At 74.6% G+C, this 49,653-nt stretch carries 42 protein-coding genes and 1 pseudogene; 19 read left to right on the forward strand and 24 right to left on the reverse strand.

Features of this window, described 5'->3' with window-relative positions:
- Positions 1–163: 163 nt before the first annotated feature.
- The 3 genes from ACI2LW_RS31315 to ACI2LW_RS31325 all read right to left on the reverse strand — a co-directional run bounded on the left by ACI2LW_RS31315 (position 164) and on the right by ACI2LW_RS31325 (position 2,765).
- Positions 164–520 carry a DUF1330 domain-containing protein gene (locus tag ACI2LW_RS31315; RefSeq protein ID WP_404734636.1) on the reverse strand — a complete coding sequence of 119 codons (357 nt, stop codon included), beginning with the start codon at positions 518–520 and terminating at the stop codon, positions 164–166.
- A 194-nt stretch (positions 521–714) separates the two neighbouring features.
- Complete coding sequence (locus ACI2LW_RS31320) at positions 715–1,569, reverse strand: DMT family transporter (protein ID WP_404734637.1); 855 nt, start codon at positions 1,567–1,569, stop codon at positions 715–717.
- Positions 1,570–1,589: 20 nt separating this feature from the next.
- The gene (locus ACI2LW_RS31325; protein ID WP_404734638.1) at positions 1,590–2,765 is read right to left on the reverse strand and encodes an enolase C-terminal domain-like protein; all 1,176 of its coding nucleotides are present in this window, start codon (positions 2,763–2,765) and stop codon (positions 1,590–1,592) included.
- A gap of 232 nt (positions 2,766–2,997) precedes the next feature.
- On the opposite strand from ACI2LW_RS31325, the gene ACI2LW_RS31330 reads away from it, so the two are divergent.
- The 5 genes from ACI2LW_RS31330 to ACI2LW_RS31350 all read left to right on the forward strand — a co-directional run bounded on the left by ACI2LW_RS31330 (position 2,998) and on the right by ACI2LW_RS31350 (position 7,459).
- The gene (locus ACI2LW_RS31330) at positions 2,998–3,468 is read left to right on the forward strand and encodes an SPW repeat protein (protein WP_404734639.1); all 471 of its coding nucleotides are present in this window, start codon (positions 2,998–3,000) and stop codon (positions 3,466–3,468) included.
- 303 nt (positions 3,469–3,771) lie between these two features.
- Complete coding sequence (locus ACI2LW_RS31335; RefSeq protein ID WP_404734640.1) at positions 3,772–4,593, forward strand: ribonuclease BN; 822 nt, start codon at positions 3,772–3,774, stop codon at positions 4,591–4,593.
- Positions 4,594–4,905: 312 nt separating this feature from the next.
- Positions 4,906–5,832, forward strand: coding sequence for a DMT family transporter (locus ACI2LW_RS31340; RefSeq protein ID WP_404734641.1), 927 nt, complete (start codon positions 4,906–4,908; stop codon positions 5,830–5,832).
- A gap of 266 nt (positions 5,833–6,098) precedes the next feature.
- A complete protein-coding gene (locus ACI2LW_RS31345; RefSeq protein WP_404734642.1) occupies positions 6,099–6,491 on the forward strand; it encodes a RidA family protein in 393 nt (130 codons plus the stop codon).
- A 107-nt stretch (positions 6,492–6,598) separates the two neighbouring features.
- Positions 6,599–7,459, forward strand: coding sequence for an oxygenase MpaB family protein (locus ACI2LW_RS31350; RefSeq protein ID WP_404734643.1), 861 nt, complete (start codon positions 6,599–6,601; stop codon positions 7,457–7,459).
- 102 nt (positions 7,460–7,561) lie between these two features.
- Here ACI2LW_RS31350 and katG read toward each other — a convergent pair whose 3' ends face one another.
- The 4 genes from katG to ACI2LW_RS31370 all read right to left on the reverse strand — a co-directional run bounded on the left by katG (position 7,562) and on the right by ACI2LW_RS31370 (position 14,387).
- Positions 7,562–9,805, reverse strand: coding sequence for a catalase/peroxidase HPI (katG, locus tag ACI2LW_RS31355; protein ID WP_404734644.1), 2,244 nt, complete (start codon positions 9,803–9,805; stop codon positions 7,562–7,564).
- Positions 9,806–9,829: 24 nt separating this feature from the next.
- Positions 9,830–10,273, reverse strand: a complete 444-nt coding sequence (locus ACI2LW_RS31360; protein ID WP_404734645.1) for a Fur family transcriptional regulator — start codon at positions 10,271–10,273, stop codon at positions 9,830–9,832.
- Positions 10,274–10,509: 236 nt separating this feature from the next.
- A complete protein-coding gene (locus ACI2LW_RS31365) occupies positions 10,510–10,776 on the reverse strand; it encodes a hypothetical protein (protein ID WP_404734646.1) in 267 nt (88 codons plus the stop codon).
- 236 nt (positions 10,777–11,012) lie between these two features.
- The gene (locus ACI2LW_RS31370) at positions 11,013–14,387 is read right to left on the reverse strand and encodes a pyruvate carboxylase (protein ID WP_404734647.1); all 3,375 of its coding nucleotides are present in this window, start codon (positions 14,385–14,387) and stop codon (positions 11,013–11,015) included.
- Positions 14,388–14,677: 290 nt separating this feature from the next.
- Between ACI2LW_RS31370 and ACI2LW_RS31375 the strand changes: the two genes are divergently transcribed.
- Entirely contained in the window at positions 14,678–15,475 is a 798-nt protein-coding gene (locus ACI2LW_RS31375; protein ID WP_404734648.1) for a polysaccharide deacetylase family protein, read from the forward strand.
- Positions 15,476–15,506: 31 nt separating this feature from the next.
- Here ACI2LW_RS31375 and ACI2LW_RS31380 read toward each other — a convergent pair.
- The 5 genes and pseudogenes from ACI2LW_RS31380 to ACI2LW_RS31400 all read right to left on the reverse strand — a co-directional run.
- Positions 15,507–15,956, reverse strand: a pseudogene (locus ACI2LW_RS31380) (PP2C family protein-serine/threonine phosphatase); the annotation flags it as partial.
- Between the two features lie 415 nt (positions 15,957–16,371).
- Positions 16,372–16,800, reverse strand: a complete 429-nt coding sequence (locus ACI2LW_RS31385; RefSeq protein ID WP_404734649.1) for a hypothetical protein — start codon at positions 16,798–16,800, stop codon at positions 16,372–16,374.
- A gap of 65 nt (positions 16,801–16,865) precedes the next feature.
- A complete protein-coding gene (locus ACI2LW_RS31390; protein WP_404734650.1) occupies positions 16,866–17,408 on the reverse strand; it encodes a BBE domain-containing protein in 543 nt (180 codons plus the stop codon).
- Positions 17,366–18,277, reverse strand: a complete 912-nt coding sequence (locus tag ACI2LW_RS31395; RefSeq protein WP_404734651.1) for an FAD-binding oxidoreductase — start codon at positions 18,275–18,277, stop codon at positions 17,366–17,368. The genes ACI2LW_RS31390 and ACI2LW_RS31395 overlap by 43 nt, the downstream gene beginning before the upstream one ends.
- A 69-nt stretch (positions 18,278–18,346) precedes the next feature.
- Entirely contained in the window at positions 18,347–22,144 is a 3,798-nt protein-coding gene (locus ACI2LW_RS31400) for an AfsR/SARP family transcriptional regulator (RefSeq protein WP_404734652.1), read from the reverse strand.
- A gap of 343 nt (positions 22,145–22,487) precedes the next feature.
- On the opposite strand from ACI2LW_RS31400, the gene ACI2LW_RS31405 reads away from it, so the two are divergent.
- A complete protein-coding gene (locus ACI2LW_RS31405; RefSeq protein ID WP_404734653.1) occupies positions 22,488–22,943 on the forward strand; it encodes a GNAT family N-acetyltransferase in 456 nt (151 codons plus the stop codon).
- Here ACI2LW_RS31405 and ACI2LW_RS31410 read toward each other — a convergent pair.
- On the reverse strand, positions 22,888–23,889 hold the full coding sequence (locus tag ACI2LW_RS31410) for an endonuclease/exonuclease/phosphatase family protein (RefSeq protein ID WP_404734654.1): 1,002 nt from the start codon (positions 23,887–23,889) through the stop codon (positions 22,888–22,890). The genes ACI2LW_RS31405 and ACI2LW_RS31410 overlap by 56 nt on opposite strands.
- A 183-nt stretch (positions 23,890–24,072) precedes the next feature.
- Here ACI2LW_RS31410 and ACI2LW_RS31415 point away from each other — a divergent pair, with 183 nt between their 5' ends.
- The 3 genes from ACI2LW_RS31415 (at position 24,073) to ACI2LW_RS31425 (ending at position 26,519) form a co-directional block, all read left to right on the forward strand.
- The gene (locus tag ACI2LW_RS31415; RefSeq protein WP_404734655.1) at positions 24,073–24,654 is read left to right on the forward strand and encodes a TetR/AcrR family transcriptional regulator; all 582 of its coding nucleotides are present in this window, start codon (positions 24,073–24,075) and stop codon (positions 24,652–24,654) included.
- Between the two features lie 281 nt (positions 24,655–24,935).
- Positions 24,936–26,123: a GDSL-type esterase/lipase family protein gene (locus ACI2LW_RS31420; RefSeq protein WP_404734656.1), complete on the forward strand. Its 1,188-nt coding sequence runs from the start codon at positions 24,936–24,938 to the stop codon at positions 26,121–26,123.
- 201 nt (positions 26,124–26,324) lie between these two features.
- Positions 26,325–26,519, forward strand: coding sequence for an antitoxin (locus ACI2LW_RS31425; RefSeq protein WP_404734657.1), 195 nt, complete (start codon positions 26,325–26,327; stop codon positions 26,517–26,519).
- 532 nt (positions 26,520–27,051) lie between these two features.
- Here ACI2LW_RS31425 and ACI2LW_RS31430 read toward each other — a convergent pair.
- The 4 genes from ACI2LW_RS31430 to ACI2LW_RS31445 form a co-directional block, all read right to left on the reverse strand.
- Positions 27,052–28,602 (reverse strand): DHA2 family efflux MFS transporter permease subunit, encoded by a 1,551-nt coding sequence (locus tag ACI2LW_RS31430; protein WP_404734658.1) that lies wholly within the window; start codon positions 28,600–28,602, stop codon positions 27,052–27,054.
- 168 nt (positions 28,603–28,770) lie between these two features.
- Entirely contained in the window at positions 28,771–29,340 is a 570-nt protein-coding gene (locus tag ACI2LW_RS31435) for a TetR/AcrR family transcriptional regulator (RefSeq protein WP_404734659.1), read from the reverse strand.
- A gap of 91 nt (positions 29,341–29,431) precedes the next feature.
- Positions 29,432–29,845 (reverse strand): hypothetical protein, encoded by a 414-nt coding sequence (locus ACI2LW_RS31440; protein ID WP_404734660.1) that lies wholly within the window; start codon positions 29,843–29,845, stop codon positions 29,432–29,434.
- A 151-nt stretch (positions 29,846–29,996) separates the two neighbouring features.
- Entirely contained in the window at positions 29,997–30,674 is a 678-nt protein-coding gene (locus tag ACI2LW_RS31445; RefSeq protein WP_404734661.1) for a GPR1/FUN34/YaaH family transporter, read from the reverse strand.
- Between the two features lie 287 nt (positions 30,675–30,961).
- Between ACI2LW_RS31445 and ACI2LW_RS31450 the strand changes: the two genes are divergently transcribed.
- Positions 30,962–31,429, forward strand: a complete 468-nt coding sequence (locus ACI2LW_RS31450) for a hypothetical protein (RefSeq protein WP_404734662.1) — start codon at positions 30,962–30,964, stop codon at positions 31,427–31,429.
- Between the two features lie 74 nt (positions 31,430–31,503).
- Here the strand turns inward: ACI2LW_RS31450 and ACI2LW_RS31455 are convergent, their stop codons facing one another.
- From ACI2LW_RS31455 to ACI2LW_RS31470, 4 genes are all read right to left on the reverse strand, one after another.
- Positions 31,504–31,734 (reverse strand): response regulator transcription factor, encoded by a 231-nt coding sequence (locus ACI2LW_RS31455; protein WP_404734663.1) that lies wholly within the window; start codon positions 31,732–31,734, stop codon positions 31,504–31,506.
- Positions 31,735–32,034: 300 nt separating this feature from the next.
- Positions 32,035–32,403 (reverse strand): cytochrome C oxidase subunit I, encoded by a 369-nt coding sequence (locus ACI2LW_RS31460; RefSeq protein ID WP_404734664.1) that lies wholly within the window; start codon positions 32,401–32,403, stop codon positions 32,035–32,037.
- Complete coding sequence (gene ctaD / locus ACI2LW_RS31465; RefSeq protein WP_404734665.1) at positions 32,400–34,079, reverse strand: cytochrome c oxidase subunit I; 1,680 nt, start codon at positions 34,077–34,079, stop codon at positions 32,400–32,402. Before ctaD ends, ACI2LW_RS31460 begins: the two co-directional genes overlap by 4 nt.
- A gap of 135 nt (positions 34,080–34,214) precedes the next feature.
- The gene (locus tag ACI2LW_RS31470; protein ID WP_404734666.1) at positions 34,215–35,156 is read right to left on the reverse strand and encodes a LysR substrate-binding domain-containing protein; all 942 of its coding nucleotides are present in this window, start codon (positions 35,154–35,156) and stop codon (positions 34,215–34,217) included.
- A 94-nt stretch (positions 35,157–35,250) separates the two neighbouring features.
- Between ACI2LW_RS31470 and mdlC the strand changes: the two genes are divergently transcribed.
- The 4 genes from mdlC (at position 35,251) to ACI2LW_RS31490 (ending at position 41,285) form a co-directional block, all read left to right on the forward strand.
- Positions 35,251–36,846: a benzoylformate decarboxylase gene (gene mdlC / locus ACI2LW_RS31475; RefSeq protein ID WP_404734667.1), complete on the forward strand. Its 1,596-nt coding sequence runs from the start codon at positions 35,251–35,253 to the stop codon at positions 36,844–36,846.
- Positions 36,847–36,875: 29 nt separating this feature from the next.
- Positions 36,876–38,330, forward strand: coding sequence for a benzaldehyde dehydrogenase (locus ACI2LW_RS31480; protein WP_404734668.1), 1,455 nt, complete (start codon positions 36,876–36,878; stop codon positions 38,328–38,330).
- Between the two features lie 84 nt (positions 38,331–38,414).
- Positions 38,415–39,707, forward strand: a complete 1,293-nt coding sequence (locus tag ACI2LW_RS31485; RefSeq protein ID WP_404734669.1) for an MFS transporter — start codon at positions 38,415–38,417, stop codon at positions 39,705–39,707.
- Positions 39,708–39,836: 129 nt separating this feature from the next.
- Complete coding sequence (locus tag ACI2LW_RS31490) at positions 39,837–41,285, forward strand: condensation domain-containing protein (RefSeq protein WP_404734670.1); 1,449 nt, start codon at positions 39,837–39,839, stop codon at positions 41,283–41,285.
- A gap of 583 nt (positions 41,286–41,868) precedes the next feature.
- Here ACI2LW_RS31490 and ACI2LW_RS31495 read toward each other — a convergent pair.
- A complete protein-coding gene (locus ACI2LW_RS31495) occupies positions 41,869–44,634 on the reverse strand; it encodes a SpoIIE family protein phosphatase (RefSeq protein ID WP_404734671.1) in 2,766 nt (921 codons plus the stop codon).
- Positions 44,635–44,990: 356 nt separating this feature from the next.
- Between ACI2LW_RS31495 and ACI2LW_RS31500 the strand changes: the two genes are divergently transcribed.
- Positions 44,991–46,205 carry a S1 family peptidase gene (locus tag ACI2LW_RS31500; protein WP_404734672.1) on the forward strand — a complete coding sequence of 405 codons (1,215 nt, stop codon included), beginning with the start codon at positions 44,991–44,993 and terminating at the stop codon, positions 46,203–46,205.
- A gap of 685 nt (positions 46,206–46,890) precedes the next feature.
- Here the strand turns inward: ACI2LW_RS31500 and ACI2LW_RS31505 are convergent.
- Positions 46,891–47,112 carry a hypothetical protein gene (locus ACI2LW_RS31505; protein ID WP_404734673.1) on the reverse strand — a complete coding sequence of 74 codons (222 nt, stop codon included), beginning with the start codon at positions 47,110–47,112 and terminating at the stop codon, positions 46,891–46,893.
- A 157-nt stretch (positions 47,113–47,269) separates the two neighbouring features.
- Here ACI2LW_RS31505 and ACI2LW_RS31510 point away from each other — a divergent pair, with 157 nt between their 5' ends.
- Positions 47,270–47,998: a L,D-transpeptidase family protein gene (locus ACI2LW_RS31510; RefSeq protein ID WP_404734674.1), complete on the forward strand. Its 729-nt coding sequence runs from the start codon at positions 47,270–47,272 to the stop codon at positions 47,996–47,998.
- Here the strand turns inward: ACI2LW_RS31510 and ACI2LW_RS31515 are convergent.
- Entirely contained in the window at positions 47,988–48,398 is a 411-nt protein-coding gene (locus ACI2LW_RS31515) for an ATP-binding protein (RefSeq protein WP_404734677.1), read from the reverse strand. The genes ACI2LW_RS31510 and ACI2LW_RS31515 overlap by 11 nt on opposite strands.
- Before the next feature lie 396 nt (positions 48,399–48,794).
- Between ACI2LW_RS31515 and ACI2LW_RS31520 the strand changes: the two genes are divergently transcribed.
- Both ACI2LW_RS31520 and ACI2LW_RS31525 read left to right on the forward strand, forming a co-directional pair.
- Complete coding sequence (locus ACI2LW_RS31520; protein ID WP_404734675.1) at positions 48,795–49,199, forward strand: ATP-binding protein; 405 nt, start codon at positions 48,795–48,797, stop codon at positions 49,197–49,199.
- 154 nt (positions 49,200–49,353) lie between these two features.
- Positions 49,354–49,515: a hypothetical protein gene (locus ACI2LW_RS31525; RefSeq protein WP_404734676.1), complete on the forward strand. Its 162-nt coding sequence runs from the start codon at positions 49,354–49,356 to the stop codon at positions 49,513–49,515.
- The last annotated feature ends 138 nt before the right edge of the window (positions 49,516–49,653 follow it).

The raw sequence follows: 49,653 nt of genomic DNA on the forward strand, positions 1-49,653 counted from the left end.
GCCCCCCGCGGGGGCCACGCCCCCCCCCCCCGCCCCCCCCCCCCGCAACGGCCGCCGTCCGGGCCGGCTGGGCCCCGCGGGGCCCCCGGGTGCCCGGGGGGCCCGCGCGGCGCGTTGCACCGGCCGGCAACCGCCGGTCCGGGGGCGGGCGGTGGCCGGCCGGTCAGGCCCGGTCGGCGGGCGTGAGCGCCTCGCGCATCGCCCGGGCGGTGGTGGCGGGGTCGTAGTCCTCGGGGACTCCCGGCACGAGGACGATGTCGCCGTCGATGTGCCGGGCGCGCAGCGGCGTGATCTCCCGGTAGGCGGGCGAGTCCCACCAGGCCCGCGCCTCGGCGATCCCCGGGAAGGCGATCACCACGACGTGCCCGGGCCAGCTCCCCTCCTTCACCTCGTGCCGCGCCCCGTGCACGAGGAACCGGCCGCCGTACGGCTCCAGGGTGGCGGTGATCCGCTCCATGTACTCGGCGATCTCCGGATGCGGGGCGGCGTCCCGCAGATGGGCGATGGCGTAGGCGGGCATGGTGTCCTCCGGTCGGGGGCGAACGGGCGTGCGTCGGGCCTGCGTCGGGCGTCCGTACGCAGACGATCCTCACCCGCTGCGGCCCTCCGGGTCGATGACCTCGGAGGTAAGGGGCACGGCGGCACGGCGGGCAAGGCCGCCCGGGCGCCCGGAGGACATCGGGTGCCCGGCTCGTGTCCGGGGAGCGCTGCGGGCTAGAGGGGCTCGGCCTCGCTCCGGGCCAGGGCGAGCACTCCGGCGGTGATCAGCCCGATGCCCAGCGCGAGCGGCAGCAGCCACCAGCCGGCCCGCATGTGCTCCTCGTAGACCAGGATCCCGAGCAGGAAGCTGACCGTGGCGTCGCCGAGGGTCAGGGCGGGCTGGGAGGCGATCAGCGGCCCGCCCTGCATGGCGTGTTCCAGCAGGAGCATGGCGCACACTCCGCTCGCCCCGAAGGCGTACGTCTGCCAGGAGGTGAGGAATCCGGCGAGGCCGGCCTCGGCGAGGATGTGCACGGACGTCTTCATCAGACCGGCCGTGAGGGCGAAGCAGATCGCGGTCGCCGTGCCGAGGCAGGCGGCGCGGAACCTGCCCGCCGGCCGTCTCAGCCCGGTCATGGTCAGCACCACGACGGCACCGGCGCAGGCGGCCAGGACGGGCAGCCAGCGGTCGATGGACACATGGGTGCGATTGCCTCCCGGCGCCGCGGACAGCAGCGCCACCGCCAGGCCGACCACGACGACCAGCAGTTTCAGCAGCAGCGCCGCGGGCGGCCGCCGGCCCTGCATGAGCGCGGCGATGAGGAGGGCGAGGGGGAGTTCCAGCACGAACAGCGGCTGGACCAGCGACAGCGGGCCGGTGGCCAGCGCGAGCGCCTGCCACACCCCGGCCGCCACCACGGTCAGCACCCCCGCCACCCACACGGGCCGCCGCAGCAGGGCGAGGATCAGCCCCATGCTGAACCCCCGCGACTGCGGCACGGTCAGCGCCGCCCGGCGCTGCAGCACGGTGGCGAAGGCGTTGCTGAGGGCGGCCAGCAGGGCGAAGAACGTCGGCAGGACGACCTTCATGGCCTCCTCCGCGCTGCCCGTCACCGGCCCCGGCCCGTGGTGCGGTGCGCCCCCGGTCGCTGCCCGTGGACGCGGTGGGGTTCGGCGTCGGCCCACTTCACGTCCAGGCCGAGCCCGGGCCGGCCGGTGTCCGGGCGCAGCGCGCCTGCCTCGGGCGGCAGCGTCCCGTCGAACACCAGGCTTTCGAAGCGGACGTGGTCGTGGAAGTACTCCAGGTGCCGCAGCCGCCGTACGGCGCAGAAGGCGTGGGCGGAGACCGCGGGGGCGCAGTGCGCGGACAGGTCCAGGTGCCGGGCCGCGGCGAGCCCCGCCACCTCCAGCACGCCGGTGATGCCGCCGCAGCGGGTGACGTCGGCCTGGAGGCAGTCCACCGCGCCGCCGTCGACGAGGTTGACGAAGTCGCGCGTGGTGTACGCGTACTCGCCGGCGGCGATCTCCAGCCGGGCCGGGCCGCGCTCGCGCAGCAGGGCCAGGCCCTCGACGTCGGCGGAGCTCACCGGTTCCTCGAACCAGCGCACGTCCCACTGCTCGTGGAACCGGTGCGCCCAGTACAGCGCCTCCTTGCGGCCGAGCGCGCCGTTGGCGTCGGCGAACAGCTCGACGCCGTCGCCGATCGCCTCGCGGACCGCGGACAGCCGCACCGGGTCGGCGGCCGGGTCCCGTGAGGTCTTCAGCTTCACCCGCCCGATGCCCTGCCCGGCCCAGCCGGCGAGCTGGCCGGCGAGACGGTCCGCGGGGTAGTTGGTGAAGCCGCCGCTGCCGTACACCGGAACCCGGTCGTGGTACGACGGGAGCAGGCGGACCAGCGGCACGTGCAGCAGTCGCGCCTTGAGGTCCCACAGGGCGATGTCGGCGGCGGACACCGCCATGGCGCCCACGCCGGGCCGTCCCGCGTTGCGGACGTGCCGGCCCATCAGCTCCCACAGGGCGGGCGGCGACGAGGGGTCCGCGCCTTCGAGCAGCGGGGCGAGTGTGCCGGACAGGAAGGCCGCGGCCGACACGTCGCCGTAGGTGTAGCCGATGCCGGTGCGCCCGGCCGCGTGCACCCGGACCAGGACCATGGTGGTGGAGTCCCACTCCAGGGTGCCGTCCTGTTCCCTGCCGCCGGGGCCGTCGGTGGGTACCTCGAAGGCGTGCACGTCGACGGCGTCGATCCGGCACCCGTCGAGGGCCGGTCCGGTGCCGGGGTCCGTCATGGGGCCCTCCTCGCAACGCGTCTCTGCCCACCTGTGGGTCACCCGGGAGGGCCGCGGGTAAACGACCGGGCCCGTTTCACCACCCTCACAGACCCGTGTCCGTCCGCCCGGTCCGCCCGGGAGCCGCCACCGGAACTCCCGCATACAATCGGGATAAAGAGGACATAAGTCAGCCGGTCGTGGGAACCATTGCACAAGGCAAGAGCTCCCTTTCGGAGAGGAGACGACAGCAATGTCGTATCCACATCGCTCCAGCGACGTCGGCACCCATCCGGAGATGATGGGCTCGCATCCCGAGATGGCGGAGATGCGGGAGCGGCTCGAGCGCACCGCCTCGAGCGGTCCGGCGATCGCCCTGGAAGGCCTGATCCTCCTGGCGGGCCTCTACATCGCCATCTCACCCTGGGTCGTGCACTTCTCGATCCAGCCCGCCATCACCGTGAACAACCTGATCATCGGGCTGAGCGTCGCCCTGATCGGGCTCGGCCTGGCCCTGGCGCCGGACCGTATGTTCCGGCTGGCCTGGACGCTGGTGCCGCTCGGCATCTGGCTGTTCATCTCCCCGTGGGTGGTCACCGCCCTGCACACCGCGCGTCCCGGCATCATCTGGAACAACTGCTGGACCGGCGCGGCGACGGCCCTGATGGGTCTGGCCGCCATGGGACTGACCATCGGCGTCACACGCCACCGGGGCCGCCGGTGAACCACAGAACCCCGTGTGCCCGCGCCGTGGGGGCGGGCACACGCCGCTGACCGGCCGCGGGGGCCGCCGACCGGCGGCGCGGGCGCGGCGTGAGGGCCGCGGTGCGCCGCGCGGGCGCCGGGCGCGTCCTGCGGGTGAGTGCGCCGTGCGGGTGCGGCGCGTCGTGCGGGTGCCGCGCGTCGTGCGGACCCTCGGGAGGGCGTCGCACCATTGCGGTGTGAGCGAGTCGGCCGCCGGCGGACCGGTACCCGTGCCCGGCGACACCATCCACTCCCGCGCGCGGACGGGCGAAGGGCGGCGGCGGTGAGGGCCGCCGCGCGGCGGGCCGGGCAGTCGCTGCTCGGCGCGTGGCACTGGCTGGAGGCGTCCGCCCTCATCCGGCGCGGCCGGGAGCTGGAGCTGATGCACCGGGCGATGGGATTCGCCACCCTGTCCCTGGTCACCCTGGCGCCCCTGCTCATCGTGGTCGCCGCCGCCGACCCGCTCGGACAGGGCGGGTTCGCGGCCTGGCTGGTGGACGGCATGGGGCTGACCGGGCGGTCGGCGCGGGTGATCACGGACATCGTCAGCCCGCCGGTGAGGGTCATCGGCACCACCGGTGTCTGGAGCGGGGTTTTGCTGGCCGTGTTCGGCGTGTCCTTCGCGGGCAGCGTGCAGAACGGCTACGAGCGCGTCTGGAGCCTGCCGCCCGGTCCGTGGCACCGCATCTGGCGCCAGGCGACGTGGCTGGTGGTGCTCACCGCGTACCTCTACCAGGAGGTGCAGAACCGGCACCAGTTCATCGGCTGGCACCGGATCGCGGTCTCCGCCGCCGCCGGCGCGCTGTTCTTCTGGTGGGGCCAGCACTTCCTGCTCGGCGGCCAGGTGCACTGGCAGCACCTGCTGCCCGGCGCGCTCGCCACCATGGTGGGGCTGGGCGGCCTGCGGGTCTTCTCCCACCTCGTCTTCACCCCGCTCATCGTCGACAACGCCGTCAGCTACGGCACGGTCGGCATCGTGCTGGTGGTGGAGTCGTGGCTGACCGGAGTCGGCTTCGTGTTCTACGGCGGCGCGATGTTCGGCCGCTGGTTCTGCGAGCACCACTGGTGGCCCCGCAGGCGCCCGCGCCGCCCGGAGGGGCGCTGACCGCCTTACGGAGGGGCGCTGACGCCCGTACGGCGCGACGGGCGTGGCGCATGCGCACGGCGTACGGGCGTGGCCCACGGCGCACGGCGTATCGCGCACGGCGCCGGCGTGTTTGGCGGGGCTCCGGCCGGGGCACTCCGGGACGGCCAAGCCCGCCGGAACCCGGGCGGTCGCCGCGGCCCGCGTGGCCACCCCCGGCGTTCACCGTCATCGCCCGAGGTCGGCCATCGTGTCTCCAGCGTCCCGCGGCACCCGGTCCAGCGCCGTACCGGTGCTCCGGGCGCGGCTGTCCCCGGGGGCGGATGAACGGCCGTGAGCCCCCTCACCATCGTCCTCGCCCTGCTCGCGGCCCTGTCCAACGCCTCGGCCTCCGTGCTCCAGCGACGGGCCGCCACGGACGAGTCGGGCGCCGGGAGCGGAGCGCGCCAGGCGGTGCACTGGCTCGGCCGTGTGCTGCGGCGGCCGCACTGGCTGGCCGGGGCCGCCCTGCTCGGCCTGTCCACCGCGCTGCAGGCGGCGGCGCTCGCCGTGGGCAGTCTCTCCGTGGTCCAGCCGCTGCTGGCCACTGAGCTGCTGTTCACCCTGGCCGTGGGCAGCGTGGTCTTCCACAGCCGCCCGGACCGGCGCACCTGGCTGGCGTTCGCGGCCCTCGCCGTGGGACTCGCCCTGTTCCTGGGAGCGGCCGCGCCGTCCACCGGCCGGACCACCGCCGCGCCGGGGCTCTGGCTGGTGACCGGAGGAACGGTCCTCGGCGTGGTGGTCGTGGTCGTCGCGGTCTCCCGTACGGTGCACGGCGCGCCGCGTGCCGCCCTGCTCGGCCTGGCCTCCGCCGTGTCGTTCGCCGGTACCGCCGCCCTGCTCAAGGAGGTCGTGGGCCGGCTCGGGCAGGGTGCGGGCACGCTCTTCACACAATGGCCGCTGTACGCCACCGTCGTCACCGGGGCGGTGAGCTTCCTGCTGCTGCAGAGCGCGTTCCGGGCCGGCAGCCTCAGCGCCTCCCAGCCCGCCCTGACCCTCGGCGACGCCGTGACCAGTGTGGTGCTCGGCGCGGTGCTGTTCGAGGAGGAGATCGGCCTCGGGGTCCGGGTGCTGCCCGAGGTGGTGGGCGTGGCGCTCATCGGGGCGGGCAGCGTCGGGCTGGCGGGCGCCCTGGCGGTCGGCGGCGCCTGGGACACGTCCCCCGGCGAGCGCGGGGGCCCCGGTCCCGACACCCGTGAGCCGGCCTCGCAACGGCCGTGACGGCAGGCGCGGATCCGTGACCGTGCGGCCGTCCGGTCGTTGGTCGGGGTGGTGCCGGCACGCCCTGGTGTCCTCCGGCCGGTGCTCCCGTACGAGCCGGAGGACACTCCCCCGCAGACGGGCGGGGTGCGGGGTTGCGTGTTGCGGGGCAGGCGGGCCCCGGGGGCGCCCGTCTCCCTCGGCGCGCGCACGGTCCGCCGCTGCATCGCGCGGGGGCGGTTCGCCGTGGTGGACGTATCACCGGCCGCCCCTCTAGCGTTCGGCGCATGACGGAACGACGTGCCATCCTGAGCGGTTCGGCCTTCGAGGAGCAGATCGGATACGCCCGTGCCGTGGTCGACGGCGACTGGGTGCACGTGTCGGGGACGACCGGGTTCGACTACGCCACGATGACCATCTCCGACGACGTGGTGGAACAGGCGGAGCAGTGCCTGCGCAACGTCGGGACCGCGCTGGCGGAAGCCGGGTGCGGCTTCGCCGACGTGGTGCGGGTCCGGTACCTCCTTCCCGACCGGGCCGACTTCGAGCCCTGCTGGCCGGTGCTGCGCCGCGTCTTCGGGGAAGTGCGGCCGGCCGCCACGATGCTTGTGTGCGGGCTCGCCGACCCCCGGATGAGGATCGAGATCGAGGTGTACGCCCGGCGGCCCGGCACCCGCTGACCGCACCCGCGCGCGGCCGGGCGGTCGTTCCCCGACTCCCACGCGCCGGCGTGCGCCGCCCGCGTACCCTCGGGCCTGTCGGACACGGGCATCCCAGGGAGGCGCCGGTGCTGTCGGACGTGCGGGAACAACTGGGCAGGGCGCTCTTCCACCGGGTCGCGGGCCCGGAGGGGCCGGCGCGCCGCGCACGCATCCACGGCAGCCCCGGCCCGCGCTGGTTCGGGCCCGAGCGGCCGATCCGCACCGTGCACGGCGACGCCTCGATGTTCGTCGGAGGCCTGTCCGCGCTGCTGCTGCAGTCCCTGCACCCGCTGGCCATGGCCGCCGTGGCGGAGCACTCCGGCTACCGCGGTGACCCCTGGGGCCGGCTCCAGCGCACCAGCACGTTCCTCGCGGTGACGACGTACGGCACGGCCGCCGACGCGCAGCGCGCCGTGGACCGGGTGCGCGGCATCCACCAGCGGGTACGCGGGACGACGGCCGGCGGCGCGCCGTACCACGCGGCCGACCCGCACCTGCTGGGCTGGGTGCACGCCAGCGAGACGGACAGCTTCCTGCGCGCGCACGAGCGGTACGGCGCCCGTCCGCTGGACGCCGCGGGGTACGACGGCTACGTCGCCGACACCGCGCGCATCGCCGAGGCCTTGGGCGTGGCCGACCCGCCGCGCGACCGCCGCGAGCTGGCCGAGCGGCTGGCCGCCTACCGGCCGGAGCTGAGGGTCACGGCCGAGGCCCGGGCAGCCGCGCGCTTCCTGCTGCTGCGACCGCCCGTGCCGCTCGCGGCCCGGCCCTTCTACGGCGTGCTCGCGGCGAACGCCGTGTCCCTGCTGCCCTCCTGGGCGCGCGCGCTGCTGCGGCTGCCGCGCGTCCCGCTCGTCGAGGACATCACCGTGCGCCCGGCCGGGCTGGCCCTGACCCGGACCATCCGCTGGGCGATGAACCCGCCGCCCCCGCCGCCCCCGGACTGAGACGCGGGACCGGCCCCGCCCCGCCGGACGGGCCGGCGCGAAGCCGGCAGGCGCGGGCGGTCCGGCCGGGCGGTGGAGCCGCCCACCGGACCGCCCGGCCGGTCACCGGCCGTGCCGGGCCAGGTCGAAGCGGTCTAGGTCCATCACCTTGGCCCAGGCCGCCACGAAGTCGTGCACGAACTTCTCCTTGGCGTCGTCGGCGGCGTAGACCTCGGCGACGGCGCGCAGTTCGGAGTTCGAGCCGAACACGAGGTCGGCGCGGCTGCCGGCCCACTTGACCTCGCCCGTGGCCGCGTCCCGGCCCTCGAACGTGGTCCGGTCCTCGGACGTCGCCTGCCACGTCGTGCCCAGGTCGAGCAGGTTGACGAAGAAGTCGTTGGTCAGCGAACCGGGAGTGGTCGTGAAGACGCCGAGCTGCGACTGCTGGTGGTTGGCGCCCAGCACGCGCAGACCACCGACCAGCACGGTCATCTCCGGGGCGCTCAGCGTGAGCAGGTTGGCCCGGTCCAGCAGCAGGTACTCGGCCGGCAGGCGGTTGCCCTTGCCGAGGTAGTTGCGGAACCCGTCGGCGGTCGGCTCCAGCGCCGCGAAGGACTCCACGTCCGTCTGCTCCTGCGAGGCGTCCACGCGGCCCGGGGTGAAGGGCACCTCGATCTCGAAGCCGGCCTCCTTGGCGGCCCGCTCGACGCCGGCACCGCCCGCCAGGACGATGAGGTCGGCCAGCGAGACCTGCTTGCCGTCGGTGCGGCCGCTGTTGAACGACTCCTGGATGCCCTCCAGCGTGCGCAGCACCGGGGCGAGCCGGTCGGGGTCGTTGACCTCCCAGCCGCGCTGCGGCTCCAGGCGGATGCGGGCGCCGTTGGCGCCGCCGCGCTTGTCGCTGCCGCGGAAGGAGGAGGCCGACGCCCAGGCGGTGGAGACCAGCTCGGACACCGACAGGCCGGAGTCGAGGACGCGGCGCTTGAGGTCGGCGACGTCCTGCGCGTCGATGAGCTCGTAGGTCCGCTCGGGCAGCGGGTCCTGCCACAGCAGGGTCTCGGCGGGCACCTCGGGGCCGAGGTAGCGCGCGACCGGGCCCATGTCGCGGTGGGTCAGCTTGAACCAGGCCCGGGCGAAGGCGTCGGCGAACTCGTCGGGGTTCTCCAGGAAGCGCCGTGAGATCTGCTCGTAGACCGGGTCGAAGCGCAGCGCCAGGTCGGTGGTCAGCATCGCCGGGGCGTGGCGCTTGGCGGGGTCGTGGGCGTCGGGGACGGTGCCCGCACCGGCACCGTCCTTCGGACGCCACTGGTGCGCGCCCGCGGGGCTCTTGAACAGCTCCCACTCGTAGCCGAACAGGATCTCGAAGAAGCTGTTGTCCCAGGTCGTCGGGGTGTTGGTCCAGGTCACCTCGAGGCCGCTGGTGATCGTGTCGCCGCCCTTGCCGGTGCCGTAGGTGCTGCGCCACCCCAGGCCCTGCTCCTCCAGCGGCGCGGCCTCGGGGTCCGGGCCGACGTTGTCCGCCGGGCCGGCTCCGTGGGTCTTGCCGAAGGTGTGACCGCCCGCGATCAGGGCGACGGTCTCCTCGTCGTTCATCGCCATGCGGCGGAAGGTCTCGCGGATGTCGCGGGCCGCGGCGATCGGGTCCGGGTTGCCGTTGGGGCCCTCGGGGTTGACGTAGATGAGGCCCATCTGGACCGCGCCGAGCGGGTTCTCCAGCTCGCGGTCGCCGGTGTAGCGCTCGTCGCCGAGCCAGGTGGTCTCCGGGCCCCAGTAGACGTCCTCCTCCGGCTCCCAGACGTCCTCGCGGCCGCCGGCGTAGCCGAAGGTCTTGAAGCCCATGGACTCCAGGGCGACGTTCCCGGCGAGGATGAGCAGGTCGGCCCACGACAGGTTGCGGCCGTACTTCTTCTTGACCGGCCACAGCAGACGGCGCGCCTTGTCGAGGTTGGCGTTGTCGGGCCAGCTGTTCAGGGGTGCGAAGCGCTGCTGGCCGGAGCCCGCGCCGCCGCGGCCGTCGCTGATGCGGTAGGTGCCCGCGCTGTGCCACGCCATGCGGACGATCAGCGGGCCGTAGTGGCCGAAGTCGGCCGGCCACCAGTCCTGCGAGGTCGTCAGCACCTCGGCGATGTCCCGTTTGACGGCGGGCAGGTCCAGGCTGGAGAACGCCTCGGCGTAATCGAAGTCCTCGCCCAGGGGGTTGGCCACGGCGGGGTTCTTGGCGAGGATCTTCAGATTGAGCCGCTCCGGCCACCACTGGCGGTTTCCGCCGCCCTGCGTCGGGTGGAGCGCGCGCCCGTGCGGGACCGGGCAGCCACCGGCTTCCTGCGCCTTGGGGTCGGTGACGATGGCATCGTGGTTCTCAGACAAGGAAATCCTCCAGAACTGCGCGGATCACGGTGCGGTACTGCGGGCGGTGGAGCAGCCGGGGCACAGGCCCCAGTAGATGACCTCGGCCTCGTCGACGGTGAAGCCGTGGTCGTCGTCGGCGGTCAGGCAGGGTGCCCGGCCGACGGCGCAGTCGACGTCGACGACGACCGAGCACGAGCGGCACATGAGGTGGTGGTGGTTGTCCCCGACGCGCCCCTCGAAGCGGGCGGGGCCGCCGGCCGGCTCGATACGGCGGACGAGTCCGGCGGCGGTCAGGGCGTGGAGGGCCTCGTAGACGGCCTGTACGGAGATGTGGCCCACCCGTTCGCGCACCCCGGCGGCGATGGCCTCGGCACCGAGGTGATCACCGGCCCGGACGGTCTCCAGCAGCGCGACGCGGGCGGCCGTCACCCGGAGGCCGGCACCGCGCAGATCCTCGGCTGTGGTCGATCGCTGGGACGCGGTCATGGGCCGAACCTACCGCCGTAAAGACGACTGATTCAAGAAAACGAACGGTGAAAGTCAGCCGTGTTCCGAGGCCGCCACGAGGAGGGCGGCGACGGTACGGCACCCGTATGCGAGGTGGCGTGTGCCGTACCGGCTGCCGTGATCAAGGTACCTCTCCGCTGACGCCGCATCAGGAAATGACGCGCGGTGCGCGGCGTGTGTCGAGCCCGCGCGGCGGCGGGGGCGGCGCCGTGCCGTCACGGTATGTCGCCGCGCCAGTCGTAGCGGCGGGCGTCGCGCGGCCGGGGTTCGTACAGGGCCCGGCCGCCCGCGCCGTACCGGCCCATCTCGGTGGGCAGGGCGATCTGCCCGCCGGGCGTCGCGGCGGGCCGGCCGGTGATGTCCAGCAGCAGCCCGTCCAGGGGGCCGCCGACCAGCTGGGCGTAGGTGCGGCCGGGCCGCGGGGCGGCGTCCTCGTGATCGGCGCCGTACACCCGGCCGCGCAGGAACTCTCGCTCGTCCATGGCGCCAAGACTGACAGCCGCCACTGACAACGGGCCCGGCGAGCGGCCGGGCCCGCCCCCTGCCCTTGCGGCCCGGACCCGCCCCGGCCGCAACGGCCGGGACCGGACGGCACTCCCCGGCCGTGTGGCCGGAGCCGGACCGGGCGCGGGGGCCTGGACCCGACACCCCGCCCGGCACCGCGGCCCCCGGGACCGGACCCGGCGCGGGGCCCGGGACCGCACCCGGCGCCGGCGCGTCAGGCGATCTCGACGAGCAGGTCGCCGCCCTCCACCTGCTGGATGCGGTTGATGGCCAGCCTGGTCACCCGGCCGGCCCTCGGCGCGGTGATCGCGGCCTCCATCTTCATCGCCTCGATGGTGGCCACGGTCGCGCCCGCCGCCACCTCGTCGCCCTCGCTGACGGCGAGGGTGACCACGCCGGCGAACGGCGCCGCCACATGGCCGGGGTTGGTGCGGTCGGCCTTCTCGGTCACCGGGACGTCGGTGGCCGCCGCGGCGTCGCGGACCTGGATCGGGCGCAGCTGCCCGTTGAGCGTGGCCATCACGGTGCGCATGCCGCGCTCGTCCGCGTGGCCGACGGCCTGCAGCTCGATCAGGAGCCGCACACCGGGCTCCAGGTCGACGGCGTACTCCTTGGCGGGGCGCAGCCCGTAGAAGAAGTCCTTGCTGTCCAGGACGCTGGTGTCGCCGTAGGACTGGCGGTGGGTCTCGAAGTCGCGGGTGGGGCCGGGGAACAGCAGCCGGTTGAGCGTGGCGCGGCGGGACTTCTCCAGGCCCTCGCGGTCCTCGGCGCTCAGCCCGGGCGCCGGCTTGGGCTCCGGCCGGCCCTCGAGCGCCTTGGTGCGGAAGGGTTCGGGCCAGCCGCCGGGCGGGGTGCCCAGCTCTCCGCGCAGGAAGCCGACGACGGAGTCCGGGATGTCGAACCGTTCCGGGGTGGCCTCGAAGTCCTCCGGGTCGACCTCGGCGCCGACCAGGTGCAGCGCGAGGTCGCCGACCACCTTGGACGAGGGGGTGACCTTGACCAGCCGGCCGAGGATGCGGTCGGCGGCGGCGTACATCGCCTCGATCTCCTCGAAGCGGTCGCCCAGGCCCAGCGCGACCGCCTGGGTGCGCAGGTTGGACAGCTGGCCGCCGGGGATCTCGTGGTGGTAGACCCGGCCGGTCGGCGCGGCCAGGCCCGCCTCGAACGGGGCGTAGATCTTCCGCACGCTCTCCCAGTAGGGCTCCAGGTCGCCGACCGCCTGGAGGTCGAGGCCGGTGGGCCGGCCGGAGTGGTCGGTGGCGGCCACGATCGCGGACAGCGACGGCTGCGAGGTGGTGCCGGCCATCGAGGCGACCGCGCCGTCCACCGCGTCCGCGCCGGCCTGGACGGCCGCCAGGTAGGTGGCGAGCTGGCCGCCCGCGGTGTCGTGGGTGTGCAGGTGGACCGGCAGGTCGAACTCGCGGCGCAGCGCCGACACCAGGGTTGCGGCGGCCGGGGCCCGCAGCAGGCCCGCCATGTCCTTGACGGCCAGGATGTGCGCGCCGGCCTCGACGATCTGCTCGGCCAGCCGCAGGTAGTAGTCGAGGGTGTAGAGCCGCTCGGCGGGGTCGGACAGGTCGGCGGTGTAGCACAGGGCCACCTCGGCGACCGCCGTGCCGGTCCGGCGTACGGCGTCGATGGCGGGCCGCATCTGTCCGACGTCGTTGAGCGCGTCGAAGATGCGGAAGACGTCGATGCCGGTGGCCGCGGCCTCCTGGACGAAGGCGTCGGTGACCTCGGTGGGGTAGGGCGTGTAGCCGACGGTGTTGCGGCCACGCAGCAGCATCTGCAGGCAGATGTTGGGCACCGCCTCGCGCAGCGCGGCCAGCCGCTCCCAGGGGTCCTCGGCGAGGAAGCGCAGGGCCACGTCGTAGGTGGCGCCGCCCCAGCACTCCAGGGACAGCAGCTGCGGCAGGGTCCGCGCCACCGTGGGGGCCACGGCCAGCAGGTCCTTGGTGCGCACCCGGGTCGCCAGCAGGGACTGGTGGGCGTCGCGGAAGGTGGTGTCGGTGACGCCGATGGTGGGCGACTCGCGCAGCCACCGGGCGAAGCCCTCCGGGCCGAGTTGCACCAGCCGCTGCCGGGATCCGGCGGGCGGCTCGACGGCGGGCAGCGGGGGCAGCTTGGTGACCGGGTCGACCAGGTCGGGGCGCTCGCCGTGCGGCTTGTTCACCGTGACGTCGGCGAGGTAGGTGAGCAGCTTGGTGCCGCGGTCGGCGGAGGAGCGCGCGGTCAGCAGGTGGGGCCGCTGCTCGATGAAGGAGGTGGTGACGCGCCCGGCCTGGAAGTCGGGGTCGTCCAGCACGGCCTGGAGGAAGGGGATGTTGGTGGCGACGCCGCGGATGCGGAACTCGGCCACCGCGCGCCGGGCACGGCGGATCGCGGTCTTGAAGTCCCGGCCGCGGCAGGTGAGTTTGACGAGCATCGAGTCGAAGTGCGCGCTGATCTCCGTGCCCGCGTGCGTGGTTCCGCCGTCGAGGCGGATGCCCGACCCGCCGGGCGAGCGGTAGGCGCTGATCCGGCCGGTGTCCGGGCGGAAGCCGTTGGCCGGGTCCTCGGTGGTGATACGGCACTGCAGGGCCGCGCCGCGCAGGGTGACCGTCTCCTGGGACAGGCCGAGGCCGGGCAGCGTCTCGCCGGCGGCGATGAGCAACTGGGCCTGCACCAGGTCGACGTCGGTGACCTCCTCGGTCACGGTGTGCTCGACCTGGATGCGCGGGTTCATCTCGATGAAGACGTGGTTGCCGTCCTGGTCGAGGAGGAACTCCACGGTGCCCGCGTTGCGGTAGCCGATCTCGCGGGCGAACCGCACGGCGTCGGCGCAGATGCGGTCGCGCAGTTCCGGGTCGAGGTTGGGCGCGGGGGCCAGTTCGATGACCTTCTGGTGGCGGCGCTGCACCGAACAGTCGCGCTCGAACAGGTGGATGACGCCGCCCTGCCCGTCGGCGAGGATCTGCACCTCGATGTGGCGGGGGTCGACGACGGCCTTCTCCAGGAAGACGGTGGGGTCGCCGAAGGCGGAGGCCGCCTCGCGGGAGGCCGCCTCGATGGACTCGCGCAGCGCGGCCGGGTCCTCGACCCGGCGCATACCGCGCCCGCCGCCGCCCGCGACGGCCTTGACGAACACCGGGAAGCCGATGTCCTCGGCCGCCCGCACGAGTTCGTCGACGTCGGTGCAGGGCGCGGAGGAGCCGAGCACGGGCACCCCGGCGGCGCGGGCGGCGGCCACGGCGCGCGCCTTGTTGCCGGTCAGTTCCAGCGTCGCGGCGTCCGGCCCGACGAACGTGATGCCCGCCTCCTCGCAGGCGCGGGCGAGTTCGGGGTTCTCCGACAGGAAGCCGTAGCCCGGGTAGACGGCGTCGGCCCCGGCCCGGCGCGCCGCGCGGATGATCTCGTCGACGGACAGGTAGGCCCGCACGGGGTGCCCGACCTGACCGATCTCGTACGCCTCGTCGGCCTTGAGCCGGTGCAGCGAGTTGCGGTCCTCGTGGGGGAAGACGGCGACGGTGCGCGCGCCCAGTTCGTAGCCGGCGCGGAACGCTCGGATCGCGATCTCGCCGCGGTTGGCGACCAGTACCTTGCGGAACATCCTGGATCCCTTCGGCCTGCCGGTGACGAGGACCATGGTGTCGGCGCCGCCTGTATCACGCCATGTGAGCCAGGCCACTCCTCCGCGTCGCCCACGCCGTCCGGCCCGGTCCGGGATGCCGGGCGGGCGGCCCGCACGCACGCGGCACCGCGCGGATCCCGCCACGTCCTGTCCCCGGGTTCCCCCGGAATCGTCCGCGATCTGTAACGGACGGATCCTCCGGGGGCTTTTCTCCGTCCTGACCAGTGCACGGATCGACGCGGCAGCGGGAGCGGGAAATGGGGCGGGGCATGGTGCGGCACGGCGGCGGACGAGGGTGGCACGGCCGGGTACTCGCGGCGGCGATCGGGGTGACGGCCCTGGCGGCGGCCACGTCGGTGTGGACCGCGCAGGCCGACCCCGCCGGCCGGCACGGCGCGCGGGCGGGCGCCACCGCGCGTCCCGCCGCTCCGTCCGCGGGCGCGCCCGGCGGCCGGGCCGCGGCGGTGTCGGTGGACATCGTCCACGCCTCCGACCGCGGCGCCCGGGGCGTCAACATCACCATCGACGACGGTCCGGACCCGGTGTGGACGCCGCAGGTGCTGCGGGTGCTGAAGGACCACGGGGTGAAGGCCACCTTCTGCATGGTGGGCACGCAGGCGCAGGCGCACCCGGACCTGGTGAAGGCCGTGGTGGCCGCCGGGCACCGGCTGTGCGACCACTCGGTGTCGCACGACACCGGCATGGACCACAAGCCGGAGTCCTACCAGTCGCGGCAGATCCTGGACGCCGCGCGGATGATCACTCAGGCGTCGGGCGGTGTGAAACCGATGTACTACCGCGCCCCCGGCGGCGCCTTCACCCCGTACAGCCGCAGGCTCGCCGCCGCCCAGGGGATGCGGCCCCTGGGCTGGAACGTCGACTCCAAGGACTTCGAGCGGCCCGGCACCGGGGCGATCGTGGCCACGGTGGAGCGGGAGGTCTCCGGCGGCCCGACGATCCTCTTCCACGACGCGGGCGGGGACCGCTCCCAGACGGTGGCCGCCCTGCGCGAGGTGCTGCCGTGGCTGAAGCAGCAGGGCTACTCCTTCGGCTTCCCCGTGCACTGAGCCGTCCGCCGCGCCTGCCCGGGCCGGGACAGAGCCGGGCGACGATCAGGGCGAGGTCGTCGCGGCCCCCGCCGGCCACACCGGGGCGGGCCGGCAGCGTGCCGGCGATCTGCTCGCTGCCGAGCAGCGCGCAGTCGCCGACGGTCCGCGCCAGCCGCTCCAGGCCCACGTCGACGTCCTCCCCGCGGCGTTCGATGAGCCCGTCGGTGCAGAGCACCAGGGTGTCGCCGCGCCGGCAGTGGATGCCGGACTGGGGGCGCGGGACGTGCACGGGGCGGGCGGCCGGCGGCGGATCGGTGGCCGCGTCCAGCAGCTGGAGGCTGCCGTCCCGGTGGACGAGGACCGGAGGAGGGTGGTGACCCGCGCTGCTGTATGTGATCAGGCAGCTGCGGGTGTCCACGATGACCTTGACCGCGGTGGTGCCGAGCGCCCCCTCGACCGACCGCGCGTACAGGCCGAGCACCTCCAGGGCGGGGGCGGGGCACTTCTGGGGGACGCTGCCCGGCGGTCGATCCCCGACCGGGGGCGCCGGACGGTCGGCGCCCGCCTTCCACAGCGGGGCACCGACAGAGTGACGCCGGCGCCGGACGACCGACGGCCGGCATCAGCGGCGGGAGGTCGACGGCGGCTCGGATCGACGGCCGACATCCGCGGCGGGAGGTCGACGGCCGGCGGAACGACGTGTGCGCCAGGCAGTCGGTGCTCGCCCCTGACAGTCGGGCGCCCGCAGCCGGGCGCCCCGCAGCCTGAGCCGGCAGGCCGGCAGGCCGGCGCCGGCGGTCGTACGGCCGGTCACCGGTCGTACGGCCACCGGCGATCCGTGGATGCGCCGCCCCCTGGCGTGCGGTATCCGCGGGCGCCGCCGCGTCCGGAAGAGCGCCGCCACGTCCTTCCGGTCAGAGGCGGCCGCCGGTGAGCCGGGTCAGGGGGCCCTGGGCGCGGCGGCCCGCCCTGCGGCCCACCGTGTACGAGGCGGCGCTGAGCGCGGCCAGGCCGCCGCCGAGACCCGCGGCCACCAGCTTGCGCTGGGCGACCACCGTCCAGGCGGTCTTCGCGGTGGCCGCGACCTGCCCGGAGGCCGAGACGAGGGCCTGCCGGCCCGCCTCGACGCCCTTGACCGCGCTCCGCGCGACCCCGTTCGCCGCCTCGGCGGCGCGTGCGGCGCCGGACGCCGTCCGCGACGCCACGTCGTCCGCCGTGCCCGCCGCGCTCGCGGCGGCGCGGGAGGCCGGGGCGGTCGCCTTGTCCGCGGTGCGCCGGGCCTTCGACGCGGCCGTCCGCGTGGATTCGGCCTTCTTGTTGGTGCTCCCGTTCGCTTCACTCATGTACTCCGCCTTGCCCCTCGCGCCCGCGGCAAACTCGCCGCCCGGACGCGGGGGCTGACCGGCCGTCACCCCGCGGCGGAGGGCCGGATGTTCTGGTTGAGGCGGAACATGTTGGTGGGGTCGTAGGCGTCCTTGACCCGCACCAGCCGTTCGTGGACCGCGTCCGGGTAGGAGTCGCGCACCTTGTCCTCGGCGGCGTCGCCGGTGAAGTTGACGTACATGGTTCCGCGGCCGTGGCGGGCGATCTCCCGGCGGGCGCCGCGGGCCCACGCGACGCGCGCGTCGAAGTCCGCCGCGTCCTGGGAGCGGGCGATCACGTTGCAGAGCACGCTCGCCTCCCGCTGGCTGAACGCGGTCGCGTCGGCCGGCACCCGCGCGAAGGCGCCGCCGAGCTGGTGCAGGTGCAGTTCGCACGCGGGCGTGGGGCTGTCCAGGTGCTGCCGCAGCAGGGCGTCGACCGCCTCGTCGGACGGCTCGATGAACGCCGAGGTGAAGTAGTTGTGGGCGCCGGCCGTCCACAGCGGGTCGAGCAGGGACTGCATGCCGAGGTACGGAATGGGGCCCATCAGGTCGGCGATCGGCGTGCCCAGGCGGCGCAGCGGCGCCACGGCGGACTCCCGGCCTCGGGGGTTCCCGCGTACAGGCCGGCGACGACCGCGACCCGGGTGCCGTGGACCTCCGGCGGCAGGAACGGCACGGGCGGGGCGGTGGTGAGGTTGACCACCGTCGTCAGCTCGTCCGGCATGTCCGCCGTCAGCTCGCGCCAGCCCGTGACGACCTGGCGGGCCTGTGCGCCCGGGTAGAAGATCAGACCGCCCAGGACCTGCGGTCCGACCTCGTGCAGCCGGTACTCCAGCGACGTGACGACGCCGAAGTTCCCGCCGCCGCCCCGCAGCGCCCAGAACAGCTCCGGGTGCTCGTCCGCGGCGGCGCGCACCACGCGGCCGTCGGCGGTGACCACCTCGGCCGCCGTCAGGTTGTCGGAGGCCAGACCGTACCGGCGCAGCAGCCATCCCACGCCGCCGCCCAGGGTGAATCCGGAGATGCCGGTCGAGGAGACCAGTCCCCCGGTGACGGCCAGGCCGAAGGCCTGCGTCTCGTGGTCGAAGTCCGCCCAGGTCAGGCCGGCCTGGGCGACGATCCGCCGCCGTACGGGGTCGACGACGGCGCCCTTCATGGGCGACAGGTCGATCACCATGCCGTCGTCGCAGGTGGAGAACCCGGCGATGCTGTGGGCCCCGCCGCGCACGGCGACCAGCAGGTCCTCGCTGCGGGCGAACTCGACGGCGCGGATCACGTCCGCGGTGCCGGCGCAGCGCACGACGAGCGCCGGGTGTTTGTCGTGGGCCGCGTTCCAGACGGCGCGGGCCTGGTCGTAGGAGGGGTCGCCGGGGCGGACGACGGTGCCGCGCAGGCCTGCCTCCAGTTCGGCTACGGTGGCGTCTCCCAGGACGCGCCTGGCCGTGTCGATCGACATGGTGGGCTCCTCGGTGCGGGGATTTCACTCGGACGTGCACGACCGTAGGAAGGGCCTCTTAGCACGCACTCAGCAGTCGCTTTGCGCTTCCCCGCCCGGTGCGGGAGGGCGGTCCGGCGTTTCCCGCAGGCGTCGCAGGGCGGCCCGGCCCCGGGTGTCGCCGAGGCTGTCGAAGAGGTCCGCGGCCCGGGCGGCCGCGGCGGTAGCGGCGCCGGGATCGCCGTCCTGCCGGGCCAGCCGCGCCAGCATCAGCGCGACCCACCCGGCGGCGTGGCGCGATCCGGCGATGTGCTCGAGCCGCCGGGCGCGGGTCAGCAGGGCGCGGGCGCCGGCCCGGTCGCCCGCGGCCCGGGCCACCAGGCCGAGGTGGAGCAGGCTGTTGACGCTCCCCGGGATGTCGTCGGTCTCCTCGTAGCCGGCCAGGACCGCGGCGAGCGTGTCGCGGGCGCCGCCGGTGTCCCCGGCGGCCAGCCGCAGCAGGCCGAGGCAGCCGAGGGTGATGCCCTCCTCACGGCGGTCGCCGAGCCGGCGCCTGACGGCCAGGGCGTCCTCGAGATACTGGCGTGCCGCGTCGTGGTCCCCCCGGGTGCGGCAGACGTTGCCGAGCGTGTTCAGCGCCAGCGACTCGCCGTACGGGTCGGCGAGTGCGCGGAAGGTGTCGACGCTGCGCCCGGCCGCGTCCTCGGCGCCGCCACAATCGCCCTCCAGGCGTGCCGCCCAGGCGAGGTTCGCCAGCACGTGTCCGCGGGCACGGGCCGCGCCCACGGTCCTGCCGACCAGCACCGTCTCCTCGAAGAACACCGAGACCTCCCCGCCCGCCGGCCCGTCCTCGACCGCGTATCCGGGGGTCATCACGAGGAGGAAGGGGGCGGTCCCCTCCTTCACCTCCTCGAGGAGCCCCAGGCTTCGCGTGCAGGCCGCGCGGGCGGCCGCGCCCTCGCCGCGGCAGACGGCCCGTACCCCCTCGTGGTACGCGACGGCGGCCGGCACCGACGGCTCGTCCGCCTCGCGGGCGAGGGCCCGGGCCCGGTCCAGGGCGGCCGCGGCGGCCTCCCGGGTGCCGCGCATCCACAGCAGCACGGACTGCCGGCAGCAGGCGTGGGCGAGGGCCGCCCGGTCCCCGCACTGCTCGTGGACGGCGACGATCTGCGCGCCGATGTCCTCGAGCGGGGAACCGTCGCCGAGGCGGACGGCGAGCACGCCCTTCCCCATGAGCGCCGCGGCGCGCTGCGGGGTGGGCTCCGGTGCGGCGGCCAGGGTGTCGTCGAGCCAGCGCCTGCCCTCCGCGAGGCGCCCGCGTTCGGACCAGAAGAACCGCAGGGCCGCCGCCAGACGCAGGGCGCTGCCGGGGTCACCGCGCAGGGAGGACCGCAGGGCGGCGCGGAGGTTGCCGTAGTCGGCCTCCAGCTCCAGCGGCGTGGGTCCGCAGATCCCGGTGGGCGGCTCCTGGTCGCGTCTCCGGGCCAGCTCCAGGTAGAAGCGCCGGTGCCGGGCCTCGGCGGCGGCCTCTTCCCCGGCGGCGCGCAGTTGTCCGGCCGCGTACTGCCGCACCGGCTCCAGGAGCCGGTAGCGGGCCTCGTGCTGTCCGGGCTCCACCGGCTCGACCCAGACCAGCGACTTGTCCGCCAGCCGGCCGAGCAGGTCGAGCACCGGCGCCCCGGCGGCGTCGTCTGCGCAGACCTCCTCGGCCGCGGCCAGGGTGAACCCGCCCACGAACACCGCCAGGCGGCGGAAGAGGCGCCGTTCGTCCTCGTCGAGCAGCCGGTGGCTCCAGTCGAGGGTCGCCAGCAGCGTCTCCTGCCGGGTGGCGCCGCGCCGGCTGCCCCGGCCGAGCAGGGCCGGTGCGTCGTCTAGCCGTTCGGCGATCTGACGCGGGGTCAGGATGTGCACCCGGGCCGCGGCGAGTTCCAGGGCGAGGGGCATTCCGTCGAGCCGGAAGCAGATCTGGGCGACGGCGGCCGCGTTGTCCGGGGTGAGGCGGAACCCGGGGGCGGCGTCGGCGGCCCGCTCGGTGAACAGCCTGACCGAGGCGTACCGGCCCAGTTCCTCCACCGGGGGGAGCCGGCAGGGGTCGGGCAGGGCCAGGGACGGCACCCGGAAGGTGCGCTCACCGTAGCTGCGCAGCGGCTCCCGGCTGGTCGCGAGCACGGTGACGTCCGGGCACCGCGCCATGACTTCGGAGGCGAGGGCGGCGCACGCCTCGACCAGGTGCTCGCAGTTGTCCAGCACCAGCAGCAGTTCCCGGCCGGCCAGCTGTCCGGCCAGCGCCTCGCAGGCCGCGCCGGAGGGCGGGAGTTGCAGCCCGAGGACGGCGGCGACCGCGTCCGGCACCAGGTGCGCCTCGGTCAGCGCGGCCAGGTCGACGAACCACGCGCCGTCGCGCAGGGCTGCGGCCCGCCGGGCCGCGACGGCCAGGGCGAGCCGGGTCTTGCCGCAGCCGCCCGCGCCGGTGAGCGTCAGCAGCCTGCTGCGCAGCAGCAGCCGCTCCACCTCGGCCGTCTCCCGCTCGCGGCCGATCAGGCCGGTCGCGGGTTCCGGGAGATTGTGCCGCGGGTGCTGCGGGAGCGGCCGGTCCCGTGGGGGCGGCGGGCCCGGGAGAGGCGGCCCGCTCTCCGGGGGCGGCCGGTCCCGTGGGGGCGGCGCGGGCTCTGGGAACGGCGGGTTCGAAGGGGGTGGCCGGCCCTCCGGGCGTGGCGGGTTCGGAGGGGACGGCGCTCGCTCCGAGGGCGGCGGGCTCGGAGACGGTGGCCCGTCCTCCGGGAGTGACAGGTCCCGCAAGTCCTGTGCGGGCGTGGGTTCCTGCGGGGGCGTCAGGTCCTGTGCGGGCGGCAGGTCCTGGGCGTGTGCGGCTGGCAGGTCCTGTGCGGGCGGCAGGTCCTGGGCGGGCGGCAGGTCCTGGGCGTGTGCGGCTGGCAGGTCCTGTGAGGGCGGCAGGTCCTGTGCGTGTGCGGGCGGCGGGTCCTGTGCAGGCGGCAGGTCCTGCGGAGGCACGTCCCGCTGCGGCACGTCCCGCTGCGGCATGTCCTGTGCGCGCGGCGGGGGTTCCGGGCGCCGCGGGTGTCCTCCGGGCGGCGGACGGCGCGCGGGCGCCGGGGTGACCGGGCGCTCCTCCCCCGTATCGACCGATCCGGCCAGCAGGGAGCGGTAGAGGCCGCGCGTACGGGGGTCGGGGTCGCCGCCGGTCTCCCGGTGCAGCGCGTCGCGCAGCCGCTCGTAGGCGGCCAGTGCCTCACCGCGCCGGCCGGCCCGGGCCAGGGACCGCATCAGCGCCCGGTGGCCGGGCTCGTGCAGGGGGTCCTGGGCGACGAGCCGCTCCAGCACCTCGACGGCCTCTTCGGTGCGGTGCTCGCGTTCCAGCGTCTCGGCCAGCCCCAGCCGCAGGCTGGTGCGCCGCAGTGCCAGGGCCGCCGCGGCCTCGCCGACCCACGGCTCGTAGGTGTCCTCGGGCAGCAGTCCGGGTTCGGCCAGGGCGAGCGCGGCCCGGTAGCTCGACACGGCGCCGTCCTGCCGGGTGCGCCTGACCGCCGCGTCCAGTTCGTCGACGTCGACGCGCACTCCGCCGTCGGGACCGAGCAGCACCAGGTCGTCGCGGAGCACCACGACTCCGTCGCCCGCTCCCGTGGCGGCCAGGGCGCGCCGGGCCGCGTGCAGCACCTGGTGCAGGTTGTTCGCGGCGGCGGTCCGGTCCAGGCCGGGCCACAGCAGGTCGTAGAGCTGTTCCCGGTGCATACGATGGCCCGGTGCCAGGCAGAGGAGTTTCAGCAGGCTGCGCGCCTTGCGCAGGCGCCAGGCCCCGGCGGCGACAGGGCGGTCCCCGACCGCCACGGCGAAACCGCCGAGAAGCCGGATGCGCACCTCTTGGACCATGGCTGCCTCCCGAGCAGGCTACCGCCGCAGCCGCGCCGGGACCCGCCGGCGGAACGGCCAGGACGACGAACGAGTGGGGCAGGCACGGGGCCGGCGGGGTCCCCGGTGCCTTGAACGGGGGCGTCCGGTGACAGCGGCGGCAACACGGCGGTCGGACGGGCACGGCCGCGTCGAAGTGGTCTGCCTGGGCCACGACCACGCGCGCCTGGAGAGCGGAAGCCCGGGGAGGGGGAGCCGGGAGCGCGCGAGCCTGGAGAGCCCGCGCCCGGAGCAGCCGGGCCCGCAGCAGCCGGCCCCGGAGCAGCCGGGCCTTCACGGGCCGGGCCCTCAGCAGCCTCCGGCGGTGGACCGCCACCTGGAGGCGTTCTCCCGCCTGCTGGCGGCGTACCACCTGCGTACGCAGGCGGAGAAGGGCGAGGCCGTCACCGCCGTGGACGCGCTGCCCGACCGCTACCGGACCGAGGTCCTCGACCCGCGGGCGGCGTTCGCCGGTGACCGGGTGCTGCTCGCGCTGAGCGACGGCACGGCGGTGGGCTGTGCGGTGCTGACCGCCCCGGCCGGGGGCGGCTGCGAGCTCAAGCGGCTGTGGACCGCGCCGGCCGCGCGCGGGCGGGGCGTCGCCTCGGCCCTGGTCGGCGCGGCGCTCGCCCGGGCCGCGGACAGCGGCGCGGGGACGGTACGGCTGTCGGTGTGGCGGTGGCGCACGGACGCCGTCGCGCTGTACGAGCGCTTCGGCTTCCGGGTCACCCGGTCGTGGGACGAGCGGGAGCGGCTGGTGTGCATGGAGCGCACCGTGTGAGTGCCAGATCGGCCACCAGCGGCCGGTGGTCCGAGATCGCCGTCCGGGGGGCACACGCTCCGGCCACGGCGTCCGCGCCGATCCCCGAGGCCAGCACGTGGTCGAACTGCACCAGCGGACGGTGCGACGGGTAGGTCGGCGTCCGGGCGGTCTCGCGCCAGGCGTCCCCACGGCGCCCCGGCGCGGCGCCCGGCAGCCGGGACCGTACCCGCTCGGCCGCGTTGAGCGTCGCCCTGGGAACGGCGCCGACCAGGTTGAAGTCCCCCAGCAGCAGGCACGGCCGCGGCAGATCGGCGATCCAGCGGCGTACCGCGAGCAGCTGGCCGACGTTCCAGCCCGGGACGAACGACAGGTGCACGGCCACCGCGGTGAACGGACCGGCCGGCCCTTCCAGTACGGCGGCGAGCACCGCGCGCGGCTGGTCCCGGACCGCCGTCAGACCGGGACGGCCCGCGCTGCGCAGCGGCACGGCCAAGGGTGCCGCGGCGAGCCGGCGCGCCCGCCACGCCCGCACCGGGAGCCGGGAGAGCAGGGCGATGCCGTGCGAGGGCACGCCGTCCGGCGAGTTCCGCGACCGCGGCCCGTACTCCCGCAGCCCCGGCGCCGCCGGGTCGCGCACCCAGCCCCCGCCGGGCAGGGCGCGCGCGTGCAGCGCCGAGGCGTACCGCCAGTGCCCGGCGCCCATGGCGGCGGCCGCCACGGCGGCCTGGTCGACACCGCCCGAGCGCGGCTGGAGGCGGTCCACCTCCTGAAGCGCCAGCACGTCCGCGTCCAGTGCCGCCACGGCCTCGGCCAAGGGCGCCGGGCCGGCGGCGTCCTCCGTGCCCGGCGCGCGGCCGTCCTCCAGGAGCCGCAGGCCGTGCAGCACGTTGAAGGTCGCGCACCGCACCCGCCCCGCGGGCACGGCAGGCACGGAAGGGGCTCGGGGTGGGACTGAGCCGGTCATGCACCGGACGGTACCCGGGTCCGGCCGCCACTGCCGGAGCCCTGCGCGCCGCCCGGCGCTCTTCGCACCCGACGCGGCCCGCCGACCACATGCCGAGTATCGCCCGGCACATGCTAGGTATCTGCCTACAATCTTTAGGCTGGCACACGATCGACACCGGATCGGACGGAAGGCGGGCACGGCATGGCACGAGCGGGGCTGACCCCGGAGCGGCTGACGCGGGCGGGGGCCGAGCTGGCCGACGAGGTGGGTTTTGAACAGGTCACCGTCTCGGCGCTGGCCCGGCGCTTCGACGTCAAGGTGGCGAGCCTCTACTCGCATCTGAAGAGCTCCCACGACCTCAGGACCAGGATCGCCCTGCTCGCCCTGGAGGAACTGGCCGACCGGGCCGCCGACGCCCTGGCCGGGCGGGCGGGCAGGGAGGCCCTGGCCGCCTTCGCGAACGCCTACCGCGACTACGCCCGTGAGCACCCCGGGCGCTACGACGCGGCCCGGTTCAGGCTCGACCCGGAGACGGCGGCGGCGAGCGCGGGCGTGCGGCACGCCCGGATGACGCGCGCGATCCTGCGCGGCTACGACCTGGCCGAGCCGGACGAGACGCACGCGGTCCGCCTGCTGGGCAGCGTCTTCCACGGTTACGTCAGCCTGGAGGCGGCCGGCGGATTCAGTCACAGCGCGCCGGACTCCGAACAGAGCTGGTCCCGGATCGTCGACGCCCTCGACGCGCTGCTGCGCAACTGGCCCGCGCCCGCCCCCGCGCCCTGACGCACACCCCCTGGCGCGCACGCGCCCGCCCATCCCGGGCACACACCACCGCCGCCCTCGCACACCCGCGTCAACACCACGCTCCCCCACCACGCCCGGCGCACCACTGCCGCCTGCCCGCACGCGCACACCCGCGCCGGCGTCGGCACCCGCACCCGCACCCCGCACCCCGCACCCCGCACCCCGCACCCCGCACCCGCGCCGATGCCCCGCCCGCGCCCGCACCACCCACCGCCTCCTCACCCCATCGCCCCACCCCCGGAAAACGACAGGCCGAGCCGATGCGCCGCACCCCGCACCACTGGATCACCACGCCCCTCACCGCCGCCCTGCTGCGCGGCGCCCTCGACCTGGAGCGCACCGCCCGCGGGCTGCTGCCGCACCGGCTGCCCGCCCGCGCACGCGCCCAGTGCGCCGACCCGCAGCTCGCCATGGCCGAGAGCCAGCCCTCGGGCGTCCGGCTGGCCTTCCGCACCCGCGCCACCGCCGTCGAACTGGACACCCTCCCCACCAAGCGGGTCTACGTGGGCGCGCCGCCCCGTCCGGACGGCGTGTACGACCTGCTCGTGGACGGACGCCCGGCCGGCCGGGCCACGGCCGCCGGCGGCGACGTCCTCACCCTGGACCTGGCCGGCGGCACGGCCGAACGCACCCCCGGCCCGGCCGGCACGCTCCGCTTCACCGGTCTGCCCGGCCGGGAGAAGGACGTCGAGATATGGCTGCCGCACAACGAGACCACCGAGCTGGTCGCCCTGCGCACCGACGCCCCGGTCGAGCCGCTGCCGCGCGGGAACCGCCGGGTCTGGCTGCACCACGGCAGTTCCATCAGCCACGGCTCCGACGCCGCGAGTCCCACGACCACCTGGCCCGCACGGGCCGCCTCCCTGGGCGGGGTGGAGCTGGTCAACCTGGGTTTCAGCGGCAGCGCCCTGCTCGACCCGTTCACCGCCCGCGCCCTGCGGGACACCCCCGCCGACCTGATCAGCGTCAAGATCGGGATCAACCTGGTGAACACCGACCTGATGCGCCTGCGCGCCTTCGCCCCCGCCGTCCACGGCTTCCTCGACACCGTCCGCGAGGGTCACCCCGCCGTACCGCTGCTGGTCGTCTCGCCCGTCCTGTGCCCGATCCACGAGGACACGCCGGGCCCCAGCCTGCCGGACCTCACGGACCTGGGCGCGGGACGCCTCCGGTTCCGCGCCGCGGGCGACCCGGCCGAGCGGGCGGCCGGGAAACTGACCCTGAACGTCATCCGGGAGGAACTGGCCCGGATCGTGGAGCGGCGGGCCGCCGAGGACCCGCATCTGCACCATCTGGACGGCCGGGCCCTCTACGGCGCGGACGACTTCGCCGCCCTGCCGCTGCCCGACGCGCTTCACCCCGACGCGGCCGGACACCGCCTCATGGGAGACCGCTTCGCCGCGCTCGCCTTCGCGGTCGGCGGCCCCTTCGCGGACCGCGCCGTCTGAACCGGCCCGGCGCCGGTCCCGCACCGCCCGGCCGCACCGCCCGGCCGCACCGCCCGGCCCGCGACCCTCCCACACCGACCTACTGCCCGCACCGCCCGGCCGGGTCGCCCCGCCCGCTCCGGCTGCGGATGCGGGCCCCGGTCCACTCGGCGATTCTGAAGTGGGGGACCGTGGGGGAACCAAGCAGCCGAGGAGCACGCGATGAGCATGATGGACAAGCTCAAGGGTCTGCTGAAGGGCCATGAGCATCAGGCCGAGAAGGGCGTCGACAGGGGCGGCGACTACGTGGACGAGCGCACCCAGGGCAAGTACACCGGCCAGGTCGACACCGCCCAGGAACGGGCCAAGGACCAGCTCGGCGGGACGGACCGCGGCCAGGACCAGCCACCCCGCTGAGGCCGGGGCCCACCGCCTCGCTCAGCCACCGCCCGCCGAGGCCCGGACCACCGAACCGAATCCACCACCCCGCCCAGGGCGGGGAACCACCGCGCCGGTGCGGCCGGAAGCCGCCGCCCCGGCCCGGTGACGCCCACCCGGCACGGCCGTGCACCGGCCCGGTACGCATCGCGGTCCCACCCGCCGTCCAGGGCGGCGCCGCGCGGGCCGCCGGTAGCAGGACGATCGATTCCGTCGCGGCCTCGCCACGCTCTCCACGCCGCACCGCGCCCATCGCGGCCCCCGCCGCTTCCCATGCCCCGGCCACCACGCCCCGCGAGCCGCCGCCCCACTCTCCGTGCCCCGCCAAGGCACCGTGTGCCCCGCCAAGGCACCGTGTGCCCCGCCAAGGCACCGTGTGCCCCGCCAAGGCACCGTGTGCCCCGCCGAGCCCACCGCGGCCGCGGCGCCCGCCACGGCCCGGCCCCGCCCGGCCGCGAGGACCGGGCCGGGCTCCGGCTCTGCCGCACCTGCCCGGCCCCGCCCCTCCGCGTCAGCCGGTGCGCCCCGGCGAGGACGGCGCCCCGGGCGCGCCCGCGGCCACCGCGAGTCCGTCGGCCGCGCCGGCCTCGACCGCGCCTTGGCCCGCGTCCTGGCCTGCGCGCTCGCCCGCGTCCTCGCGCGCCCCCGGGACGCGGCCGTCCGGGTCCGGGGAGGAGCCGGCGGGGACCCCGCCCCGCCGGGGGATCAGCAGGGCCACGCCGCCCGCGAGGGCGACGGCCGCCGCACCGACGACTAGCGCGGGCCGCAGCCCGTCGACGAAGGCCTGCGGGCTCCCGTAGCCGCCGCGCGCCGTGAAGATCGACGACATGATCGCGATGCCCAGCGCGCCGCCGACCTCCCGCAGCGCGTTGTTGGCGCCGGAGGCGATGCCCTGTTCGCGGGCGGAGACACTCGACATGACCAGGTTGGAGGCGGGGGCGAAGAAGAGGGCCATACCGACGCCGCTGACGATCAGCCCGGGCAGCTGGGCGCCGTAGGAGACGTCGGTGGACGCCACCAGGGCCAGCTGGCCGAGTCCGGCGGCCTGCAGGAAGAGGCCGGCGGCGACGACCGGCCGGCCGCCGACGCGGTCGGAGAGGATGCCGGCGACCGGGGCGACCAGCATCGGCATGCCGGTCCAGGGGAGCATCCGCAGGCCGGCCTCGGTGGGCGAGTAGCCGAGCACGCCCTGCAGGTACTGGCTGAGCAGGAAGATCGAGCCGAACATCCCGAGGAACATCAGCAGGCTCGCCGCGTTGATGCCGGCGAAGGCGCGGGAGCGGAACAGCCGCATCGGCAGCATGGGGTCGGCGGCGCGCACGCCGTGCAGCACGAAGCCCGCCACCAGAGCGGCGCCCGCGAACAGGCCCAGCAGGACGAGCGGATCGCTCCAGCCGTCGGCGGGTCCGCGGACCAGGCCGTAGACGATGCCGAACAGGCCGCCGCTGGCGAGCAGGGTGCCGATGACGTCGAGCGGTGCGCCGCTGCCGTACGACTCGGCCAGGCGCAGCCGGGCGAGGGGCAGCAGGGCCAGGCCCAGCGGAACGTTCAGCCAGAAGATCCAGTGCCAGGAGACGTGCTCCGTGAGGCTGCCTCCGATGAGCGGTCCGGAGGCCACCGCGAGCCCGTTGACCGCGCCCCAGATGCCGTAGGCCATGCCGCGCCGGTGCGCGGGGACGGCGGCGGTCAGCAGGGTGAGCGTGAGCGGCATCATCACCGCGGCGCCGACGCCCTGCACGGCGCGGGCGGCGATCAGGGAGTCGATCCCGGGCGCCATGGCGGCCGCGGCCGACGCACCGGTGAACACCGTGAGCCCGGCGAGGAACAGCCGGCGGCGCCCGAACCGGTCACCGAGGGCCGCGCCGAACATGAGCAGGCAGGCGAAGGTGAGCGTGTAGGCGCTCACGGTCCATTCCAGGTCGTCCAGCGCCCCGCCCAGGTCCGCGCGGATGGAGGGCAGTGCGGTGGTGACGACGAGGTTGTCGAGGGCGGCCATGAAGCCGGCGACGCTGGTGATGACGAGGGCCCAGACGGCTCCCCCGCGTGCTGATTCCCGTGACATCTCTCCCCCAAGAGGATGGCCCTGATCACTCAGGTTAGTTATTGATGACTAACTTTCTTGCCCATGACTGTCCCACCACCCATGGAGAGGAGCGGGAACTCCCCCGGCCCATGGACGGACCGGGCGCGGACGCACCGGGCCGGACCTCCGGGACGGCCGTCCGTCGTGCTACTTCCGCAGCCGCCCTTCGAACCGGGCGGACGGGTACAGCCCCTCCCACACCCGGTGGGACGGCGGGAACCCCATGGCCACAAGGCAGTTGACGAGCATGCCGTACGCCATGAAGGTCGTCGTCTCCGCCACGTCCGCGCCGAGCGGCAGGTGCACGGTGTCCCACAGCCGCATCCAGCCCGCCCGGACGGCCTCGCCGAACTCGTGGTCGCCCTCGGCCTCCGCGGCGGCCACGGCGACGTACACCTGCATCTGCATCATCAGCCGCTCGGGCTGTTCCGCGATGACCTCGGTGTACGCGTTCGCCATCGCGTGCAGGGCCTCCTCGCCCTCCAGGCCCTCGGAGGCCTCCCGGAAGGTGCGGATGGTGTCCTCCACGCACCGCTCGGCCGCTGCCAGGAAGATCGCCCTCTTTCCCGGGAAGAGCCGGAAGAGATACGGCTGTGAGACTCCCACCCGCTTGGCGATGGCCTCGGTGGACGTGCCGTGGTAGCCCCCGCGGGCGAACTCGCTCGTCGCCGCGCGGATGACGCTCTCCCGCCGCTCCTCGGCGCTCATCCTGACCATGCGAGAAAGTTAGTGCTCAATCACTAACCAGTCAAGCTCCTTCGCCCGGAACCCCGGAACAGGCGCCCGGCCCCTGGTCCGACGACCGTCCCTACAACCGTCCCGACGGCTGTTCCGACGGCTGTTCCGACGGCCGTCGTGGCGGCTGTCCGGTGAGGCCGGCCACCGCCAGGGCGGCCCAGCCCAGGGCGGTCACCAACGTCCCGGCACGGCCCGTGCGGGTGGGCAGCGCCCTGCCGAAGAGCAGCGCGTCGCCCACGTCGGAGGCCATCCGCACCGCGGTGGCGGTGACCAGGGCCGGCCCCCGGGGCGCCACCAGCATGGCCAGACCGGTCGCGGCGTCGCGCCAGGCCAGCCCGCTCAGCGCCAGCGCGGTGGAGGGCGCGGTACGCCCCTGGTCGTCCACCAGACCGGCGGGCCGGGCCAGCCAGTCCGGCCGACGGGCGATCACACCGCCGTAGACGACCATCGTCGCCCCGAGCGTTCGCAGCAGTCCTGTCCGCACCTCGCACCTCCGGTGGTCGCGGGCACCCGCGTGCCCGTTCCCCGCTGTGCCTACCCGCCGCCCGCCCGGGGTCACGCGGTGCGGTGCGGGGGTTGCACCGCGCGGCCCAACGGGCGCCCCGCCCGCGGGGACGGCGGGCGGCGGCGGCCGGTCACAGCTGCCCGCGGACTCCGGGTTCCGGCGCCCCGCCGCCGGAACCCTCGCCGATGACGCGCCGGGCCTCGCCACGGCGCAGTGTGGGCAGGACGGTGCGCCCGCGCAGGTCCTCCAGGAGGAACGCCGTGCCCGCGTACAGGGCCAGCGCGACCAGTAGCAGTGCGGCGGCCGCGTCGGCGAGCTGCCAGGCCGGGGGCGCGCCGAGCTGATAGGCCGCGGCCAGCCCGGCCCGCACGGTGGAGACGGTCAGCACGATGCCCAGCAGCCGTTTGCCGAGGAAGGCGGTGGCGGCCAGCGGCAGCAGCATCAGGCCGAAGGCCGCGAGGTACACGCCCTCCGCGGAGGAGGTCTGCTCCCAGGGGGCGACGACGTGCAACGCACCCAGCCCGGCCCAGGACGTCGCGAACAGGCCGAGCGCCGCGGCGGCGGCGGTGTCGCGGGTCAGGAACGCCATCACCGCGGCGAGGAACTCCAGCGGGAACACGAAGAGCACGAGCAGGACGCCCGCCGTGCGGACCTGTTCGCCGGTGATCGCGCCGAGGCCGATGCCCGCCAGCAGCGCCATGCCGATCCCGAAGGAGAAGAACCCGAGCGGCAGGGGGTTGGCGTACGGCCGGACGACGACCGCCGCGCCCGGGGAGGCGTCCGCCGGCGTGGAGGGCGTGCCCGTCATGCCGGCCGCGTACCCGTCCGCCCCGGCCGGAAACGGAAGGCTGCGGCCGGGACGGCCGGGCCGGCGCGACGGGCGGACCGGACCGCGCGGCGGCCGGCGGCTCGGGAGACGACGGCCGCTGGCTCAGGGGGCGGCGGCCGGTGATCCAAGGGGCGGTGGTTCACGGAGCGACGGCCGGTGATCCAAGGGGCGGTGGTTCACGGAGCGACGGCCGGTGATCCAAGGGGCGGTGGTTCACGGAGCGACGGCCGGTGGTTCGGGAGGCGGTGGCGGGGAACTCGCCGGGCATGCTCGAGACCATCGTGCGCGGCGGCGCTGCGGGCGCCGCCGGGACCACCGTACTCAACGCCGTCACCTACGCCGACATGGCACTGCGCGGCAGGCCGTCCAGCGAGACGCCGACGCAGGCGGTGGACAGGATGACGAAGGACGCCCGACACCCGGTGCCCGGCTCCGCGGAGAGCCGGGACAACCGGCTCTCCGGCCTCGGCGCGCTGTCGGGCATCGCCGTCGGCAGCGGGATCGGCGTGGCGGTCGCCCTCCTGTACCGCGCCGGCGTGCGGATGCCGTGGTGGCTGGGCGGCATGCTCACCGGCGCCCTGGCCATGGCGGCGACGGACGTGCCGATGGCGCGGATGGGGGTCAGTGACCCGAGGTCCTGGTCGACCGAGGACTGGGCCTCCGACGTCGTGCCGCATCTGCTGTACGGCCTGACCACGTACGCGATGATCGAGGCCGACGACCACCTCGCGTGACGCCCCGCGCCGTACCGGGCGGGCCCGGTCTCAGTACCGGGCGGGCCCGGTCTCAGTACCGGGCGGGCCTGGTCTCACATGCCCAGGGAGATGGCCAGCCGGGTCAGCTCCGCGGTGGTGGTGATGTTGAGCTTGGCCCGGATGCGGCGCAGGTACTCGTCGACGGTGTGCCGGGACAGACCCATGTGGCGGGCGGTCTGCACATAGGTGCGGCCGGCGGCGATGTGGCGCAGGGTCTCCCGCTCGCGCGGGGCCAGGGCGGGGAGGGAGGTCTCGGTGGACGGCGTGGCGAGGGCGACGTTCATGAGAGGTTCCTTCGGCGCGTCGGTCCGGTCGGCGGCTGTTCTGCTCACACCCTCGGAAGCAGAAGGACAATGACCCGAATGGGCGGTTTGTCCGATATAGATAAGCGTGGCCCCGGGACTTCACAGCGATGTCCGCCAAATGTCACAGACGTGTCCCGAGCCCGGTGCCACCAGCCGCTGCCGGGTCTCCGGAGCCCTTTGGTGTCCGGAGCCCCCGCCGGGTGTCCGGAACCCCTACCGGCAGAGGCCGGGGCCGACAGGGGCAGGCCGGGGCCGGCCGGGCTCAGGGCCGGGGCCTTCTCAGGCGCGGGCGAGCGCCGCGGCGAGGACCGCCACCGCGCCGAGCACGGCCGCGGTGGTGACCGTGAACGCCAGGCAGCGGGCGCGCAGTTGCCGGTAGCGCTCCTCGTACTCGCCGCGCAGGGCCCGGCACCGGTCGGCCACCCGCCGCAGGTCCGCCCGGGCGCGCGTCAGGCAGTCGCGGACGTAGTGCGCCTCGATCTCCTCCCGCTGCGCGGTGGTCAGCCACTGCAGCGGCTCGGTGAACTCACGGGCCCGCTGCTCGGCCTCCGCGACCCGGGCCTGCCACAGCAGATAGCCCTCCACCTGGTTGATCACCTGCGCCGGGTCGGCCCGCTGCCCGTCCTGGTGGCCCGCCGCGCCGGTCATCTCGGCAGGCCCAGGTTCTCCCGCGCGTCCGTGATGGAGACCTCGGGGTGGTGGAGGTCGAACGCGGGGGACTCGCTGCGGATCACCGGCAGGGTCACGAAGTTGTGCCGGGGCGGCGGGCACGAGGTCGCCCACTCCAGCGAGCGGCCGTAGCCCCACGGGTCGTCGACGCCGACCGGCTTGCCGTACTTGGCGGTCTTCCAGACGTTGTAGAAGAACGGCAGCATCGACAGGCCGAGCAGGAAGGAGCCGATGCTGGAGACCATGTTGAGGTCGGTGAAGCCGTCGGCGGCGAGGTAGTCGGCGTACCGGCGCGGCATGCCCTCGGCGCCCAGCCAGTGCTGGACGAGGAACGTCGTGTGGAAGCCGACGAACAGCGTCCAGAAGGTGATCTTGCCGAGCCGCTCGTCGAGCATCTTGCCGGTCCACTTGGGCCACCAGAAGTGGAATCCGGCGAACATCGCGAACACCACGGTGCCGAAGACGACGTAGTGGAAGTGCGCCACCACGAAGTAGGTGTCGGAGACGTGGAAGTCCAGCGGCGGCGAGGCGAGGATGACGCCGGTCAGACCGCCGAAGAGGAAGGTCACGAGGAAGCCGGTCGCCCACAGCATCGGCGTCTCGAACGACAGGCTGCCCCGCCACATGGTGCCGATCCAGTTGAAGAACTTCACACCGGTCGGGACCGCGATCAGGAAGGTCATGAAGGAGAAGAACGGCAGCAGCACACCACCGGTGACGAACATGTGGTGCGCCCACACGGTCGCCGAGAGCCCCGCGATGGCGATGGTCGCGCCGATCAGGCCCATGTAGCCGAAGATCGGCTTGCGGGAGAAGACGGGGATGACCTCCGTGACGATCCCGAAGAACGGCAGCGCGATGATGTACACCTCGGGATGGCCGAAGAACCAGAACAGGTGCTGCCACAGCAGCGGCCCGCCGTTGGCCGCGTCGTAGACATGGGCGCCGAACTTGCGGTCCGCCTCCAGCGCGAACAGCGCCGCCGCCAGCACCGGGAACACCATGATGGCGAGGACGCTGGTCAGCAGCACGTTCCAGGTGAAGATCGGCATGCGGAACATGGTCATGCCCGGGGCGCGCATGCAGATGATCGTGGTGATGAAGTTGACCGAGCCGAGGATGGTGCCGAAGCCCGAGAAGGCCAGACCCATGATCCACATGTCGTGGCCGAGGCCCGGCGAGTGCGCGGAGTCGTTCAGCGGGGCGTAGGCGAACCAGCCGAAGTCGGCCGCCCCGTCGGGGGTGAGGAAGCCGCCCACGGCGATCAGCGACCCGAACAGGTAGAGCCAGTAGGCCAGCATGTTCAGCCGGGGGAAGGCCACGTCCGGGGCACCGATCTGCAACGGCATGATCCAGTTCGTGAAGCCGGCGAACAGCGGCGTCGCGAACATCAGCAGCATCACCGTGCCGTGCATCGTGAACGCCTGGTTGAACTGCTCGTTCGAGACGATCTGCAGCCCCGGCCGGGCCAGTTCGGCCCGCATGAGCAGCGCCATGACGCCGCCGAGGATGAAGAAGAGGAACGACGTGATCAGGTAGAGGGACCCGATGGTCTTGTGGTCGGTCGTCGTCACCCACTTCACCACCACGGCGCCGGGCCGCAGCGGGCGACGGGGGGCCGCGGCCCCTCGTGTGATGTCCTGAACGTCTGTCATGCGGCCCGTCACACGCTTTCTCTCAACGGATGGGTACGCGAGGTCCACGCGGTGTCCCGCAGGGCCCGCACCCATCGTCGCGGCTGAGGCGACCGAAGCGGCGGCGGCCGTCCTCCCGATGGAGCAATACCGCGCTCAATGCACCCGGTTGGCGTAAGGCGGGAGCTGTGCGGGGCTCACCCGCTCGCCCAGGACCTCGGTCATGAACCGCACCAGCCACCGCTGGGCGGGGCTGCGCGACGACTCGTGCCGGGCGTAGAGGGCCACCTCGATCGGCTCGGTCTCGAACGGCAGCCGGACCAGGCGCACCCGGTGGGAGGCGGTGAACACCTCGCCGACGTACTCGGGGACGACCGCGATCAGGTCGGTCTGCTCCAGCAGGTACGGCAGCATCGAGAAGCGGGTCGCGTCCACCACCACACGGTCCAGCAGGCCGTGGGCGGCGAGCAGGGCGCGGGGGAAGACGTGCCCGCTGGGGCCGAACACCGTGGCGTGGGACTCCGCCGCCAGCTGCTCGAGGGTGACCGACTCGCCGCGCACCCGCGGGTGGTCGGCGGCGACCATCGCGACGTAGCGCTCGTGGAACAGCGGGATGCGCACCGTGCGGTGCGAGGTGAGCGCCGGAGTGGCCACGAAGGCGTCCAGGTCGCCGCGGCGCAGCTGGTGCTCGGCGTCGTCCACGTCCAGCGGGCGCACGGTGAACGCCACCCGCGGGGCGCGCTCGCGGGCGGCCGCCAGCAGCCGCGGCAGCAGGGTCGCCTCGCCCAGGTCGGACAGGGCGAGGGTGAAGCGGCCCGGCATGGTCGCGGGGTCGAAGGCGTCGGCCTGCCGCACCGTGCCGTCGATCTCCGCGAGGGCGCGCTGCAGCGGCTCGTACAGCCGGCGGGCGGCCGCGGTCGGGCTCAGCCCGCGGCCCGTGCGCCGGAACAGCTCGTCGCCGAAGTGCCGGCGGAGCTTGTTCAGGCTGTAGCTGACCGTGGGCTGGGTGACGTGCAGGGTGTCGGCGGTGGCCGTCACGCTGCCGGTCTCGTACAGCAGCACGAAGACCCGGGCGAGGTTGAGGTCGAAGCTCCTCATATCGAAGCACTCTATATCGCGCCGGAGAAACATTTATTGGTGCCGATCTCAGCGGCTGCCTAGCGTGTGCCAGGTCACTCCGAAAGGAACGCCTGTGCCCTCCGTACGCCGCGTCTGCCATGAGTTCCTGCAGCGCCAGGGACTCACCACCGTGTTCGGCAACCCGGGCTCCAACGAGCTGCCCTTCCTCGCCGATCTGCCCGGGGACTTCCGTTACGTCCTCGGCCTGCACGAGGGCGCCGTCCTCGGCATGGCCGACGGCTACGCCCAGGCCACCGGCCGCCCGGTCCTGGTCAACCTGCACGCCGCCTCCGGTTCCGGGAACGCGATGGGCGCGCTGACCAACGCCGTGGCCTCCCGCACACCGCTCGTGGTCATGGCCGGCCAGCAGGTGCGGACGGCCATCGGGCCGGAGGCCAACCTCGCGAGCGTCGACGCGCCGGCGCTGATGAAGCCGCTCGTCGGGTGGGCCGCGGAACCGGCCTGCGCGAGCGACGTGCCGCGCGCGCTCGCCCAGGCCGTCTTCGAGGCGCGGCTGCAGCGCCGGCCGACGTATCTGTCGGTGCCGTACGACGACTGGACGGCGGAGGCGGGCGACAACAGCCTGGACGTGCTCGACCGGCAGGTGGAGCGGGCCTCGGTGCCCGCCGGGGAGCAGGCGCGTGCCCTGGCCGAGCAGGTCGTCTCCGCCGAGCGGCCCGCGCTGGTGCTGGGCGGCGACATCGACTCCGCGGGCCTGTTCGAGGACGCCGTCCGGCTCGCCGAGCGCCTCGGCAGCCCGGTGTGGGCGGCCCCCTCCCTGTTCCGGCTGCCCTTCCCCAACCGGCACCCGCTCTTCCGCGGGGTGCTGCCCGCCGGGATCGCACCGGTCGGCGAGGCCTTCGAGGGCCACGACCTGGTGCTCGTGCTCGGCGCGCCGGTCTTCCGGTACCACGAGCACCTGCCCGGCCGGTACCTGCCCGAGGGCACCCGGCTGGTCCAGGTCACCGAGGACGCCTCCGCCGCGGCGCGGGCACCGATGGGCCAGGCGCTGGTCGCCGACCCGGGCGCCGTGATCGACCTGCTGATCAAGGTGCTGGACTCCCCCGCCCAACCCGTCGGCGCCTACCGGCCGGTGCCCGGACCGCCCGCCGCCGGGGAGGCCGCCGGCCCCGGGGCACGGCTGCACCCCGAGGAGGTGTTCGCCGCGCTGCGCGACGAACTGCCCGCGGACACCGCCTACGTCGTGGAGTCCACCTCGACCAACGCCTCCTGGTGGCGCCAGATGGACCTGCGCCGCCCCGGCTCCTACTACTTCCCCGCGGCCGGCGGGCTCGGCTTCGGACTGCCCGGCTCCGTCGGGGTGGCGATGGGGCAGCCCGGCCGCCCGGTCGTCGGCGTGATCGGCGACGGCTCGGCCAACTACGGCATCACCGCCCTGTGGACCGCCGCCCAGCAGCGGGTGCCCGTGACGATCGTCCTGCTGCGCAACGGGACGTACGGCGCGCTGCGCTGGTTCGGCGGCCTGCTCGGCGTACCCGACGCGCCCGGCCTGGACATCCCCGGCCTGGACTTCACCCGGATCGCCGAGGGCTACGGCGTACCCGCCCGTCACGCCGGTGACGCGGGGGAGCTGCGGGCCCTGCTCGCCGAGCGGCCCGACGGCCCCCGGCTCATCCAGATGGACACCGCGCTCACCACCCCCTCCTGACCGATCATCCGTCCCAGAAAGGGAAACCGATGGCACTCCTGGACAGCGACGTCTGGGCGAAGAAGTTCTACAGCGACGGCTGGCGCGGCGCCGCGGCCGAGCAGCCGGTGGTCGAACCGGCGACCGGTGACCAGCTCGGCACCGTGGGTCTGGCCACGGCCGAGGACGCGGCCCGCGCCGCCGCCCGGGCCGCCCGGGCCCAGCGCGACTGGGCGGCCACCCCGCCGCAGCGGCGGGCCGCGGTCCTGCGCCGGGCGGGCGAGCTGTTCACCGAGCACGCCGCCGAGATCGAGGACTGGCTGGTGCGCGAGGCCGGCTCGGTGCGTGCCAAGGCCGGTTTCGAGGCGGGGCTCGCCGTCGGCGAGTGCTTCGAGTGCGCGGGCCTGCCCACCCATCCGCAGGGCGAGGTGCTCTCCTCGGAGGAGGCCCGCTGGTCGTTCGCGCGGCGCCGTCCCGCCGGCGTGGTCAGCGTCATCGCGCCGTTCAACTTCCCGCTCATCCTCGGACTGCGCTCGGTGGCCCCCGCGCTGGCGCTGGGCAACGCGGTGCTGCTGAAGCCGGACCCGCGCACCGCGGTCAGCGGCGGCGTCGTCATCGCGCGGATCTTCGAGGAGGCCGGTCTGCCGGAAGGCGTGCTGCACCTGCTGCCGGGCGACGGCTCGGTCGGCCGGGCGGTCGTCGAGGCGCCCGAGGTGCGGGTGGTGTCCTTCACCGGCTCCACACCGGTCGGGCGGGCGATCGGCGAGCAGGCCGGCCGGCTGCTCAAGCGCGCCCACCTGGAGCTGGGCGGCAACAACGCCCTGGTGGTGCTGCCCGGCGCCGACGTGGGCAAGGCCGCGTCGGCCGGCGCGTTCGGCTCGTATCTGCACCAGGGCCAGATCTGCATGACGACCGGGCGGCACATCGTCCACGAGTCGCTGCTGGAGGAGTACTCCGCCGCGCTCGCCGCGAAGGCCGAGGCGCTGCCGGTGGGCGACCCGGCCCGGGAGGACGTGGCGCTCGGCCCGATCATCGACCGGCGCCAGCTGGAGCGGGTGCACAGTATCGTCACCGAGTCCGTCGCGGCGGGCGCGACCCTCGCGGCCGGCGGCGAGATCGCCGGGGCGGGCTACCGCGCCACCGTGCTGACCGGCGTCACCACCGGCATGCCCGCGTGGCGGGAGGAGATCTTCGGTCCGGTCGCACCCGTCCTCGGCTTCTCGACGCTGGAGGAGGCCGCGCGGATCGTCAACGACTGCGAGTACGGACTGTCCGTAGGCATCCTCGGTGACGTCGGGACGGCCATGAAGCTGGCCGAGCGGATCGACTCCGGCAAGGTCCACATCAACGAGCAGACCGTCAGCGACGAGCCCCACGCACCCTTCGGCGGGGTCAAGGCCTCCGGCACCGGGTCCCGTTTCGGCGGCGCCGCCGCCAACATCGAGGCCTTCACCGAGACCCAGTGGCTCACCGTCCGCCCGGACATCGCCGACTACCCGTTCTGACACCGCCCCGTTCCGTTCCGACACCGTTCCGTTCCGACACCGCCCGTTCCACTCAGCCCGCACCCGTCCCCAGGGGGGATTCCCATGGCATCCACCGTCTCCTCCGCCCCACCGGCGCGGACCGGCACGTCCGGCCGCAACGTCTGGACCGTGGTCCTGTGCTGGATCACCGTCCTGCTGGAGGGCTACGACCTCGTCGTCCTCGGCGCGATCATCCCGACCCTGCTCAAGACCCACCACCTCGGCATGACCGCGGGCGACGCGACGACCATCGCGACGCTCTCGCTCGTCGGCGTGGCCATCGGCGCCGTGTGCGTCGGCCCGCTGGCCGACCGGCTGGGCCGCCGGCTGCTGCTGATCGGCTCGGTCGTGCTGTTCTCGGTGTTCACCCTGCTGGTGCCGCTGGCCGGCTCGGTCACCATGTTCGCGATCCTGCGGCTCGTCGCCGGCCTCGGCCTCGGCGCCTGCATGCCCGTGTCGCTGACGATGATGGCGGAGCACATGCCGGCCGCCCGGCGCGCCCGGGCCAGCACCCTGACGATGACCGGCTACCACACCGGCGCCGTGATCACCTCGCTGCTGGCGCTGCAGGTCACCGACGACTGGCAGGTCCTCTTCTACGTCCTCGGTGCCGTCGGCATCGTCGTCGCCGGCGTCCAGTACTTCCGCCTGCCGGAGTCGGAGGCCTTCGTCCGCACCCAGCAGGCCCCGGACAAGCAGCGCGTGGCCTTCACCGAACTGCTCAAGCCCGCCTACCTCCGGGCCGGCATCGGCGTGTGGGTCGCCTCCTTCATGGGGCTGCTGCTGGTCTACGGCCTGAACACCTGGCTGCCCAAGCTGATGAACGACGCCGGCTACCCCGTCCCCACGGCCGTCACCCAGCTCCTCATCCTCAACGTCGGCGGCGTCGCCGGCCTGGTCCTGGGCGGCTTCGTCGCCGACCGGCGGGGCCTCAAGGGCACCACGCTCGGCTGGTTCGGCGCCTCCGTGCTCATGCTGGCGTGTCTGAGCGTCAGGATGCACAGCGACTTCATGCTCGACCTGGTCGTCTTCCTCACCGGCGTGTTCGTCTTCTCCGCCCAGGTGCTCGTCTACGCCTACGTCACGCACTACTACCCGGCCTCCGTGCGCGGCACCGCCCTCGGCTCCGCGTCCGGCATCGGCCGGATCGGCTCCATCGTCGGCCCGTCCATCACCGGGGCCCTGGTCACCGCCGGCATCGGCCATCCGTGGGGCTTCTACTTCTTCGCCGCGGTCGCGGTCCTCGCCTTCCTGGCCGTGCTGACGCTGCCCCGGAACGCGCCGGCCGCCGCGCCGGACACCGCGCCGGACACCGCGCCGGCCGCGGCGCCCGGCGCCGCCCAGCCGGCCCAGTAGGACCACCGCTCGGCGGAACCCGGCCGCGCGCCGGGTTCCGCCGAGCCGGTGGGGCCGCCCGCGCACCCGCAACCACCCGCGCCCCTGAGCAGTTGCTTCCTCGTACCCGCTCTGCGACGGAGGCTTCCCATGCGTATGACCGACATCCAGCGCTGCGAGGTCCGGCCCGGACGGCTCATCGAGTGGACGCTCGACCCGGCGGCCGTCACGGCCGCGGCCGGTCTGCCCGACGACGCCCGGCCACCGGCATACATCCAGGAGTCGCACATCAGGACGGCCCGGAGCGTGCGCGAGGGCGGCCTGTTCGTGCCGACCTGGCTGGGCGCGGCGTTCGACCTCCCGGGCAGGGTCGACCTGGACGCGCTCACCCACGCGCTGCGCGGCTGGATGCTGCGGCACGAGACGCTGCGCAGCGGCTTCCGCTGGGCCGGCGACGAGATGCGCCGCTTCACGCTCGAGCCGGCGGACGTGTCGCTGCGCCGCGAGACCGTCGGCGACTTCGCCGACGCCGACGTCCTCGTGCGCTACCTCCAGGACCGCTTCGACGTCACCGCGGACGCCCTGCGCTGGCCGAACTTCCTGTTCACGGCCGTGGTCCGGGAGGACGGCGCGAGCGTGTACATGGCCTTCGACCACAGCAACGTCGACGCCTACTCCATCCAGCGCATCCCGGCCGAGATCCACGAGCTGTACGCCCTGGGCGCCGAGCGCGGCGGCGCCGGCGCCAGGCCGGTCAGCAGCTATGTCGACTTCTGCAGCACCGAGCGGGCGACCGCGGACGAGATCGACGGCGGGGACGCGATCGTCGAGCGCTGGCGGGAGTTCGTCCGCCGCTGCGACGGCCGGCTGCCGGAGTTCCCGCTCGACCTCGGACTGGAGCCCGGCGGGGCGCTGCCCCGCCAGAAGCTGACGCAGGAGATGCTGGTGGGCGCCCCCGAGGCGGCGGCCTTCGAGGCGTACTGCCGGCCCTACGGCGGGAGCCTGGTCGGCATCCTGGCGGCCACCAGCCTCATCGTCCACGAGGTCGGCGGGCACCCCGTCTACCGCACGGTGGTGCCGTTCCACACCAGGCGCAAGTCCCAGTGGCTGGACTCCGTCGGCTGGTACGTCGGCGGCGCCCCGATCGAGGTTCCCACCGCCCACGCGCCCGACTTCCCCGCCCTGCTGCGGATGGTGAGCACGGCGCTGCACGCGGGCCGGCCCCTGTCCCGGATCCCCATCGCCCGGGTGCTGCGCCTGCTCGGCACGGACTTCCGGCCGACCTCGCCCGACCTGTACTCGATCGTCTCCTACGTCGACGCCCGCGACATCCCCGGCTCCGAGCGCTGGACCGACCTGAAGGCGTACGGCCTGCTCAGGGTGTCCTACGGCGACCAGGTGTGCGCCTGGATCACCCGGCTCCACGAGGGGCTGCAGTTCGCGAGCCGCTACCCCGACACCGACGCCGCGCACAAGAACATGCGCCTGTACGTGGAGCGGCTGCGGGACGTGATCCTCTCGGTGAGCCGGCCGCGCGGCGCGACGGACTCCGTCCTCCCCCGCCAGGCCGCCCCGGGCGCGGCCGCACATCGCGGCTGAAGGTTTCTCCGCCGGGGCCCGGCCAGACCCGGAGCCCGGCCGACCCCATACGGGGCCCGACCGCCCCGGCCCGGGCGGCCCCACCCGGGCCGGGCCGGACATGTCGGCCCCGGGCCGGAGCTGGGCCGGGGGCCGGGGGCTGGGCCGGACGCCCGGTCGGGGCGGACCGGGGCTGGACGGGCGGACGGACCGGGCCGGAGACGGACGGGCCGGACCGGCCGGACCCTGGGTCCGGCCGGGACCGGGACACCGCTGGGCGCGTTCCGCCGGGCAGTGGTCACCCGGGCCTGGGACGCGGTCGCCGGGGGCCGGGCCGCAGGCACGGGAGCCCAGGGCGCAGTACCGGGGCCCGGAGCGCAGTCACCTGGGTGTGCCGCGGTCACCGGGTCCGGGGGCGCGGCCCCGGAGCCGTGCCGCGGTTCCCGGGACCGTGCCGCGGTCGCCGGAGACGACGCCAGTGGCTTCCATCGCCCGAACCGGGCCCGTAGCCGGCCGCGGGTCCGGGACCCGGTCCGGGACCGGCTACGGGTCCGGGTCCCGCTACGGCCCGGCGAGGGAGAGACCGGGGCAGCGGATCGTGCCTCTAGAGTTCGACCCCGGGCTGCAGGTCGGCCAGTGCCTCGGTGTTCAGGTCCTCGAAGGCCAGGGCGAGCGCGGCGTCGCCGTCGGCGGCGTCGCCCGTGAGGGCCAGTTCGGCCCAGATGACCTTGCCCTGGGGCGTGTAACGGGTGCCCCAGCGCTCGGTCATCTGCGCCACCAGGAACAGCCCCCGGCCGCCCTCCTCGGTGGTGGCCGCGTACCGCAGGTGCGGCGAGGTGCTGCTGCCGTCGGCCACCTCGCAGATCAGGGTCCGGTCGCGGATCAGCCGCACGTGGATCGGCGCGGAGCCGTAGCGGATGGCGTTGGTGACCAGTTCGCTGAGCACCAGCTCCAGGCTGAAGTCCAGGCCGGACAGGCCCCACTCGTCCAGCTTGCGGCTCGCCGCCAGCCGCATTCCGGCGACCGCGGCCGGATCGGCCGGTACGTCCCAGTCGGCGATCCGGTCCGGCGGCAGCGCCCGGGTGCGGGCGATGAGGAGGGCCACGTCGTCCTTGGGGCGCGCGGGCAGCATGGTGTCCAGGACGGCCTGGCAGCTCTGCTCCGGGGGCCGCTCGGGATGCCCCGCGAGGGTCTGGCGCAGCAGTTCCAGCCCCACGTCCAGGTCCCGGGCGCGGTCCTCGACGAGTCCGTCGGTGTACAGGACGAGCTGGGTGCCCTCCTCGAGTTCCATCTCGGCGGTCAGGAAGGGCATGCCGCCGAGTCCGAGCGGCGGGCCGGGCGGCAGGTCGGGGTAGGTGACGCTGCCGTCCGGGCTGATCAGGGCGGGTGCCAGGTGCCCCGCGCGGGCCATGGCGCAGCGGCGGGTGACGGGGTCGTAGACCGCGTACAGGCAGGTGGCGCCTACGACGGCCGCGGCGACCTCGGTACACGCCTCGTCCTGGTCGATGCGGCCGACCAGGTCGTCGAGGTGGCTCAGGAGTTCGTCGGGCGGCAGGTCCAGGGTGGAGAAGTTGTGCACCGCGGTGCGCAGCCGCCCCATCGTGGCGGCCGCGTGCAGACCGTGGCCGACGACGTCACCGACGACCAGCGCGACGCGGCCGCCGGGCAGCGGGATCACGTCGAACCAGTCGCCGCTCACCCCGGAGTGGGCGGGCAGATAGCGGTGCCCGACGTCCACGGCGCTCTGCTCGGGCAGCGCGCGCGGCAGCAGACTGCGCTGGAGGGTGACGGCGAGGGCGTGCTCACGGGTGTAGCGGCGGGCGTTGTCGATGCTGACGGCGGCGCGCGCCACCAGCTCCTCCGCGAGCGACAGCTCCTCCTCGTCGAAGGGGCCGTGCTCCTTGGTGCGCCAGAAATTCGCGACGCCGAGGACGACGCCGCGGGCCTGGATGGGGGCCGTGATGAGCGAATGGATGCCGTAGTCCACGATCGCGCCGGCGCGACCGGGGTCCTGGGCCTGCCAGCCGTCGGCGATCGACAGGTCGGTGACCAGCTCGGAGCGGCCGGTCCCGTAGCCGCGCCCCTGCGGGGTGCTGGGCAGGAAGTCGATCAGCCGGTCCTTCTCGTAGAGCGGATGGTCGTCGCGGACTCCGTGGACGGTGACGCGCCGGACGCCGGTCGCGGTGGCGGCGGGCTCCTCGCCCTGGAGTACGGCGTCGGAGAGGTCCACGGTGACGAAGTCGGCGAAGCGGGGCACGGCGACCTGGGCCAGTTCGTCGGCCGTGCGCACCACGTCGAGAGTGGTGCCGATGCGCAGGCCGGCGTCGTAGAGGAGTTTGAGGCGCTCGCGGGCGAGCTCGGCCCTGCCGGAGACGGCCTGGAGCTCGGTGGAGTCGCGCAGGGTGACGACGGTTCCCTTGGGGCCTCCGTCGCGGTCGGTGGGGCGCTGGTTGACGGCGAGCAGGCGGGGACCGGCGAGGTGGACCTCGTCGGTGGCCTCGCGGCCGGAGACGAGCAGGGCGATCGTCTCGGGTTCGAGGGTGGGCAGGTCCGTGACCTGGTGGCCCTCGGCGTCCGGGGGCAGGTCGAGGAGCCGCTTGGCCTCGTCGTTCGCCAGCAGCAGCCGCCCCTCGGCGCCCACGATGAGCACGCCTTCGCGCACGGCGTGCAGCACCGCGTCGTGGTGCTCGTACATGCGGGCCATCTCGTCCGGGGCGAGGCTGTGCGTCTGCCGGCGCAGCCGCCTGCCCACCAGCGCGGTCACGCCGGTCGCCACACCGAGGGCGGCTGCGCCCGCGGTCAGGATGATCGGTATCTGCCGGTCGACCTGGTTGGTGACGTTCTTGACCTTCAGGCCGGCGGAGACCAGCGCCACGACGTGGCCGCCGGTGTCCTTGATGGGGACGGTGGCCTGTACTTCCTGGCCGAGCGGGCCGTGCACGCTCTCGGTGTAGACGCGGCCGTCGAGGGAGGGCTCGATGGTGCCGACGAAGCGCTTGCCGATCCGGTCGGGCATGGGGTGGGTGTAGCGGATGCCCTTCGTGTCCATGACCACGATGAAGTCGACGCCCGCGGACTTGCGCCCCGCCTCGGTCAGCGGCTGGAGCACCGTGGACGGTTCGGGGGTGCGCAGCGCGGACAGCACGCCGGGCGAGTGGGCGAAGGTCTGCGCGACGGCTATGGAACGGCGCTTGGCCTCGGAGTCGGTGTCCCGCTGCGACTGCAGCAGCAGGGCGAAGACGGCGAAGGCCACCAGGAGCACCACCAGGGCCACCTGGAGAACGAACACCTGTCCAGCGACGCTCCGCCGGCCGGCGCGGACCAACGATCGCGAGGATATGCGTCGAAGACGGGTGAAACGGTCTGCCATTGGGCCTTTCTAGCATTCAGCGTCCCAAGTCGTCACGACTCGGCTCCATAATCCTTCCGCCCGGCAGGGACCGGGCGGCCTCCGCGGACGGACCCCGGAGCGAGGCGGCACAGGGATGACAATGTTGTCGGGCGGCCCAACCCGGCGGGGCGGCAGTGTTTTTCGAACGAACGGCGCCCGTCACCGCACCCGGCACCCTGGAGCCGACCTCTGAGTGGCATGCCGGGGCCACAAAACCCTGCATTGGCATGGACCTGATAACCATACCCTCGCTAAGCTCTGCCCGACGCGATGAGAGCGCTCTCACCCCGCGGTTGTTCCACCCCACCCCGCTGGAACGACGAAGGGCATCCTCAGTGAGACGTACCCGGCTTCAGCGCGCCGTCCTGGCCGCGCTCGTCCTGCTCGGCGGCTGGGCCGCCGCCGGAACCGCCCCCGCCTGGGCGACACCCCCGGGCGCCCCCGCACCCGCCGCCCACGAACCCGCACCCGCACCCGCACCCGCACCGGCCGCATCCGCGCACACACCCGCCGCCTCTCCCGGGCTGCTCCGCGCCCTGGAGCGCGACCTGGGACTCCCCGCCGGGCGGGCGGGCAGCCGCCTGGCGGCGGAGCGCACCGCGGCCGCCGTGGAGCCGAAGGCCCGCAAGGCCGCCGGGGCCGCCTACGGCGGCTCCTGGTTCGACGCCGGCACCGGACGGCTCACCGTGGCCGTGACCCGCGACGCCGCCCCCTCGGCCGTACGCGCCGTACGGGCCAGCGGCGCGGCGGTCCGCACCGTGGAGCGCAGTGCCCGGCTGCTCGACGCCGCCAAGACCCGTCTGGACCGGCTGGCCGCCCCCTCCGGCGTGACCGGCTGGCACGTCGACCCGGCGGCCAACGCGGTCGTCGTCGACGTCGTCCGCGACCGGAGTTCCGACAACGATGTCCGGCGGTTCCTGGCCCGTGCCCGCGCGACCGGTCCGGTGACCGTGCGGACGGTGTCCTCGGCGCCGCTGACCTTCGCGGCCGGGACGGTCGGCGGCGACCCCTATTACACCGGCAACGTGCGCTGCTCCATCGGCTTCTCCGTGTACGGCGGCTTCGTCACCGCGGGGCACTGCGGGCAGCCGGGCGCCGCGGTGTACGGCTGGGACCGCTCCTACGTCGGCACCTTCCAGGGCTCGTCCTTCCCCGACAACGACTACGCCTGGGTGAGCGTGGGCAGCGGCTGGTGGACGGTGCCGGTGGTCCTCGGCTGGGGCACCGTGCCGGACCAGCTCGTACGGGGCTCCGCGGAGGCGCCCGTCGGCGCCTCGGTCTGCCGCTCCGGCTCCACCACGCACTGGCACTGCGGCACGGTCCTGGCCAGGAACGAGACGGTCAACTACAGCCAGGGCGCCGTGCACCAGCTGACCAGGACCAGCGTCTGCGCCGAGCCGGGCGACTCCGGCGGCTCGTTCATCAGCGGTGATCAGGCGCAGGGGGTCACCTCGGGTGGCTGGGGCAACTGCTCCGGCGGCGGGGAGACCTGGTTCCAGCCGGTGAACGAGATCCTGGGCCGGTACGGTCTGACGCTGCACACCGCCTGACGGCGGCCGGCGCGCTCGAAGAGCGCACCGGCGGCAACGACCCGGGGGGGCCGGTCGGTCACGTGGCCGGCCGGGCCCCCTTGCCGCGCGGCCGGCGGGGCGACCGCGCGGCTCGGTGACCGGAACCGGGCGCCGAAGGACCGAGGGCTCGAAGGCCCCGCCCGGGCGGAAGCCCCTCGCGCCGCGCACGGCGGCGATCGCAGGAGCGGCGTGTTCAGGTCAAGGCGATACCCGCGCGCCGGCACGCCGGTACGGGGTCGCCGCACTCCTCCCCATCCGCCGGTCGGCGCTTCCCGTCGGCCGGTGCCGTGCTGTGGCGCGGGGGCACGTCGCCGGCGCGGTGTCCGCCCGGCCGGAGCTCTCACCGCCGTGCTCGCGCCGCGGGACGTCACGGCCGGCGCCGGACGCCCGCGCGCCAACGGCCGGCGACCGGTGCGGGCCCGCGACCGACGGCCGGCGACCGGTGCGGGCCCACGGTCGGCGGCGGGCGACCGGTGCAGGCCCGCGGCCGGCGGTCGGCGGCCGACCGTCTGAAGGCCCAACAGCCTGAAAGCCCAGCAGTTCCCTGAAAGCCCAGCAGTTCGACGATCCGAACGCCCGAAGGCCTGCCCGCCGCGAGCGTCATGGACCTCGACGCCCGGACGGGCAGGCCTTCTTGATGAGCGGGCCCTTCCCCCGCGGACCGCTAACGGTCCGCGGGGGCCGGGGAGCCGACGGCGGGCGGAGCCGTCATCAGCTTCCCGAACAGGGCCATGCAGGTGGAACAGTGACCAGCCCGCTGTGCGCTCGGCCCGTCGACGGATCGGCCGAGCCGCTGACCGCACAGGGTGGTGGCCGTGTGCTTGGACATGACGTGCCACACGACGGCCCCGCCGGGCTTTTCGACTCCTGCACACATCTCATACATGATCGGCTCCCTTGATGGACGCCTCTCTGACTCAAGGAGACACCGAACGGGGGGCGCGGACGCAGCCACGGACGACCATTCGGGTGACCGCGAACGGATCCGGCCGGGCCGGGGGCCGCGCGCCGCGGGGCGTCGAGCGGGTGGGATCATGGCCCGCATGCGAACAAGCGGTGCGATGCGGGCGGTGGCCGCGCTGGCGGCCTGGGGCGCGGTGGTGATGTCGCTGACGTCGTGCGGGGGTTCGGGCCACACCGACACGGGAAGCGACCGGCGTACGGACGACTCGGCACCGCGGTCCACGGCGCTCGAGCGGGTGCCCGGCATCGGGGACCGGCTGTGGAAGCGGGTACCGGCCGGCTCCCGGCAGGTCGTCGCCGTCTACGGCGCCGGCCCCAACTCCCCCGACTCCACAGTGGAACTCTTCACCAGGCACGGCTCCACCTGGAGCCGGGTCAAGTCCTGGCCGGCCCACAACGGCCGCAAGGGCTGGACCACCCGTCACCACGAGGGCGACCAGCGCAGCCCGGTGGGGGTGTTCACGCTGAGCGACGCCGGCGGCGTGCTGGACGACCCCGGGACCCGGCTGCCGTACACCAAGTCGGCCTCCTTCCAGGCGCCGCACTACTGGAACAAGGCCTACTGGCACGACTTCGACTACGTCATCGCCATCGACTACAACCGCGTCAAGGGCACCCCGCCCAACGACCCCACCCGGCCGCAGGGCCGGTCCAAGGGCGGCAGCATCTGGCTGCACATGGACCACGGCAGCGGCACCTCGGCGTGCGTGAGCATGTCCGAGGAGGCGATGCGGTACCTGCTGCGCACGCTCGACCCGCGCCAGCACCCGGTGGTGGTGATGGGCGACTCCGCCGGACTCAGGGCCTGACCGGGGTGTCGAACAGGGCGATGCGGGCGAGGACGCGCTTGCCGACCGGCTCCCGCCGCGCCTCGAAGCCCTGCACCAGGGCCATCACGATCTCCAGGCCGTGCTGGCCCACCCGGCCCGGGTCGGCGGCCCGCGCCACGGGCAGCACCGGATCGCTGTCCCAGACCGCGACCTCCACCGCGTCGCCGGCGATCCGCAGGTCCATCAGGATCGGGCCGGAGGCGTACTTGCGGGCGTTGGTGACCAGTTCGCTGACGACCAGTTGGGTCACGTCCATGGCGCGGTCCGAGACCGGCAGCCCGTGCCGCGTCCGCGCGCCGGCGAGGAACGAGACCGCGAGGTGACGTGCCTCGGCGATGCAGGTGCCGTCGCCGTCCAGGGCCGCCGCCGCCCGTATCACTTCGATGTCCGAGGCGTCCTTTGCACCGTCGAAGAGGACAGCATCCGTCGCACCTGCCTTCACCACGCTGTTCACGGGCCGCACATACCCGCGTTCCGGCCCCGCACGCCTGCTCCTTGTGTGTTGCCTGCGTCACATCGCACGGCCCCCCGCTGCGCGCCTCGCACGGCCCCCGCCGCGGGCCCGCGGCCGCACGGCCGGTCGTACGGCTGCGTCGACGGCGGCCGCCGGGGTAGACGCGAGAGGCGGGACGCGCGGCGGGCCGTTCGCGACGGCGCGGCACGCGCGGCGGGCCGGCGACGACGGCACAGGACACGCGGCGGCCACGGAGTACGCCGACGACGACGGAGTACGCCACGGGCGCGGGCGGCCGACGACAGGGAAGAGGGACGCACAGTGGACGAGACCTCGCTTCGGGCGGTGGGCTGGGCACGCTCGCTGCCGATGGACACCGGGGTGAAGGCGGCACGCGACTGGGCCTACGAGCATCTGCGCACGCTGGGCTGGACCACCAGCGCCCCGGAGACGGTGGACGCCGTGCTGCTGACCGTCTCCGAACTGGTCACCAACGCCCACACCCACGCCCACAGCACCGCCCAGCTCGTGCTCACCTGGGACAACCGCTGCCTGCACATCGCGGTGCACGACACCTCCAGCGAGGTGCCCGCGCCCCGCCCGCCGAGCGGCGAACGCGTGGGCGGGCGGGGGATGTTCCTCGTCGACGCCCTTGCCGACGCCTGGGAGACCCGTCCCTGCCCGCACGGCAAGACCGTCGTCGCCTGCTTCCGCCTGCCCGAGTGACCCGACGAGCGGGACCGGTGTAACGCGTGTCACGCTGTGTGGCCGCGAAGCGGTTTTCCACTACCGCCAGTAACATGATCAACTTGCTGGCGACGCTCCCCCGGCGAGTCCGGGAGCCCTCCGCGCCTTCCGACACCCCCGTGCGAGGTTCCTCATGTCGTCCCAGGACGATGCCCTGCGGCAAGCACAGACCGACTACGAGCACCACATGCGGACGTGCCGCCAGTGCCACGCGGACGCCGTGCCGTGTGCCGTGGCCAAGCACCTGCTGCGCGTCTACAACAACGCCCGGCGAGGTCTCACCCACCGCGGCTGAGACGCGGGACACCCACACACGCGGCGGGGGGGGGGGGCCCCCCCCCCGCGGGGGGCCCCCCCCCCCGGCGGGGGGCGCGGCCCCCCCCCCCCGGGGGGGGCGCGCCGGGAGGGGGGGGGGGGGGGCGCGGAGGGGGGC

The organism is Streptomyces sp. NPDC004065 (assembly GCF_044903565.1).
Taxonomy (GTDB): domain Bacteria; phylum Actinomycetota; class Actinomycetes; order Streptomycetales; family Streptomycetaceae; genus Streptomyces.

Bases quoted from the DNA above. Each gene is read 5' to 3' on its own strand.
- ACI2LW_RS31445 (WP_404734661.1), bottom strand. From the start codon at position 30,674: ATGACGGGCACGCCCTCCACGCCGGCGGACGCCTCCCCGGGCGCGGCG.
- ACI2LW_RS31505 (WP_404734673.1), bottom strand. From the start codon at position 47,112: ATGTATGAGATGTGTGCAGGAGTCGAAAAGCCCGGCGGGGCCGTCGTG.
- ACI2LW_RS31375 (WP_404734648.1), top strand. From the start codon at position 14,678: ATGGTGCGGCACGGCGGCGGACGAGGGTGGCACGGCCGGGTACTCGCG.
- ACI2LW_RS31415 (WP_404734655.1), top strand. From the start codon at position 24,073: ATGGCACGAGCGGGGCTGACCCCGGAGCGGCTGACGCGGGCGGGGGCC.
- ACI2LW_RS31480 (WP_404734668.1), top strand. From the start codon at position 36,876: ATGGCACTCCTGGACAGCGACGTCTGGGCGAAGAAGTTCTACAGCGAC.
- ACI2LW_RS31420 (WP_404734656.1), top strand. From the start codon at position 24,936: ATGCGCCGCACCCCGCACCACTGGATCACCACGCCCCTCACCGCCGCC.
- ctaD (WP_404734665.1), bottom strand. From the start codon at position 34,079: ATGACAGACGTTCAGGACATCACACGAGGGGCCGCGGCCCCCCGTCGC.
- ACI2LW_RS31365 (WP_404734646.1), bottom strand. From the start codon at position 10,776: ATGGACGAGCGAGAGTTCCTGCGCGGCCGGGTGTACGGCGCCGATCAC.
- ACI2LW_RS31315 (WP_404734636.1), bottom strand. From the start codon at position 520: ATGCCCGCCTACGCCATCGCCCATCTGCGGGACGCCGCCCCGCATCCG.
- ACI2LW_RS31450 (WP_404734662.1), top strand. From the start codon at position 30,962: ATGCTCGAGACCATCGTGCGCGGCGGCGCTGCGGGCGCCGCCGGGACC.
- ACI2LW_RS31470 (WP_404734666.1), bottom strand. From the start codon at position 35,156: ATGAGGAGCTTCGACCTCAACCTCGCCCGGGTCTTCGTGCTGCTGTAC.
- ACI2LW_RS31495 (WP_404734671.1), bottom strand. From the start codon at position 44,634: ATGGCAGACCGTTTCACCCGTCTTCGACGCATATCCTCGCGATCGTTG.
- ACI2LW_RS31410 (WP_404734654.1), bottom strand. From the start codon at position 23,889: ATGACCGGCTCAGTCCCACCCCGAGCCCCTTCCGTGCCTGCCGTGCCC.
- ACI2LW_RS31425 (WP_404734657.1), top strand. From the start codon at position 26,325: ATGAGCATGATGGACAAGCTCAAGGGTCTGCTGAAGGGCCATGAGCAT.
- ACI2LW_RS31395 (WP_404734651.1), bottom strand. From the start codon at position 18,277: ATGTCGATCGACACGGCCAGGCGCGTCCTGGGAGACGCCACCGTAGCC.
- ACI2LW_RS31510 (WP_404734674.1), top strand. From the start codon at position 47,270: ATGCGAACAAGCGGTGCGATGCGGGCGGTGGCCGCGCTGGCGGCCTGG.
- ACI2LW_RS31430 (WP_404734658.1), bottom strand. From the start codon at position 28,602: ATGTCACGGGAATCAGCACGCGGGGGAGCCGTCTGGGCCCTCGTCATC.
- ACI2LW_RS31345 (WP_404734642.1), top strand. From the start codon at position 6,099: ATGACGGAACGACGTGCCATCCTGAGCGGTTCGGCCTTCGAGGAGCAG.
- ACI2LW_RS31370 (WP_404734647.1), bottom strand. From the start codon at position 14,387: ATGTTCCGCAAGGTACTGGTCGCCAACCGCGGCGAGATCGCGATCCGA.
- ACI2LW_RS31400 (WP_404734652.1), bottom strand. From the start codon at position 22,144: ATGGTCCAAGAGGTGCGCATCCGGCTTCTCGGCGGTTTCGCCGTGGCG.
- ACI2LW_RS31320 (WP_404734637.1), bottom strand. From the start codon at position 1,569: ATGAAGGTCGTCCTGCCGACGTTCTTCGCCCTGCTGGCCGCCCTCAGC.
- ACI2LW_RS31330 (WP_404734639.1), top strand. From the start codon at position 2,998: ATGTCGTATCCACATCGCTCCAGCGACGTCGGCACCCATCCGGAGATG.
- ACI2LW_RS31360 (WP_404734645.1), bottom strand. From the start codon at position 10,273: ATGACCGCGTCCCAGCGATCGACCACAGCCGAGGATCTGCGCGGTGCC.
- ACI2LW_RS31435 (WP_404734659.1), bottom strand. From the start codon at position 29,340: ATGGTCAGGATGAGCGCCGAGGAGCGGCGGGAGAGCGTCATCCGCGCG.
- ACI2LW_RS31485 (WP_404734669.1), top strand. From the start codon at position 38,415: ATGGCATCCACCGTCTCCTCCGCCCCACCGGCGCGGACCGGCACGTCC.
- ACI2LW_RS31525 (WP_404734676.1), top strand. From the start codon at position 49,354: ATGTCGTCCCAGGACGATGCCCTGCGGCAAGCACAGACCGACTACGAG.
- ACI2LW_RS31385 (WP_404734649.1), bottom strand. From the start codon at position 16,800: ATGAGTGAAGCGAACGGGAGCACCAACAAGAAGGCCGAATCCACGCGG.
- ACI2LW_RS31460 (WP_404734664.1), bottom strand. From the start codon at position 32,403: ATGACCGGCGCGGCGGGCCACCAGGACGGGCAGCGGGCCGACCCGGCG.
- ACI2LW_RS31490 (WP_404734670.1), top strand. From the start codon at position 39,837: ATGCGTATGACCGACATCCAGCGCTGCGAGGTCCGGCCCGGACGGCTC.
- ACI2LW_RS31455 (WP_404734663.1), bottom strand. From the start codon at position 31,734: ATGAACGTCGCCCTCGCCACGCCGTCCACCGAGACCTCCCTCCCCGCC.
- ACI2LW_RS31325 (WP_404734638.1), bottom strand. From the start codon at position 2,765: ATGACGGACCCCGGCACCGGACCGGCCCTCGACGGGTGCCGGATCGAC.